This window comes from Syntrophaceae bacterium, assembly GCA_013177825.1.
Taxonomy (GTDB): Bacteria; Desulfobacterota; Syntrophia; order Syntrophales; family PHBD01; genus PHBD01.
On the sequence record JABLXX010000003.1, the window covers coordinates 1 to 57,671 of the forward strand.

At 58.6% G+C, this 57,671-nt stretch carries 48 protein-coding genes; 8 read left to right on the top strand and 40 right to left on the bottom strand.

Annotated features, from left to right (window positions below):
- Window positions 1–424: 424 nt before the first annotated feature.
- The 4 genes from HPY65_07630 to HPY65_07645 all read right to left on the bottom strand — a co-directional run bounded on the left by HPY65_07630 (window position 425) and on the right by HPY65_07645 (window position 5,381).
- Complete coding sequence (locus tag HPY65_07630) at window positions 425–1,405, bottom strand: bifunctional enoyl-CoA hydratase/phosphate acetyltransferase (protein NPU84344.1); 981 nt, start codon at window positions 1,403–1,405, stop codon at window positions 425–427.
- Complete coding sequence (locus HPY65_07635; protein ID NPU84345.1) at window positions 1,386–1,529, bottom strand: hypothetical protein; 144 nt, start codon at window positions 1,527–1,529, stop codon at window positions 1,386–1,388. The genes HPY65_07630 and HPY65_07635 overlap by 20 nt, the downstream gene beginning before the upstream one ends.
- Before the next feature lie 871 nt (window positions 1,530–2,400).
- Window positions 2,401–3,951, bottom strand: a complete 1,551-nt coding sequence (locus HPY65_07640; GenBank protein ID NPU84346.1) for a long-chain fatty acid--CoA ligase — start codon at window positions 3,949–3,951, stop codon at window positions 2,401–2,403.
- 476 nt (window positions 3,952–4,427) lie between these two features.
- Window positions 4,428–5,381, bottom strand: a complete 954-nt coding sequence (locus HPY65_07645; protein NPU84347.1) for a hypothetical protein — start codon at window positions 5,379–5,381, stop codon at window positions 4,428–4,430.
- Between the two features lie 323 nt (window positions 5,382–5,704).
- Here HPY65_07645 and HPY65_07650 point away from each other — a divergent pair, with 323 nt between their 5' ends.
- Window positions 5,705–6,094, top strand: a complete 390-nt coding sequence (locus HPY65_07650) for a hypothetical protein (GenBank protein NPU84348.1) — start codon at window positions 5,705–5,707, stop codon at window positions 6,092–6,094.
- A gap of 67 nt (window positions 6,095–6,161) precedes the next feature.
- On the opposite strand, the gene HPY65_07655 is transcribed toward HPY65_07650, so the two are convergent.
- Together HPY65_07655 and HPY65_07660 are read right to left on the bottom strand one after the other, a co-directional pair.
- Window positions 6,162–9,074, bottom strand: a complete 2,913-nt coding sequence (locus tag HPY65_07655) for a PAS domain S-box protein (GenBank protein ID NPU84349.1) — start codon at window positions 9,072–9,074, stop codon at window positions 6,162–6,164.
- A 115-nt stretch (window positions 9,075–9,189) separates the two neighbouring features.
- Complete coding sequence (locus HPY65_07660; protein NPU84350.1) at window positions 9,190–9,552, bottom strand: hypothetical protein; 363 nt, start codon at window positions 9,550–9,552, stop codon at window positions 9,190–9,192.
- A gap of 445 nt (window positions 9,553–9,997) precedes the next feature.
- On the opposite strand from HPY65_07660, the gene HPY65_07665 reads away from it, so the two are divergent.
- From HPY65_07665 to HPY65_07675, 3 genes are all read left to right on the top strand, one after another.
- Entirely contained in the window at window positions 9,998–10,996 is a 999-nt protein-coding gene (locus tag HPY65_07665; protein NPU84351.1) for a BtrH N-terminal domain-containing protein, read from the top strand.
- A 21-nt stretch (window positions 10,997–11,017) separates the two neighbouring features.
- Window positions 11,018–13,675 (top strand): bifunctional acetate--CoA ligase family protein/GNAT family N-acetyltransferase, encoded by a 2,658-nt coding sequence (locus HPY65_07670; protein NPU84352.1) that lies wholly within the window; start codon window positions 11,018–11,020, stop codon window positions 13,673–13,675.
- Window positions 13,676–13,997: 322 nt separating this feature from the next.
- Window positions 13,998–14,447: a response regulator gene (locus HPY65_07675; GenBank protein NPU84353.1), complete on the top strand. Its 450-nt coding sequence runs from the start codon at window positions 13,998–14,000 to the stop codon at window positions 14,445–14,447.
- Window positions 14,448–14,650: 203 nt separating this feature from the next.
- On the opposite strand, the gene HPY65_07680 is transcribed toward HPY65_07675, so the two are convergent.
- From HPY65_07680 to HPY65_07705, 6 genes are all read right to left on the bottom strand, one after another.
- Window positions 14,651–16,942 (bottom strand): serine protein kinase PrkA, encoded by a 2,292-nt coding sequence (locus HPY65_07680; protein ID NPU84354.1) that lies wholly within the window; start codon window positions 16,940–16,942, stop codon window positions 14,651–14,653.
- A gap of 11 nt (window positions 16,943–16,953) precedes the next feature.
- Window positions 16,954–18,612 carry a SpoVR family protein gene (locus HPY65_07685; GenBank protein ID NPU84355.1) on the bottom strand — a complete coding sequence of 553 codons (1,659 nt, stop codon included), beginning with the start codon at window positions 18,610–18,612 and terminating at the stop codon, window positions 16,954–16,956.
- A gap of 34 nt (window positions 18,613–18,646) precedes the next feature.
- Window positions 18,647–19,876 (bottom strand): DUF444 family protein, encoded by a 1,230-nt coding sequence (locus HPY65_07690; GenBank protein NPU84356.1) that lies wholly within the window; start codon window positions 19,874–19,876, stop codon window positions 18,647–18,649.
- Window positions 19,866–21,932 (bottom strand): serine protein kinase PrkA, encoded by a 2,067-nt coding sequence (locus HPY65_07695; GenBank protein NPU84357.1) that lies wholly within the window; start codon window positions 21,930–21,932, stop codon window positions 19,866–19,868. The genes HPY65_07690 and HPY65_07695 overlap by 11 nt, the downstream gene beginning before the upstream one ends.
- A gap of 241 nt (window positions 21,933–22,173) precedes the next feature.
- Window positions 22,174–22,629, bottom strand: a complete 456-nt coding sequence (locus HPY65_07700; GenBank protein NPU84358.1) for a response regulator — start codon at window positions 22,627–22,629, stop codon at window positions 22,174–22,176.
- A gap of 179 nt (window positions 22,630–22,808) precedes the next feature.
- Window positions 22,809–24,626: an alpha/beta hydrolase gene (locus HPY65_07705; protein NPU84359.1), complete on the bottom strand. Its 1,818-nt coding sequence runs from the start codon at window positions 24,624–24,626 to the stop codon at window positions 22,809–22,811.
- 512 nt (window positions 24,627–25,138) lie between these two features.
- Here HPY65_07705 and HPY65_07710 point away from each other — a divergent pair.
- The 3 genes from HPY65_07710 to HPY65_07720 all read left to right on the top strand — a co-directional run bounded on the left by HPY65_07710 (window position 25,139) and on the right by HPY65_07720 (window position 29,628).
- Window positions 25,139–26,854: an FAD-dependent oxidoreductase gene (locus HPY65_07710; GenBank protein NPU84360.1), complete on the top strand. Its 1,716-nt coding sequence runs from the start codon at window positions 25,139–25,141 to the stop codon at window positions 26,852–26,854.
- A gap of 73 nt (window positions 26,855–26,927) precedes the next feature.
- The gene (locus tag HPY65_07715; protein ID NPU84361.1) at window positions 26,928–27,290 is read left to right on the top strand and encodes a cytochrome c3 family protein; all 363 of its coding nucleotides are present in this window, start codon (window positions 26,928–26,930) and stop codon (window positions 27,288–27,290) included.
- A 331-nt stretch (window positions 27,291–27,621) separates the two neighbouring features.
- Window positions 27,622–29,628 carry an FAD-dependent oxidoreductase gene (locus HPY65_07720; GenBank protein ID NPU84362.1) on the top strand — a complete coding sequence of 669 codons (2,007 nt, stop codon included), beginning with the start codon at window positions 27,622–27,624 and terminating at the stop codon, window positions 29,626–29,628.
- Between the two features lie 549 nt (window positions 29,629–30,177).
- Here the strand turns inward: HPY65_07720 and HPY65_07725 are convergent.
- The 3 genes from HPY65_07725 to HPY65_07735 all read right to left on the bottom strand — a co-directional run bounded on the left by HPY65_07725 (window position 30,178) and on the right by HPY65_07735 (window position 32,264).
- Entirely contained in the window at window positions 30,178–30,705 is a 528-nt protein-coding gene (locus HPY65_07725) for a YeeE/YedE family protein (GenBank protein NPU84363.1), read from the bottom strand.
- Window positions 30,702–31,226, bottom strand: a complete 525-nt coding sequence (locus HPY65_07730) for a YeeE/YedE family protein (protein ID NPU84364.1) — start codon at window positions 31,224–31,226, stop codon at window positions 30,702–30,704. The genes HPY65_07725 and HPY65_07730 overlap by 4 nt, the downstream gene beginning before the upstream one ends.
- Window positions 31,227–31,490: 264 nt before the next feature.
- Window positions 31,491–32,264, bottom strand: coding sequence for a DNA adenine methylase (locus tag HPY65_07735; protein NPU84365.1), 774 nt, complete (start codon window positions 32,262–32,264; stop codon window positions 31,491–31,493).
- Between the two features lie 313 nt (window positions 32,265–32,577).
- On the opposite strand from HPY65_07735, the gene HPY65_07740 reads away from it, so the two are divergent.
- A complete protein-coding gene (locus HPY65_07740) occupies window positions 32,578–33,570 on the top strand; it encodes a hypothetical protein (GenBank protein ID NPU84366.1) in 993 nt (330 codons plus the stop codon).
- A gap of 4 nt (window positions 33,571–33,574) precedes the next feature.
- Here the strand turns inward: HPY65_07740 and HPY65_07745 are convergent, their stop codons facing one another.
- The 25 genes from HPY65_07745 to HPY65_07865 form a co-directional block, all read right to left on the bottom strand.
- Entirely contained in the window at window positions 33,575–34,762 is a 1,188-nt protein-coding gene (locus HPY65_07745; GenBank protein ID NPU84367.1) for a hypothetical protein, read from the bottom strand.
- A 2-nt stretch (window positions 34,763–34,764) separates the two neighbouring features.
- Entirely contained in the window at window positions 34,765–34,971 is a 207-nt protein-coding gene (locus HPY65_07750) for a hypothetical protein (GenBank protein NPU84368.1), read from the bottom strand.
- 6 nt (window positions 34,972–34,977) lie between these two features.
- Window positions 34,978–35,973, bottom strand: a complete 996-nt coding sequence (locus HPY65_07755; GenBank protein ID NPU84369.1) for a hypothetical protein — start codon at window positions 35,971–35,973, stop codon at window positions 34,978–34,980.
- Between the two features lie 65 nt (window positions 35,974–36,038).
- Window positions 36,039–39,785 carry a hypothetical protein gene (locus tag HPY65_07760; GenBank protein NPU84370.1) on the bottom strand — a complete coding sequence of 1,249 codons (3,747 nt, stop codon included), beginning with the start codon at window positions 39,783–39,785 and terminating at the stop codon, window positions 36,039–36,041.
- Window positions 39,785–40,159, bottom strand: a complete 375-nt coding sequence (locus HPY65_07765) for a hypothetical protein (GenBank protein NPU84371.1) — start codon at window positions 40,157–40,159, stop codon at window positions 39,785–39,787. The genes HPY65_07760 and HPY65_07765 overlap by 1 nt, the downstream gene beginning before the upstream one ends.
- On the bottom strand, window positions 40,152–43,115 hold the full coding sequence (locus HPY65_07770; GenBank protein ID NPU84372.1) for a phage tail tape measure protein: 2,964 nt from the start codon (window positions 43,113–43,115) through the stop codon (window positions 40,152–40,154). Before HPY65_07770 ends, HPY65_07765 begins: the two co-directional genes overlap by 8 nt.
- Before the next feature lie 243 nt (window positions 43,116–43,358).
- The gene (locus HPY65_07775; protein NPU84373.1) at window positions 43,359–43,808 is read right to left on the bottom strand and encodes a hypothetical protein; all 450 of its coding nucleotides are present in this window, start codon (window positions 43,806–43,808) and stop codon (window positions 43,359–43,361) included.
- Entirely contained in the window at window positions 43,808–44,977 is a 1,170-nt protein-coding gene (locus HPY65_07780) for a hypothetical protein (protein ID NPU84374.1), read from the bottom strand. The genes HPY65_07775 and HPY65_07780 overlap by 1 nt, the downstream gene beginning before the upstream one ends.
- Window positions 44,978–44,990: 13 nt before the next feature.
- The gene (locus tag HPY65_07785; protein ID NPU84375.1) at window positions 44,991–45,479 is read right to left on the bottom strand and encodes a hypothetical protein; all 489 of its coding nucleotides are present in this window, start codon (window positions 45,477–45,479) and stop codon (window positions 44,991–44,993) included.
- Window positions 45,480–45,597: 118 nt separating this feature from the next.
- Window positions 45,598–46,107, bottom strand: coding sequence for a hypothetical protein (locus tag HPY65_07790; GenBank protein NPU84376.1), 510 nt, complete (start codon window positions 46,105–46,107; stop codon window positions 45,598–45,600).
- Entirely contained in the window at window positions 46,107–46,793 is a 687-nt protein-coding gene (locus tag HPY65_07795) for a hypothetical protein (GenBank protein NPU84377.1), read from the bottom strand. The genes HPY65_07790 and HPY65_07795 overlap by 1 nt, the downstream gene beginning before the upstream one ends.
- Window positions 46,790–47,902 (bottom strand): O-antigen ligase family protein, encoded by a 1,113-nt coding sequence (locus tag HPY65_07800; GenBank protein NPU84378.1) that lies wholly within the window; start codon window positions 47,900–47,902, stop codon window positions 46,790–46,792. The genes HPY65_07795 and HPY65_07800 overlap by 4 nt, the downstream gene beginning before the upstream one ends.
- A 1-nt stretch (window position 47,903) precedes the next feature.
- The gene (locus HPY65_07805) at window positions 47,904–48,380 is read right to left on the bottom strand and encodes a DUF2190 family protein (protein NPU84379.1); all 477 of its coding nucleotides are present in this window, start codon (window positions 48,378–48,380) and stop codon (window positions 47,904–47,906) included.
- Window positions 48,381–48,443: 63 nt separating this feature from the next.
- Window positions 48,444–50,855: a hypothetical protein gene (locus HPY65_07810; GenBank protein NPU84380.1), complete on the bottom strand. Its 2,412-nt coding sequence runs from the start codon at window positions 50,853–50,855 to the stop codon at window positions 48,444–48,446.
- Entirely contained in the window at window positions 50,845–51,123 is a 279-nt protein-coding gene (locus tag HPY65_07815) for a hypothetical protein (protein ID NPU84381.1), read from the bottom strand. Before HPY65_07815 ends, HPY65_07810 begins: the two co-directional genes overlap by 11 nt.
- Before the next feature lie 33 nt (window positions 51,124–51,156).
- On the bottom strand, window positions 51,157–51,960 hold the full coding sequence (locus HPY65_07820) for a hypothetical protein (protein NPU84382.1): 804 nt from the start codon (window positions 51,958–51,960) through the stop codon (window positions 51,157–51,159).
- 114 nt (window positions 51,961–52,074) lie between these two features.
- Window positions 52,075–53,580: a hypothetical protein gene (locus tag HPY65_07825; protein ID NPU84383.1), complete on the bottom strand. Its 1,506-nt coding sequence runs from the start codon at window positions 53,578–53,580 to the stop codon at window positions 52,075–52,077.
- Entirely contained in the window at window positions 53,577–55,142 is a 1,566-nt protein-coding gene (locus HPY65_07830; protein ID NPU84384.1) for a hypothetical protein, read from the bottom strand. Before HPY65_07830 ends, HPY65_07825 begins: the two co-directional genes overlap by 4 nt.
- Entirely contained in the window at window positions 55,129–55,626 is a 498-nt protein-coding gene (locus tag HPY65_07835) for a DUF1804 family protein (protein ID NPU84385.1), read from the bottom strand. Before HPY65_07835 ends, HPY65_07830 begins: the two co-directional genes overlap by 14 nt.
- Entirely contained in the window at window positions 55,626–55,871 is a 246-nt protein-coding gene (locus tag HPY65_07840; protein NPU84386.1) for a hypothetical protein, read from the bottom strand. Before HPY65_07840 ends, HPY65_07835 begins: the two co-directional genes overlap by 1 nt.
- Entirely contained in the window at window positions 55,868–56,194 is a 327-nt protein-coding gene (locus HPY65_07845; GenBank protein NPU84387.1) for a hypothetical protein, read from the bottom strand. Before HPY65_07845 ends, HPY65_07840 begins: the two co-directional genes overlap by 4 nt.
- Before the next feature lie 30 nt (window positions 56,195–56,224).
- Entirely contained in the window at window positions 56,225–56,524 is a 300-nt protein-coding gene (locus tag HPY65_07850) for a hypothetical protein (GenBank protein NPU84388.1), read from the bottom strand.
- 5 nt (window positions 56,525–56,529) lie between these two features.
- Complete coding sequence (locus tag HPY65_07855; protein NPU84389.1) at window positions 56,530–57,063, bottom strand: hypothetical protein; 534 nt, start codon at window positions 57,061–57,063, stop codon at window positions 56,530–56,532.
- The gene (locus HPY65_07860; protein NPU84390.1) at window positions 57,060–57,266 is read right to left on the bottom strand and encodes a hypothetical protein; all 207 of its coding nucleotides are present in this window, start codon (window positions 57,264–57,266) and stop codon (window positions 57,060–57,062) included. Before HPY65_07860 ends, HPY65_07855 begins: the two co-directional genes overlap by 4 nt.
- Window positions 57,263–57,658: a hypothetical protein gene (locus tag HPY65_07865; protein ID NPU84391.1), complete on the bottom strand. Its 396-nt coding sequence runs from the start codon at window positions 57,656–57,658 to the stop codon at window positions 57,263–57,265. The genes HPY65_07860 and HPY65_07865 overlap by 4 nt, the downstream gene beginning before the upstream one ends.
- Window positions 57,659–57,671: the final 13 nt, after the last annotated feature.

Here is a 57,671-nt window from a genome sequence, read left to right on the forward strand (position 1 = left end):
CCGAACTTCTCCTGGCGGTGCCGGACCTCGAACACCGAGAGCCCGCGTTCGGGGTCGGTGTCCAGGAAATCGGCCACGTCCCCGGACCGGCAATGGTGCCAGTGTTTGCAGAGCAGGGTTTCCATTGTCGGCATCCTCCTGTCGAGAAAAGAGCGGAATTGAATTTTACATACGGAGAACCATCAAGTCAATCAAAGGCGCTTGGATGGCGGATGTGTGATGGGGTTAAAGACAGTATTTCATGAGAATGAAGTTGCCTATGGGACCGCGGAAAGCCATGCTGTGCCCAATGGACTTAGCGGCTGGTTCTAGGCACTGGTTGAGAGGCATATGGCAGGTTCTTTCAAGCTTAAAAAGGTTCTCATTTCGGAGGAAAGAAATTTCACGGCCGCCGCCTTCCAAGGTCCGGTTGCAAGTTGTCCTCCTAAGATATGGCGGGGTGTCGGCCGGACCGCCCTGCCTGGGCGATGACGGCCATGACGGCTGCAGAGGCCAGCCGCGTTCGTACCGAGTCTGCCCGGCTGGTAAGGATGACTGGAACCCGGGTTCCCAGAACAATTCCCGCACCCTCCGCGCCCGCCAGGTATGTAAGCTGCTTGAGAAGCATGTTGGCTGACTCGAGATCGGGGGCCAACAGGATGTCCGCTTCGCCGCTCACGGGAGATTCGATGCCCTTGGTTCTTGCAGCTCGGGCGCTGATGGCGTTGTCAAAACCTAAAGGGCCATCCAGGATGCCGCCCCGAATCTGTCCGCGGTCGGCCATCTTGCAAAGGGCCGCCGCGTCCAGGGTGGAAGGAATCCGGGAGGTGACCGTCTCCACGGCTGAGAGAATGCCCACCCGGGGTGTCGGTACTCCCAAGACCTGTGCCAAGTCGATGGCGTTCTGGACAATGTCCCGCTTGTCCTCAAGGGAGGGAGCGATATTAACGGCCGCATCGGTCATCATGAGCATCTTGGGGTAGGTGGGGACATCCAATACAAAGGCATGACTTATCCGCCGCGAAGTCCTGAGCCCCGAGGTGGAGGATACGACAGCTCCCATGAGTTCTTCCGTGTGCAGGCTTCCCTTCATGATCGACTCCACCTCCCCGCCGCGGGCCATCTCGACAGCCCTGCTCGCCGCTGCGTGGCTGTGGGGGACGGAAACAATCCGGACATTGTCAAGGTCGATGCGGGCCTCATCAGAGATATGCCGGATCTTGTCCTCCGGACCGACCAGGGTGGGCACAATGATACCGCGGCGGGCCGCCAGCATTGCTCCGCCCAGGGAATCCGCATCGCATGGATGCACGACCGCGCAGGTGACAGGACCACAGGTGTTGCAGGCCCGGAAAAGGCTCACAAAGACGTCCCGCCGCCTCAGCTCCAGATGATCCGGTGCGACTTCATCGTAGGCGAGACTCATTATCCCCGGAGACGAGAGTCATCAGGTCGACCTGCGTCCGGTTCAGGACGACGGTCCACTCCTCGGCCGCACCGACCTGGATCTGGTCAAAGGGGACATTCGTGACGCTCCGGTCCGAGTGCATCTCGTTGTTTCCTTCTTCCGATTTGCCGTCGGGTACGACTTCGGCATCGCCATCGCCATGTTATGCTACGTCTTAATCCTCGGGCTCTCTGCAGAACAAACGCGATTTGAATATACCGCTTCGTGGATGGGATCCCGACGTTCGGTTCTGGAAGCACCGGAAGATCTCATAGTTGACCTGCGCCCGAATGATATGAACATCCAGCATTGGCATTCTGCTAAGTCAACATCCTTCTCCGATGCTCATAATTACAAATATTTTTTTGAGAAATCCACACTGAAAGCGGACATGACCAATCAACTAGCTGGTAAAGAAGTCGCGAGATTCTGCCATTCAAACAGGTGATTTCCGGAACTCCGTTGCCATCCTGATCAATAGTTCATCCGGTGTTTAGCCACATCCAAGGCTTGTTTCATGACCTGCACACAACAGCCGTCACCGGGCAACCGGATGAAACAACAGCGGGATATGGATAGCCTTGATGGGACGCCCCTCGAACAGAGACCCTATGATGTCCCCGGTGGTGACTCTCAAGGTGAATCTGCTAAAGAGATTGCACTGTAAGAGGGGAAGTGGAGGGGAGGTCCAGAAAAGCGAAGGCCGGATGGCGACCTCCCCCTTTGGGTTTTGTGACAAAATGTGTCAAGGATTGTTTCTATTGCTTCTAGTGTTTCTACACGCTGACCCCAAAAAATCAGATACATGAGAATTTCCACGTGGGTGTTCCGCCCCCTGGATCCGTCTCCGGAACCAAAGGCCCCGCGGTCGAGTCGCGGATCGCCCACCATTAAAATCAGGGGGTCAGGCAGATAGCCTGACCCCCTGATTTTTCTGAAGTGTAAAAAATGTCTAAATTGTTCTCGTTTTCGCCTTACTGCTTTCCCTGCTCCTCCAGAAGGATCTTCCGCAGGGTCATCTTCTCCAGTTTTCCCGTTACCGTTTTCGGCAAAGTCTCGAAGAAGCGGATGTACTTCGGCACTTTGTATGAGGCCAGGTTCTTCCGGCAGAACAGGATGACATCCTCCTCGGTAGTCTTATTTCCCGGCTTCAGAGCCAGGCAGGCCACAACCTCCTCTCCCTTGACCAGATCGGGAATGCCGACGACCTGAACCTCTGCAACGGCCGGATGGGTATAGAGGACGTCTTCGAGTTCCTTCGGATATATATTGAAGGCCGAGCGGTTGATCATGTCATTCTTGCGGTCCCGGATATAATAATAACCGTCCTCGTCAAAACTGACCATGTCCCCCGTATAGAGCCACCCGTCCCGGAGGCTTTTGGCTGTTGCCTCCGGTTTGTTCCAGTACCCCTTCATTACGTTCGGCCCCTGGATGATCAACTCGCCCACCTCTCCGACAGCCACGGGCTTGCCGTCTTCGTTGACAACGCCGACTTTGATTTCCGGAACAATGGGAACACCGCAGGACATAACCTTCTGCACGCCCTTTCCGGGAAGCGGGTTCATGAACACCACGGGCGACGCCTCGGTGAGGCCGTACCCCTCACTCAAGGGCGTAAACTTGGCGTTCCAGGCCTGGAGGATCGGCTCGGGGGTCACCGCCGCGCCGGTCACGCAGTACCGCAGGCGGATCTTCCGGGCGTACTCATCAACGTTGGGATGGTTCACCAGCGCATAGTACATCGTGGCGACGCAATGGCAGGCAGTTGCACGATGACTGGCCATGGCTTCCAGGAAGGACGTCGGGTCGAAGCGCTTCAGCCAGACCACCGCCCCGCCCTCGATGAAGAGTTCGCCCACAACGTGGGAGAGGGCATAGGAATGGAAAAGCGGGAGGGCACAGACGGTGATGTCGTTATACGTTGTCTCCGCCCAGTCCGCGCAATGCCGGGCGTTCGTCCAGAGGTTCAAATGGGTCAGCATGACGCCCTTCGGCTGCCCCGTCGTTCCGGATGTGTAGAGGATGGCGGCGAGATCGTCCTGCTCGACGGAAGTCATATTAAAAATCGGGGGATATCGCTTCACCCACGTTTCGTTGGCGAGGATCCCGTCTTCGTCTTTCCCTTTGACCACGATCATCTTCTTGATACCAATCCCAGGCAGTCCATAAACGTGACGCGGAACTGCCGCCAGTTCTTCCGCGGTAACCAGGACCTTCGGAGCGCAGTCCCGGATCACATATTCCAGTTCCCTCTCCTTGAGCATCGTATTGATCGGATTGACGACGGCCCCCATCTTCAGGGCGCCGAAATACCAGAATAGGAACTCCGGGCAGTTCGGAAGAAAGAGCGACACCCGGTCCCCCTTTTCAACGCCTAGATCCACAAGACCGTTGGCGATCCGGTTGGCTTCGGCGTCAAACTCTCTGAACGTCCAGCGCTCCTCTTCGAAGATCAAAGCCGCTTTCCCTGGGTGGGCATGTACGGAATGCTCCAGATAACTCGCCAAATTGACTCCCTTCATGATCGTCTCCTCCTTTTTCCGCTCTATGAATGCCGACTCGCCCGCCGATGGGGGGTGCCCCAACGTAGCAGAATATCAACTCTAAGTGATAAATAAATGTGGGGCAGATCAGAGCCGCGGGTTTCAATGTGAGTGGAGGGCGCTTTGGTAAAGGAGAGCCCCGGCGGGATACGGCAGCTCGGATCAGAAAGGCAGGGAGTGGATTCAACACGGCAAGAAAAGCGAAAGCCCGAACCATGTTCCCGCATGGCCGGGCTTTCTGAATCGCGTTCCAGGGTTTTGAACACATAACGTGGATAAGAAGAACGTCCGGAACGAATCTGTGGGCATTCATACCAAACCTGAAATATCCGTCAAGATGCTTCCTTCAAATATTCTGTTAAGTTTTGTAACGGCAAGATAGCAAAAGGATCCGGAACCAAAGGTCCCGCGCTCGAGTCGAAGATCGCCTCGCATGCCAAAAAGGGGTCCGGCGGCTAGGCAAGAGACGAGAAAACGGCCGGTACCAGTACCGGGCTGATGACGATATGCGTAAAGGTGAGCATGGTGGCGGTTTTCGCCGCGCAGTTGTAGCGTGAGGCGAAAACGGGCCCCAGGATCGCGGCGGGCATGGTGCTGATCAGGATCAGGATCTGCCTGTTTTCCGCCCCCACCTCCAGGAGGTTCGACACCGTATTGCACATCCAGGGCTGAAACAGCATCTGCACGACAATGGACACCACGATCAGCGCCCAGAAGCCGCGCGGCGGCTGCACGGAAAGCTGAAGGCCCAAAATGATCGCGGAAACCACCACTGTCGCGCCCTGGGCCATCTTCAGGGCTTCCCTGAGCGTATCGACCACCGGCATTCCGTCCGGAATGCGCATCTGGGCTCCGGCCAGCCCCAGGACGACCGCGATCAATATGGGCGACGTGAAATACTCTTTCGCCAGTTTTTTCAGGTCCTCCGTCCCCCGGAAGGTCCCCCCGAAGTACATGGCCACGGCCGGGCAAAAGATAAAGATCGGCAGGCCCACGCCCAGCTCGCTGATGACGATGCCTTCGGCGAGCGCCCAGGTGTTGTTCTCGAAGGCGAACTGGATGATGGGATAACCGATCAGTGCCGAGGAGCCGAAAGACGAGACGATCATCAGCGCCCCCGTGCTCTCGCGGTCGAATTTCAGAAGGACTCCCGCAAGCCAGCTGATGACGAGAGCGGCCGTTCCCGATAGGAACATGACCAGCACGGGCGTGAAGCTTTCGCTCGACATGGGATGTGTCCACAGCTGGTACAGGATGGTGGCGGGCAGCACGGCCTGGGTGAGCAGCCTCGCGAACACAGGACTGTCTTCCTGCTTCAGCACGCCCTTTCTCTTCATCCAGTAGGTCGCCAGGACCAGCAGGGTAAACGCGATCACCGTTTCAGCCACACATAGACCGACCTTGGACATGAGCATTGTCTCCTTTCGCACGGGAACGATGGTCTATTCGCATCTCCGAAAACGTGACCTTCGGAAGGGGCACTATAGAAAAACAGCCTGCATTTTCCAAGACAAGAATGTTGACTTTCTCTCCGGATAAAATGCGTGCCGGACAGTCTGTGTGGAGGCTGGGGTGCGCTTCGCTCTGGGAGGGGAGTTCTTCTCACACGGATGCCATTCTTCCTTGACACTCAAAGCGGTCAATCGTACCATCCTGCAACAAGACAGAGCGTTTCTGGTCGACGTCACTTTCACTAAACCCAACCATTACATCATACTGAAAGGAGCGTCCGATGAAAAAGACCGTTGCCGCGCTAGCCGTCGTATTCTTTGCCGTCACTTTTATTGCCTTTGCTGCCGACGATACCAAACCGGAACTTCGTCCTGCTCAGAAGATCATGCAGGCCCGACAAGCCTGGCTGACCGCAATGAGCGAAAATCTTCGTGCCGACAGGTTTGAAGCTGTTGCCAGGGATGCAGACGCATTGGCGGTCCAGACCAGGAAAGCTGGTGAAAATCTTCCAAACCCCCTTGCCAAAGAACTGACTCTGGCCATTTCATTCCTGGCCAAAGACGTCTCTGCGGCAGCCGGCAAAGGGGATGGCAAAACCGTGAATGTCAAGCTGGGAGAGATCAAAGGCAAGTGTGGCGAGTGCCATGCCAAGATCCGTGACAAGAAATAACCTGCCCAACAGGTATAAGAAAACAAACGGCCGGAGTCAATGCCGGCCGTTTTTAAAGGAATGACGGCTACATCTTATCAAGCTCTTTCCTGACAGCCATGCCCAATCTCTCGATAACATAAGGTTTCATCACGTATTCCCCCGCTCCCATGGCCTGGGCCATTTTTACCCGTTCGGTCCTGGCGAAGCCGCTGACGATGATCGCCTTCTGCCGCGGCCTGATTTCAAGAATCCGGCAGTATGTCTCCAGGCCGTCGATTCCCGGATCCATGATCATGTCCAGGACGATCAGGTCCGCCTTGTTTGTCCGGAGATATTCCACGGCCTCCTCGCCGCTCGCCGCCGATGCCACACGGTAACTCAGGCCTTCCAGAATCACGGCAGCCAGGGACCGCTGCTCTTCCACATCGTCGACAATCAGAATGCTCTCGCCCCGGCCCCGATATTCGCTTTCGGACAGAGCCTGATCCGTTTTCGACAGGGCCTCTCGTGTCACAGGGAAATACAGGACAAACGAACTGCCTTTGTCTTCTTCCGTCCGGACATCGATATATCCGCCATGGTCCTTGACGGTTCCCCAGACGACCGCCAACCCCAGGCCCGTCCCGCTCCGGCCCATGACCTTCTTCGTGTAGAACGGCTCAAAGATCCGTTCCATGTCTGCCGGAGAAATTCCCGAGCCCGTATCCGTAACCGTCAAAACGACATACTCCCCCTCCCGGGTGTTTTCATAGCCGGGGATGGCTACATCCACATAGCGGTTCTCCGTTGTTATCGTGACCACACCCTTGCCGTGTATCGACTCCGCGGCATTGGACAGGAGATTCATGATCGACTTGCTGAGGTGAACGGGCGACCCTTTGATGTTGAACAGGTCCTTTTCCATATGACTCTGGAACAGGACGTCGGGATGATGGGTTTTGACAAGCTCGAATTCGGGAGTCTTGAAAGCATCGGCCGCGATCCGGTTCAGGTTCACCGTTTCTGAAACGGACACGCCCCGTCGGGCCATGGTCAGCAAATCCTGGATGATGGCTGCCGCTCTTCCCCCTCCCTGCAGAATGCTTTTCGCGTATTTTTCTGCTCGGCTCCCCTCCTGAACATCCCGCAACAGCAATTCGGAGTAACCGACGAGAACACCCAGCACATTGTTCAGATCATGAGCCACGCCGCCGGCCAGGATTCCCAGGGATTCCATCTTTTCCGCACGTTGCAGGCGCTCCTCCATGTTCTTTCGATCGGTGTAATCACGAATGCACTCGATGGCGCCGACAATATTGCCTTCGGAATCCCTGAGCACAGAGGCCGTTCCGGATAAATGAACATTTCCGGGAGCGAGTGCGGGGGTGTGCGCATCTCCCAACAAGAGATCGTCCATTCTACGTACGGTTAAATACTCCTTTTCCTTCTTCGGATCCGGATGCAGCGCAAGGTCTATAAGAATAGGTCTCCTTTCTCCATAAAACGGGATGGAATACTCATAATTACCCTTGCCCAGCATCTCCTCCTTCTTGACCCCGGTCATGGCTTCGATGGCCCGGTTCCAGGCAATTACCTTGCCTTCGCTGTCGATGACCAGGGTGGCATCGGGGAGAAACTCGATAATGTCCGACAATCTCCTCTGGGATTCATGCAGCCCCTCTTCCGCTTTCTTTCGTTCGGAAATGTCCCGCGAACTCATGATTACGGCTGACGCTTCGCCCCGATCGTCCCTGAGAAGATCCGCCACCGTTTCCAGCCAGACATAGTGGCCGTCCGCATGCTTGATCCGATATTCGGTGGTAACGCGTCGATTGCCGAAAAAACCCTCTATGAATTCGTTCGACATCCTTTCCACATCGTCGGGATGCACAAGGTCAAAGGAAGACTTTCCGATCCGATCTTCCGCCCGGTAACCGAGACCTTTGAAATGAGACGGACTCGAATACAGATTGCGGCCCTGCAAATCGGTTATCCTGATCATGTCGGACATGTTTTCCGTGATCAGACTCAACAAGTCTTCTTTTTCCCGCAGCGCATCCTCCGCTCGCTTGCGCTCAGTGACATCGCGGATGATCATGCTGGTCTTCTGCTGTCCGCTCGTATCGGCGAAGACCGTCGATGTGATTTCCGCAGGAAACTTGTCGCCATTGGCACGAAGCATCGTGATTTCGGCCATTCCTCCGCCCGTGTGCGCTCGTTCGCTCAAGGCCTCGTTCAGTCTTGGATCCGTGACATCCACCAGCCCGTTTCGCCCGACGCTCCGAATGCCTTCCAGGGACCTGCCGAACATCTCGCAGGCAGACGGATTGGCGTCGAGGATGAAGCCATCCGGCCTGGTCAGAAGAATCGCATCCCTTGAATGATCGAACAGAGAACGATATTTTTCCTCCCGTTCCTGCAGTTTCTCATCCGCCTGTTCGCGCTGCAGACGGTTGACCATCAGCATTCCCAGCAAGGCGGTTCCCGGAGGATAGATCAACAGGACCGGCAGGGTAATTCTTGAAAGCGTCCACAGGGCGATCTCCAGGGGCAGCGTGAACGTCAGGCCCAGCATGACAAGGTGTGTCGCGATGCCGAAAAGGTAGAGCTCGCGCCATGACATTTCGGCCAGGGAACGCCGGCGCAGATGACGCCAGAGGATCCCGACCGTTCCCGTGGCAGCGATGACACTGACGCCCATGACGGCGCCCGGTCCTCCCTGATAAATGCGAAACGCGGCGGTCATCGCCATCGCAATGACGGTGGGGATGGAACCGAAAAAGAGACCTGATACGCTCAGCAGGACGGAGCGCGTGTCAAAAATGAGTCCCGGTGTGAGCGCCCACGACGTCATCATGACCGTGATGCCGACTGCACCGATGACAATGCCGAAGGGTACCTGCGGGAACAGCGTTCGGTCTGTCTTCCAACGGGCCGCGCTCACGTCGAAAAAGTATGCGACCGCCAGAAGCAGTGCTGCATTGTGAACAAGACCGAGAAAGGGGGAGATTTCATTCATCGGGGATCTTCCTAAAAAACAAGGGGTCGGGTTGAATGCCCGACTCCCTGTTTCGTTTCATGACAGGAACGATCCGGGTGAGCGACGTCCATTCAGGTTATGACGGCATTCAGGGTCAATTCCACCCGTCCCTGCAGACGCCGCACAACTTGTTACAGACAGACTTCATGTCCTGAAAAAGGTTGTTCGGAATGATGATTGTATCCGCGCAGAGCCAGTTGTAGTCCTTCACCCCCGTCCACGTGTAGCCGGGAAGCGGCGAGAAGATGATCTTGCAGACAATGTCGGAAGGCGGAGCACCCCCGGCGGGGCGGCATGAAATATTGCTCGGTCTGTCGCTCGTGGAGTTGTAGTCTACAGTGCAATAGGCCGTCTGTTTCGGTATATCCTCGCATTTGTATGTCTGCGCCCGGGAAAGCTGCCAGGATCCCGAGATGAAACCGGCGATCAGAATCGCCATGCAGAGTTTCCGTCCCATCGTCTTCCGCCTCTCCGTGATTCCCCGGCAAGGTCCGGACATGCCATCGATGTCTTCGCTTGCGGGAGCATTCATCCAATGCAAGGTACTGGAACAGAGAACGTTTCGAATGTACTCATCTTCCCGTGATTCTGCAATCGGAAATGCAGGGCAGGGTACGAGGGGACAAACCGGTGGACACGGTGCCGCCCGCATTCACTGCCGCGTCACGCCGGCTTGTTTCTCTCCCCGGACCCCTTTCCGGAACCTCAGGCCCCGATTGCGAGCCACGGACCGTCCGCCATCAACAACAGGGCGGCGGGCGGATTGCCTGGCCGCCTGTTTGATTTTTTGTATTGAGTTTTCCTCCGAATTCCATCAGGTTGATCGGCAAGTCGCATTCCCCGGAAGGGCGGGATCGTCTTTGCACGGTTCGACATCTCAACAAAACCATAAGGAGGGTGCCTTGTTCGACGGAACGATCATTGCGGGATACAGACATCAGCCGGGATTTCACTGCGCCTCCAGCGCCATCCGCAACGTCCTGGCCTTTCACGGCCTCAGGGTCAGCGAGCCCGCCGTCATCGGCCTGGGGCGGGGGCCGGGTTTCTCCTACCACGTCACTGATCAGCGCCCCTCCCGCCTGGTTCACATGCGCAACCTCAACCTGGAAGACAATTTCTTCCGGACCGTGAGCCTGACGTTCCGGTGGCGGGAGACGGACGACGCCGCGGAGGCAACGGCCCATGCGAAGGCGTCGGTGGACCGGGGCCTGCCGGTCCTCGTTCAGACCGACATCATCGATCTTCCCTACTTCAACACGGACCAGCACTTTCCCGGCCACGCCGTGGTCATCTGCGGCTACAGTGACGAAAAGCAGGAATTCTATGTCTCGGACACCCTCCATCCGGAGGCCCTGGCCGTGGCGATCCCGGACATGGAGCGGGCGCGGACGTCCGTATTCCCGCCGTTCGCCCTGAGGAACCGGTCCTTCGTCCTCGAGGACCTCTCGGGATTCCACATCGACGAGGCCGTCGTGCGGGGAGCCATCCGCCGGTGGGCCGGGGAGAACCTGGACGGCCTTCCGGAGCTGCCCGTGGCTTACGGCGTCCGGGCACTGGAGGAGCTGATCGGGGATCTGTCCAACTGGAAGGAGGCGGCGGACTGGCAGTGGTCGGCGCGCTTCACCTACCAGATCATCGAGCGGCGGGGGACGGGGGGCGCCGGCTTCCGCACCCTCTACCGGCAGTTCCTGGAGGAAATGGAGGACGCGCATCCGTCGCTCCGGAACCTGCGATTCTCGCAGGACCTGGAGGTCATCGAAGGCCTCTACCACGACATGGCCTCGGTATTCCGGCGGATCAGCGAGGGGGAGGCGCCGGACTTTTCCCCCGCCCGGCCGGTACTCGAAAACATCTTGGAGCGGGAGACGGCTTTCTACCGGAATATTCTGCGTGCCCTCTGAAACGGGACATCGGAGCGAGCCATGATTCGAAATCCTTTCGAACCGAAAACCATTGCGGTCATCGACGCCACGGACCGGGTAGACAGCCCGGTGTTCGCCCTCCAGGAGAACATCCTTGCCTCCGGGATCCGGCTGTATCCCGTCCATCCCGAACGGGCGGCCGTCTCCGGTATCGCGTGTTATCCAACGATCGGCGACGTCCCGGAGGCCGTCGACATGGCCGTGATCGCGACCCCGGCTGCCGATCTGCCCGGGATCGCTGCGGAGTGCGGGCGTGCGGGCGTGGGAGAGGCGCTGGTCGTGACACCGCTTTCCCCCGACCGAAACGAATCTGTCGCTGTGGAGGAGGCGCTCCTGGAGGTCCGCAAGGTGCACGGCATGCGCATTCTCGGCCCCGGGAGCCTCGGCTTCATCCGGCCCTCAACGGGGCTGAACCTGACGCCCTTCCGGAGCATTCCGGAGGAGGGCGCCATCGCCCTGGTGGCACAGGGAGTCGCTTTCGGCAGGACGCTCTTCGAATGGGGGATGAGCTCCCGGATCGGCTTCAGCATGTTCATCTCCTTGGGATCCATGCTGGACGTCGACTTCGGGGACGTGATCGACCTGTTGGGGAACGATCCCCGGACGCGCAGCATCATGATCTACATGGAGGACCGCATCGGCGACGTGAAAAAGTTCATGAGCGCCGCCCGCGGCTTTTCCAGAAACAAGCCCGTCGTTCTGCTCAAGCCCCCGCATCCGGCGGACGGCGAGGAGGACTCGAAGTCCCACACCGGCGCCCTGGCGGGTCCCGAGGAGGTATATGACGCGGTCTTCCGGAGAGCCGGCGTGGTCCGGGTCGGGGAGATCAAGGACCTGTTCAACACGGCCGGCGTCCTGTATGCGCGGCGGCTGCCGAAAGGCCCGCGGCTGGCGGTAGTCTCCAATTCCGGAGGGGCCGCCGCGATGGCGGTGTCGAGGCTGCTGCGCTCGGGGGGACAGCTCGCCCGGCCGGCGCCGGCGACGGAGGAGGCTCTGCGGCCCCTTTTGCCGAGGGGAAGCGACGTCGCGAATCCCCTGGACATCTTCCCCGATGCGGACGTCGAGCGGTATGTGGAGTCTGCGCGGCTATGCATCGGCGACGATAATACGGATGGCGCGCTGGTCATCTTCACCCCCCAGGAAGGGATCCGTTCGGAGGATCTCGCGGCCGCTCTCGCGGACCTGGCCGGGAAGGTTGCCAAGCCGGTGATCGCGACCTGGCTGGGGGACCGTGAACAGGGGCGCGAAAGGGCTTTCCTGGCGGGCAGGGGCGTGCCGTCATACGACACGCCCGAGGAGGCCGTCCGCACGTATCTCTACATGTACCGGTACGAGCGGAACCTGGAGCTGCTGTACGAGACGCCGGCGGAGCTGACCACGGAGGAGGCGCCGCCCAAGAATCATCTCCGGAACCTGATCCGCAGGCGCTGCGGCTCCGGGATTACCGTCCTGACGGAGGACGAGTCGCGGAAGTTCCTCGCCAGCTACGGGATCCGGACGGTCGGGACCGCCATGGCCCGGTCCCTGGACGAGGCGGTCCTGCAGGCCGAGCGGATCGGTTATCCCGTGGTGCTCAAGGTCGTCTCGCCGGACGTCATCTTCCGGCCGGACGTGGGGGGTATCGCGGTCAACATCACCTCCGTCAATGTTCTCCGGGAGGAGTACGAGAGCATCATGGAGCGGGTCCGCCGGTTCGCCCCCCGGGCGGAGATCCGAGGCGTCACGGTCCAGAAGATGATCCAGCCCGTGGACTTCGAGCTGATCCTGGGATCCAGGAAAGACAAAACCTTCGGGGCCGTCATTCTCTTCGGGATGGGAGGGGTGGGAGTCCGGGTCTACCGGGACTTTTCCCTGGCCCTGCCGCCGCTGAACCAGGCCCTGGCGCGCCGGCTCATGGAAGACACCCGGATCTTCCGGATGCTCCAGGGGTACCGCGGCAAGCCTCCTGCGGACCTCCGGCAGCTGGAAGAGATTATTGTGAACTTCTCCAACCTCGTCGTGGACTTCCCCGAGATCATGGAGATGGACGTCAACCCCATCGTTGTCAGCCGTGGAACGCCCTACGCGCTGGGGGCACGCATCATCCCCGACCCGGACTGCCTGTCCATCGCGTCTCCCTATGCGCACCTGTCCATCACCCCCTATCCGTCCCGCTACGTCATGCGCTGGAATCTCCCGGACGGCCTGGAAGTCGTCCTGCGTCCCATCCGTCCTGAGGACGAACCCCTGGAGCGGGAGATGTTCGCCTCCGCTTCCGAGGCCACGCTCCGGGAGCGTTACTACCACACCGTCCGGGACGTCGGGCACATGGAGCACGCCCGCTCCTGCAACATCGACTACGACCGCGAAATGACCCTGGTGGCGGAGATCCGGCAGAACGGGCAGCGCCGTCTCATCGGCACGGGCGGCATCGTCATCGAGCCGCATACGAAGCGTTGCGAGTTCGCCATTCTCGTCCACGACGAGTTCCAGGGGCGCGGCCTGGCCTACAAGATGCTGGACGTCCTGATCGGCATCGCCGGCGAGAAGGGCCTGCGGGAATTTTTCGGATACGTCGAGAAGCGCAATCTCCGGATGCTCCGGCTGTGCGAAAAACTGGGCATGGTCCGCGATCCGCGGTCCGACGATCCGGTCCGGGTTGTGCTGGCACTGGCGTGAGCATGCAGGAGGCGACTGGCAGGCAGGCGCGGGCATCGTCCGGAGCGGTGCGGGAAAGAGGGCCGGCAGTAGCCTCCGCAGGCGAGGAATTCATTGACACCCGGGGGTGTTCTTCGTATAGTTTCCGGCAATCAACAGGTCCATATCCGCTGTAATCACGGTCATCTTTTCTCTACGGTTCCTGGCGCCGGCCGATTGGTCGGCAACGTCGTTATCAGAATGGTTCAAACATGTCCGGAAGCCGGATTTCCGGGATCGAAGCCATGAAGCGCGCCGGCCGGTCTTTTCCAAGGGCTTTTTCAACGAACAAGGGAGGCGAGACATGTCAGACAGCCTGGATGTGATCATTGTCGATGACGACCCGATGGTTTGTTCCGTGATCAGGGACATGATCCAGTCGTTCTATGTCTGGGGGGATGTCCGGGCGTTCACGAACGTCGACGAGGCCTATACCTACTGTTACCAGAAAAAAGCGGGGGTGGCCGTCTTCGTCCTCGACGTGTTCATGGGATCGGATACGGGGTTCAGCTTCCTGGACGCCATCGTCGAGAAGTTTCCCATGGCGTATGAAGACGCCATCATCATGACCGGCCATGCCAGCGACGACGTCGTGAACATGTGCATCGCCTCCAACATCACCTACCTCATTGAAAAGCCCATCCGGTCCTATTCGCTGCAGTTGGCCGTCCGTGCAATCGTGGGCAAATACCTCCGCTTTGCCAAGAGGATTCTGGAGGATCCGGTACTGGCCGAAACGATTTCCGGCTTCTAGAGGCGACCTCGAAAAAGCCCGGATGCTGCGTTGTGCTGCATCCTTCGTCGCTGCGGCGTACCAGTAGTACGCCTCGCGGCTCGGGATTTCGGGGGCCTTGCATCCGGGCATTTTTGAACGGCCCGCCGACGACCTCGAAAACGAAAAAGGGGACAGAGTTCAAATCTGTCCCCCGTTCCCAGGACTCCCTTTCCGGCCCTGCATCAGGGCGTCGAGAACGTGTTCGCCAGGTCGCTGTCGAGGACGTAGATGCTGATCTCCCTGGCTCCCTGTTCGCAATAGCCGTATCGGTTCATCAGGTTCCGGATGAGGAAGCGGACCTCGTGCCGGATCCGCTGGTCGTACGTCTTGAAGGCTTCCGTGCCGTAGTCCTTGATGCCCCTCCGGAAATTCTCGTTCTTCAGGAAGGGATCCATCACGTTCTCCTTCAGGTTGTGAATATAGCGTTCCCTCAGGGAGGCATAGATCATCGTCTCGGTGATGCTCTTTCGCTCCAGCAGCATCTCCTGCGTGAGGGTTTTTGAGGTGTACTGGTTCTGGGTTTCCTTACGGAAGGCATGCCGCTGATTGAATGCGGCCTGGGAACCCAGGATGCGGCGCTCGATGCCGGCAAAGAATTCTTCTGTCAGATCGATGGTTTCCCCGGTGTAAATACACTTTTCCGTCCGCCCCGGCTCGAAGTTGACGGCAAACAGGTAATTCTGGACGTCCCTGGAAATCCGTTCCTCGTTGTAATCGTAGAGCGATTCCTTGACTTCCTGCAGTACGGCGTAATTATAAGAATCGACGAGTGAATCCAGAAAGCCTTCGGGGATGTCCTCGGCATGGTCCTTCTGGTGCTGACGGAAGAAATTGCAGACCATGGCCATGGAGATCAGGGCGCCCTCCTTCGCATAGGCGGAGTAGAAATCATCGAAGATCTTGATGGAATCCCTTCCTGAAAATCCCTTTTCGCCTTCCGTCTCCGAGTCGGCAATGACGGCCTTCCGCTTTTTCGCCGAGAAATTCTTCCGGTCCTCCTGGGTCAGCCAGGACGGGATGAAACCGGCGTAGATGTCCATTTTCAGCAGCTGCAGATTCCGGTCGCAGTAGAGCGTGTATTTCTCCGGATCGCCGATCCATTCGAGGAGATTGTCCGATTTCTCTTTCAATCGGGTCGCGATGATGACCTTGGCGAAGTTCTGCAGGACCCTCGGGAGAAACATGTTCTCGATCCGGTCGCCGAAGATGTTCTTGTAGATTTTTACTTCCGTATTGTAATCCAGTACATAGGGGATCTTGATGAAGCTGATCCGGTCGAGGAACGACTGGGTGCCCACGATGTTCACACGGTCTTCCGGGTTCATGAGGGCCAGGAAGAGGGAGTTCACGTTTTCCTCGATGTCCTCCACCTTGTGCACGCCTTCGCTGATGATCCCGTGAAGGTTCGCGAACCGCTCCTTGTTGTTGTCCTTCACGTCCATGATGGCGTAGATGCCGTTGTTCGTGTTCGCGTAGCGGGAATAGATGTACCGGACGCGGTTGCTGTCCTTGATCAGATTGTTGATCTGGCTCTGGAGCAGCTCGTTGGTCAGGACGCTGGTCTTGGTGATCCGGTCTCCCGGGTTGAAAACGCTGATGCCCTGGCCCAGCCGCCGGTTGAATTCGTACGGCCGCGCGAAGATCATTTCGAGGACCTTCTCGGGCGAATTGACGATGTCCAGGAGCGCCATATAGAGCGAAACGCAGATGGTGCAGGGGCTGTCGCGGAATATCCACTCGTACTGCTTCTCCGTGAACAGCTTCTCCTTGAACGCCTCATCCTCGATCAGCTGACCGTAGACCTCCTTCCGGTAGGCTTTCGGAACCAGGATCAGGGGGCTGTCATGGCTGGGGCAGGGCACCTCCAGGTATTCTTTCATCGGCGTATACAGGGGGCCGTCCCGGGTGGGCTTTTTCGGCATCAGGTCGGACTCGTCGGCCAGGTGCCTCAACTGCTGCAGGATGACGGGGGTCTCATGTCCCGTCATGACGCCCAGGGCCTTTTTGTTCAGGCGCCAGACCGTCTCGTAGGTCGTCCCCTCGGGGGTCTTTGTGTACTGCTCGAACTTCATGAGGAGGTTGTTCAGGAACGTGCTCTTGCCGCACCCGTGGGGGCCCTCGAAGATGTAGATCCGGTTCTGCTGGCTTCCGGACCGGAAGGACGCGAACTGCTTGATCAGGCGGTTGGCGAAGAGCTGGTCGGCGAAGAACGGATGGTCCGTCCCCTCGACGAAGAGTTTCGTGCAGTCGTACAGGACGTAGTGAATCGATTCGGGATCGTCGGGATATTCGTCAGTGCCTTCGCCCACGTAGCTCCGGATCATGTCGTAGAGCATCTGGAAGGTGTTGCGGAAAACCATGGTCGGATTCCGGGCGGCAAAAGAGACGAAGTCCGTCAACGGCACGGCCGCGCGGTGTCCCCGTTCGGCGATCCGTTTCGACAGGCTGCTGATGATGCTTTGTTCGGTATTCATGACGAGCGCTTTCAGGTCACGGACCTTGTGAGCTTCCTGTTCTCCATCGTGTAGACGACCTGCCGCAGCTTGGCTTTCTGTGCTTCCGCCTCCGCCTCCGATGACGCCTGCGGCATGTAGAACGGCTGCAGGTCGTCGTATGCCGACGAGAGATCCGCCTCCGCTTCCGTCGTCTCCAGCCGGACCGCTCCCCCCCAGAGGTATTCGATCCCCAGCATGGTGTTGGCGATATACTCCCGGACCAGCGGCTTCCCTTCATGGACATGGCGAAGGGAAAGCGTGCCCTCCTTGGTCTTCTCCTCGTCCACATGGATGGACGGCGGGTGATAAAGGGATTCCAGGATCATCTTTTTGTATTCTTCGGCATTCCTGCTCTTGACGAAGAATTCCCACACGCCCTTCTGGCTGTTGAGACGTCGTCCCGCGACGAACAGCCGGTTGGCATTCACGAAATCCTGATCGACAAAGGTGTGGATAAAGGTGAAGTCGTTGAAGTTCTCCCTCACGTCGAAGACAAATGCCAGCCCCTTTCCGGTATTTTGATCGTACTGCCGGCGCTCTTCGCCGTCCGCCAGGCGCTGGTAGTCGTAGGAGATCCTCCCCTTGTCGGCCATTTCCTCCAGGTGCTGGAACAGGCGCATCCCCAGGGCATACGGGTTGATGCCCACCCGGGGCAGGGAGGTCACCTTGGCGTTGACCCGGGCGTAGTTTACCTCGTTTCCCCGGATCCGGTCGTCGGAGAGGAAGAGCTTCTCGTGCCAGTAGCTGGCCCAGCCCTCGTTGAGGATCTTCGTCCGGATCTGCGGCTGGAAATAGAGAGACGTCCTCCGGACGATCTCCATGACGGTCTTCATCCACTGATTTTCGGGCTGCTGCAGCCAGGGCGAGTGCTCCTGCAGATGCTGGATCAGGTCCTGGGCCGGCGCCTTCTCCTCCCGTTTCCACTTCTCGTACAGGGCGTCGAATTCCGGGTGCTTCTTCCGGGTTTCGGCGAAGAAAACGGATTCCGCCATCGGGTCGTATTCCCGGACGGTCTGGTTGTAGCGCTCGATCTCCTTCAGATAGTCCGGGACGCCGCCGCCATGGCCGGACTGGAGAAAGACGTCGAAATAGTAATCCAGGCGCGTGGACGGCCGCGTCCCTGCCGGACGGCTCATCCGCGACAGTTCCGCGAAATGGTCGACCAGGTTGTCGATTCCCCTCGTGAATTCGATCACGTAATCGACCCATCGCCCCTTTTCGGACCGGAGCGCGGCGATCGCCCGCTTGTCGGAGAGGGCCTGGCCGGCAAAGTCCTCGTCCCAGGTGTTCCGGTAGTAAAGGTTGTTCTGGAAAAAGTCGATGTGGGCCAGGACATGATAGAAAATCATGACGTTGAGCCAGTCGGGGTTGTTGTCGTTGTAAAAGGAGATGGCCGGCCGGGTGTTGATGACGGTCTCGTAGGGGTTGGTGGGATATAGCTCGTACTTTCCCTTTTCCCGGAGCACTTCGACGTCGTGAACCCAGTAGTCGTAGAGGGTGGGAATCATGTTCTTCGGGCCCAGCTCCAGGAGGTCCCGGTTGGTCACGATGTACTCGAGGCTCTCGTCCTGGAAGCGCAGTCCCGCTTCGCGGGCCCTGGTCTTGCAGCCTTCCATGATCTCTTTCGTATGCTGGCTGATGAGCTCCATGCCCCTGTCCCTGTTCGCCGCCCCGGAACCGGACTCAGGAAATGAGTTTCCGGATTCCTTCGATCAGGCGGAGGTCCGCCGCGTCTTCGTCGATCGTGTCGAGCCGGATTTCCTGGGGATGCTCCTCCAGGATCGACGAGTCCCGGATGTATCGTTCCGCCGTCGTCATGTTTTCCATGGAAGCCGGGGTCAGGGTGATCCCGATCCGGCTGCAGTACCCGATCAGTTTCCGGAGCTGTTCGATGGCCGTCTTGCCGTCCCGCTCCCAGTCGTCCCCGTCGCTGCCGTGGAAGACGTAGATGTTGTAGTCCCGGTCCAGGCTGTCGGCCTCGACGATCTCGTTGATCAGCCGATAGGCCGACTCCATCTTCGTTCCCCCGGCGACCTTGAGGCTGTAATACGTGTAGAAGTCGGACACTTCCCTTGCCGTTGTGTCGTGGAGGATGAAACGCGTGACGACCTGCCGCTCGTACTGGTACATCAACCAGCTGTAGATCAGGACATGCTGCGCCACGACCAGCTCCGTCGGCTTTCCCCACATCGAGCCGGAGTAGTCCCGGACGAAGAAAACCAGGGCCTGGGACTCCAGGTCCTTTTCCCTGGAGAGGATGCGGTACACGCTGTCCTCGGGGGAGACCAGGAGCTGTGTCAGGTCGATGTCGTAGACGTCGGGAATCTTGTCGAGCCCGATGTTCGTCTCGATGATCTTCCGCAGGGTGGCCTTCTTGTCCAGGAGCTGGCCGAATCCCTCGTGCCGGTCCGTCAGCTCGTAGCTGTACTTTTTCAGAAAGCGCCGCCGGCCCTTGGTCTTCAGGTTCGGCAGCTCGAACTGCTCCGAGATGATGCGACCCAGGTCGTATGCGCCGGCCTCGATTTCGTGCTCGCCGCCTTCTCCCTGGCCGGGTCCGCCCTGCCCGGATTCGCTCTCGCCGTGGACGGGGGCCTCGCCGATGACCTCCCCCTCGTCTCCCTCGCCGGACCCTCCGGACTGTCCCGGCTCTTCCTGCTCCTGTTCCCTCGTGTCGTGGATGAACTTTTCCTCCACCGTCGTGGGAACGATGACGATCTTCTCCTTCAGGCCGCGTCCCGGCTTGACGATCCGGCCGATCCGGATCTTCCTGGGGAAGCCGTCCTTCTCCCGCTGGCTGTCCCGTTCGAGGAGGTCGCCGATGGAGGCGAGCCTCTGCGAGGCGGGCACCTCCGGGAGGGAGTCTTCCTGCAGCTCGGAAAAATCCGCGTAGTCGGAGAAGGGTTTAATTTTCATCGACCTTGGTGCAGAAGTATTCGATCGTCTTCTGGGCGCAGGTTCTGCAATACCCGAGCTTGTCCAGCATGGTGTTGGTCATCCGGTCGTAGAGCTTCTGGTTTTCCTCGTTGGTCCGGTTGGCCAGGGCGCCGATGAGGCTTCCCGCCCCGACGATGTCCGACTTCAGCCGGACGTCGGTGACCGCCTTCACCAGCTCCACGTTGTCCATGAAGTCGTACGTCGCGTCGACGGAGATCTTCTGGCCGTAAATCTTGCGGATCGAGGTCCGGAAGGATTCCCGCTGCTCTTTCGTCTTGAGCCCCAGGCGTTCTTCCACGCTCTGGACGTAGCGCTCGTCGATCTTCAGGGCCTTGAGCTGCCCCGTCTGCGGGTCCCGGTACTTCCACATCCGGTCGGGGCCCAGGTTCTCCGCGTCGACGCCGATGATCATGTTGACGTAGTTCATGACGTCCTTCTTCACCGCGTGGGGCTCGTCCATGTAGGCATTGAACATCTCCGTCATGATCCGCTCCCGGTAGAGCCCGCGGGCCGTCTTGAGATCGTCGAAATACTTCGTCCGCTCCCCCGCGTCCGACACGTAGTCGAGAATGACCTTTTCGATGGCCTTGAAGATGTCTTCGGCGAACATGCAGCGGCCCTCGTTCGTCTCGGAAGTCTCGATCAGGAGCTGGAGCGCGCGTCCGAGCGCCCGCTGGCCCAGGCCCTTCTGCCCGAACCGCTTGGTGATATCCGGTTCGTGGTTGAGGATGTCGATCACCTCGGCCAGGGCCTTGATGCTTTTCTCTCCGGCCACTTCCCCGGCAGCCAGCTTCATCATCTCGATGGAGGTCAGTTTTTCAGACCGGGGCAGCCGCGACATCACGACGGCCAGGGAGGCGGCGTAATTGAGGTTCGGATCCTGGTGGAGATGCTCCCTCGTCAGGGTCGTCTTCATCTCGCTGCCGATGGCGTAGTCGGTCAGGTGCTTCTGCATCCGGTAATTCGTGTTGTGGGCGACGTAGCAGACCCGGCACCGGTCGACGATGGGCGCCTCTTCCTTCTCCGCCAGGAAGCGGTTGAACTCCGAGTTGTTGCTGGTGGCGAGGATCAGGGTGTCGATGGGCCAGCGGAATCCGTCCATCTCGATGTTCCGGTTCTGGATCACACCGAGATAGACCTGCACGAGATCCTTCTTGTTCTTGAAGATCTCGTCGCTGAAGTGGATGCCCCCGCCGGCGACCCTGGCCAGGGCACCGCGCCTCAAGTCGAACCGGTACGGGTTGTTGGGATCGCTCAGGTGGAGCAGGCGCTGGATGGATTCGTCTCCGAGGAGGTCCACGGCCGACGAGGTGATCTTGTCCTTGGCCGAGTATTTCCCGGTGATGGTGCCGAGGCTTTCGCTCAGGGGGACGGGGACGATCTCGAAGAAATCCAGCATCTTTTCGAGGTTGCCTTCGGTTTCGTTCCGGATGTCGTTGAGGATGTAGTCGCTGCAGGCGCCCAGCGGCCGATACGAGGCAAAGAATCGCTCCACGTCGCTGTCGGAGAAGCCCATGGCGCCGGACAGCCAGGCCATGCTCTCCTTGCGGGAAGGATGAAGGTTCATTGCGAGGATCATCGGGTCTTCGAAGGTCTGCGACTGGATCATCCGGATTTTTCCGTAGTTTTCCAGGCGGTCGATGTGCCGGAAATTGAAGGTATAGCGGCGGTTGCCTTCCTGGGCGACAAACTGCCGGTAGAGGGAGCACAGGGTGTCGACGAAGAAAGTCTTGCCGTTCCCGGGTTCGCCGACGAGGACGAAGGCCATTTCGCTGGAGGAGCCCCCCTCGGCGGCGTCCTTGACGAAGGAGACGAAGCTGTTGATCTCGTCGAACATGCCGATGACATGCTTCTGTCCCACTCGGAAGACCTTGAAGTCGTATGTGCTCTTCCCGTTTACAACCACCTTTTCGATGCTGTTCGCGTCATCCAGGATCATCCGGGCCACGGACTGAAAGCAGTTTTCAAATCGCCGTTTCCCCGCCTTCACCTGAGCGAGATGAAACGCCAGTGTGTTCGAGTTTTTCTCTGTCATGATCAACCTCCGTGGCCATCGTAATGGGTCCGTCTATCCATTCCTGAAAACGGGCAACTATCCCCGATTATGCTTCAAGCAAACGACATGCCAGGCAGTTTTTTCTGCAATGCAGCCCCGTTTGCCGACCCCTCCGGAGGAGCATGCGAAAGCCCGGGCCGGCGATGGATGCACGGAGCAGTGATCCGGGGTTCAAGGCAAAGGGCCGGCTCGATCCTGCAGCGGGAGACCTGCCGGGAGATCAGTCGGTGAACTTGGCTACGCTCTCCATCAGGCCGGGGTTCAGATACAGTTTTCTGGCGAAGTGCACGTATTTTGACACGATGGCGCGCACGGCCAGTTGCAGGGCGAAGGGACGGATGGGCTTTTCCAGGAGATAATTGATTCCGGCGACCAGGCACATGTTCACGACGTCGGCGCTGGCGTTGCCGGTGATGATGATCGTGTCCTCGCAGGCCATCGGGAACTTGTCCGCGATGGATTCCAGGAACGAAAAGGCATTCCTGCCGGACAGGTAGACGTCGACGATAAAAATGGCGACGTTGCCTTCCCTCTTCAGGCAGTGCTCGATCGCCAGGTTCTCGTCCGTGAAGGCGTGGACGTTCCCCCAAGTGTGGAAATCCCGGACGATTTCCGTCAGAACGTCGCAGACGGCCGCGTCGTCGTCGAGGATGATGACATCGAGGTTGTCAGCCATTTCGTACCTCCCGATGGAAGGTCTGGCGGTCTCATGAACGGCCACGGAAAAAAAGTCTGTTTCGGAAATCAGCAGGAAATCGAGTGTTTACCGGATTCAGGCGTGCCGCCACGGTGATTGGCAGGCGGAAGATGAATTCACCGACGTTGATTTATCATTAAAAGATGAACGCATGGGTGTCAAGGTGCATGTCCCGGATCGGGGGCTCCGGACGGTTCCGCCTGGGGCGGAGCGTCGGATGCCTGCAGGAAATCCTTCACCGCGGAGAGAAATTCCGAGAGCAGTTTTCTGCTGACGACGAAAATATGGCCGATGTCTTTCTCGATCGTCCGGTTGCCGTTGCCCGTCCGGCCCCAAGTCTCGCTGGCGATGCAGGAGCCGGCCGGCGCGATGGGGTCGCGGGAGCCCCGGTAGTCGAAGACGGCCACGTCGGCTTTTCGCAGCGCGTCCATGTTCACGGGTTTCCCGTCCAGGTCCGGGTCCGTCGAGGGAAGGCGGAACCGGCCGTCCATCAGTTCGTTCCCGATGAAAAACTTGTCCAGCCATTCCTGGTGGGCCCTGGCGGGAAACCGGGTCCCGTGGGTCAGCCAGTACAGAAACGGCGCGGCGTCCGCGATGGCGTCGGCGTCGATGGCCCGGTCGTAGAAGCCCATCATCACGCTGTACTGGACACCCGGCTGGATCTCGCTGACCCCTTCGTCGATCACCTGCGGCGGGACGCTGGCGCTGCCGAACAGCTGTGTCATGACGTAGGAGTTGTAATGCTTCCGGATGTAGGACCGCATGGGCCCGTGGCCGCTTTCCCCGTCGTCGAACCGGACCGGCGCGGCCATGAGGCAGATCTTCCGGATGTCCATGGGGATGTCGGCGGCCAGCCTTTCCTCGGCGCGGCGGGCCAGAAAGGGCAGAATCAGGGAGCCCCCCATGCAGTATCCGACGACGTCGACGGTGCTGCCGGGGTGCCGGATGGCGATCAGGTTCAGGTAATAGTCGTGAACCGTCTTGGCGTAGAAGTCGAGACCGAGCCGGCCTTCTCCGGAGAGAGGCTGCCCGTAATCGACCATGTAGACATGGTAGCCCTCCGCCAGGAGTCCCTCGATGACGGATTTCCCGGGCGCCAGGTCGAAGATCTCCGGCTTGTTGATCAGGGGCGTGGAGAGGTAGAGGACGTTGCCGTTCGGCCGGACGCCCTCGGGGACCGCGTAATGGCGGAGCAACACCGAGTGCATCTGCGACTCCTCCAGGATTTCATAGCCGGAACATCCGATCTTGCCGCGGGTCGCCCGTTCGGAATAACCCTTGGGATCGAAGGCGTCCGCCCGGTAGAGGTTCTCGATCCGTTTCCGGCTCTGCACCAGGTATTCCTGAAAGGTCATGGCGGCCGACCCGTCGGGACGGCATTTCATGAACGGCAGGTCGGAATCGTTGAGGGATGTCTCCGTAATCACGGCGAGGAGGCTCCGCACCAGGTTCTTCTGGGCCTTCAGCTTCGTAAGGCCTTGTGACGAAAACATTTTTTCCAGTTTGGAAAACTCGCTGACAAAGAACCGGAGGACCTCCCTCCCCTTGACGGTGTCGGTTAATTGACGGGCTTTCTCCGGATCGAAGCGGTCGTCCGACATGACCTGCGACGTGAGGCGACAGGTCAGGTGGGCGTACTTCTCCGATATCCAGTTGTCCGTCTCCCGGAACATGTCCGGGTCCTTCCGCAGGCGCAGGGAAACCTGGACGTTTTTCCGGATCGGATCCGTGACCAGGGTCCTGAACAGAGCCTGCTGCAACAGCACCGGCCCGGAAAACGGCCACCAGAACAGGGCATAACGGGAGCCGTAATCGAGCATTTCCTGATATTGAAAAATCTTCTCCAGGTACCAGGCGGAGGTCTCCCTGTTCAGCCAGGGTGAAGACACCGAAAAATGCTCGGCAAAGCTCCCCGGTCTTTCCTCCACCAGTTCCAGCAGATCGCCCAGTGGCGCCACGGATTCCTGAACGGTCATTTTAAAAGCCTCTCTTTTTTCCCATGGAAAAAGCAATCGGTGTGCCAGGAGCGGAGTGCTCCATTTTTCCTGACGGGATTCGACGATGACGGGCGGGGGGTCGTGAGGGGAAGGGGACAACCGCCAGGGATTTGACGTGGTCCGGATTTCAGTCCGCCGGCCGGCGCCCGTCGGGCTCCGGTCGGCGATAACCAGAATGAAATTGACACCCAAGACCATTACCCATATACTGCCTGGGCGTAAAAGGCAGTTATATCAATCAAGATTACGGCTCCCGGCGATTCCCCGATTCCGGTGAATCAGCGTTATGTCGTTCAATCCATTGTCCACGGTTCCATCCTGATTGTTGTTCAGCCCGGAAAAAACTCCGGATTGTCCCCCCGAAAACCCCAAGACAGGCATTTTCAATCTGAGTCGATTCGGCATTACGGCAGGCGGTTTCGCTCTGGCCGGGATGCCGGGAAGGTTGTCCGTTTCGTAGGGTCTTTCAGTGTTCGAAAGGAGGTCTATCCATGGCAAAGGGGCGAATCAGCAGGCGCGACTTCATCAAGGGAACCGTCGTGGGGACGGGTGCCTTGGCGCTGGCGGGACTGACCGCAACCGAGGCAAAGGCGAAAGGGGGCGTACCCAGGAGATGGAACGCCGACGCCGACGTTGTCGTTCTCGGGTTTGGAGGTGCCGGTGCCTGTGCGGCCATCGAAGCCGCCGGAAGCGGAGCGAAGGTCCTTGTACTGGAGAAGCAGCCCGAGGCAAAACTCATCAACAACACCAGGATGTCGGGAGGGATTTATCACTGTCCGGACCCGGCGGGAGACCGGGCGGCCCTGAAGGAATACGCCAAGGCCATGTTCAGCGGGGAGAACATTCCCTGGAAACTGGAGGGGGAGCAGCCGGAATGGTCCGACGGCCTGGCCGAGGCCTGGGCCGAGTATTCCCCCCAAAATGTCGATTTCCTCATGAAACTGGATCCGCAGTACAAGACCGTTTCGTTTTCGGCGTTTGCCGGCGCGGCGTTTCCCAAATTCCCGGGGGCGAAAGACAGCAAGTACCGCGTGTTCGGGAGTACATTCACCGGGAAGGCCAGTTTCGACGAAGCGACCATGAACAAGCCCAAAATGGAGAAGATGAACGGGGAGGCCTTCTTCTATGTATTGGCCGAGGGGGCCAGGAAGAAAGGGGCCAAGGTCATGTACGAGACGCCCGCCAAGAGGCTCGTGCAAAACGACAAGGGAGAGATCCTGGGCGTGATCGCGACCGGAAAGGGCGGCAGGGAGATCGCGGTGAGAGCCCGGAGGGGCGTGATCATCACGACGGGCGGCTACGAGTACAACAAGGCCATGAGAAAGGCCTTCCTGGAGGGACCGGGGGCCGAGGGCTGGGCTTTTTACGGATCTCCGGATAATACGGGAGACGGCATTTCCATGGCCATGGCCGCGGGCGCCGGGCTGGCCAAGGTGGGGAAGGCGGCCTCCAGAATCATCATGGCCGTTCCTGTCCGCTACCACGGCCTGAAGGCGGGTCTGATCACACCCGCCGTGGGACGGCCGAATTCGATCGTCGTCGACAATTACGGCAATCGCTACGCGGCGGAGCATCTCGTGACGAAGGACCCGAGCCGCTACTTCTTCTACAAGGAGGCGGTGAAGTTCGACATCCTCGAGCTCATCTACCCCAGGGTGCCGAGCTGGCTGATCTTCGACGAGACCCTTCGCTCGACGGTCACCATCACGAACCTCGGGATCTCGACCGCCGGCTTCGGTATCGTTCCCTGGTCGAAAGACAACATGGACGCCGTACAGAGGGGATGGATCCTCCGCGGGAACAGCATCGAGGAGATCGCCGACAAGATCAGGAGCCACCCGGAAAACAGAAAACTCATGGAATCACAGAAGCTTGCCGCCGCTGTGGCGGGCTTCAACGAGGCCTGTGCAAAGGGAAAGGACGAGACTTTCGGCAGGCTGGCCGCCACGCTGAAACCCGTGGAGAAGGCGCCGTTCTATGCGCTGCCCCTGTACCCGGGAGGGCCGAACACGAAGGGCGGGATCGCCGCCAACGCCGCGCGCGAAGTCCTGGACTGGGAGGGCAAGCCGATTCCGAGACTCTTCACGGCCGGGGAGATCTCCTCCGCCCTGAAGTTCGTCTACCAGGGAGGAGGCAACCTGACGGAGTGCATCGTCTTCGGCCGGATTGCCGGGAAAAACGCCGCGGCCATGAAGCCCTGGAAATGAGTCTGCTTAGAGGGGATTGCGAGGATCGTGCAGGCAGAGGCGATGCCTGGAAAGGAGCTGCCCGGGGGAGAACATGAAAAAAGGACTTGGTGTCATTCTGTTGCTGATCGCGGTCATGGCGGCCTTTTGTCCCGGCGGATGGAATCGCGAACGCTCCTGGGCCGCCGAGCAAGAGTTTCTGGCGGACAGGCACAAGGCAAAAGAGATTCCGTGTGAAGGCTGCCACAAGGAAACCCCGCCCAAGGCCGTCGAGATGAAAACCTGCCTGGGGTGCCACGGAGAATACAAGGCGCTCGCGGCCAAGACGCAGCACGTGGAGCCGAATCCCCACGCATCCCATGAGGGAGAGCTGGCGTGCGGCGCCTGTCACCACGGCCACAAGCCGGGCGAAGACTACTGCGCAAAATGTCACAGTTTCGGATTTAAAGTCCGGTAACCGGACAAGGGCGCCGCGTCTGCGGCGCCCTTTTTTTCGGCACGAAGTTCATGATGCACAATGCAGGAAAAACATCATCCCCCCGGCATGTTTCTCACTGGACCCCGTTTTGTCGGATCGCCGATCGGCAGACGGGAAAAAGACGAGTGTTGCGCCTCGCGGTTTGTTTTTTTGCGTGCCAGCCTGTATGCTCTCCGGGCGCATGAAAGCGCCGTCACGGCCGGGCGCAGCGCCCTGCCCGGCAGGCGAGACCGAATTCAGCGCTTATTGCGAGAGACTGAAAAAGATCATGGAAAAGGTTGTTAACAAAATCGAGGAGTGAGTACGTCCAATGAAATTTGTCAAGTTATCGGAATCCGTCAAAATCCGCCGCCTGACCGTCCCGAACCGGATGGTCATGCCGTCCATGGGGATGCACTTTACGGATCACTATGAATTCAACCGGCGCTACCAGGACTTCTACCGGGCTCGCGCCGAAGGAGGCGTCGGGCTGATGATCGTCGGTCCCGTCGCCATTGACCGCGTCGGCGGGGGTCCCTGGATGCCGGGGCTGTTCGAGGACCGCCAGATCGAGGAGTTCCGGCCCTTCCTGGCGGAACTGCACCGGGACACGAAGAGCGCATTGGGAACCCAGCTTTTCCATGCGGGGCGCAACGCCACGGCCCCGTTTTTCGAGGGCGTACCCGCCCTGGCCCCCTCCGCCGTTCCCAGCCGCCTGATGAAGCAGGTGCCCCGGGCGATGACCGCGGAGGACATCGAGACCGTGAAGGAGTCCTTCGCCCGGAGCGCCGTCCGCGCCCGGGAGGCGGGATTCGATTTCATCGAGATCATCGCCTGCACGGGATACCTGATCAGCCAGTTCCTCTCCCCCGTCACGAACCTCCGGGCCGACGCCTACGGCGGGTCCTTCGAGAACCGGATGCGCTTCGGCCTGGAAGTGTTCCGGCGGGTCCGGGAGGCCGTCGGGCCCGACACGGCCCTGGGGATCCGCGTAGCCGGGAACGACTTCATGGACGGGGGCTGCGCGAACCGGGAGATCGCCCTGTTCTGTGCGGAGGCCGAGAAGGCGGGGATCGACGCGATCAACGTGACCGGCGGCTGGCACGAGACGAACGTGCCCCAGCTCACCTGCCACGTCCCGCCGGGGGCTTACGTCTACCTGGCCCGGGGGGTGAAAGATCGCGTGGGGATTCCCGTCTTCGCCTCGAACCGCCTGGGCGACCCGGAGCTGGCCGAGCGGGTCCTGCGGTCCGGCGCGGCGGACCTGGTCTGCCTGGGGCGGCCCCTGCTGGCGGACCCGGACCTGCCGCGGAAGGTCCTGGAGGGGCGGACGGAGGAGATCGTCCACTGCATCGCCTGCCAGAACTGCTTCGACAGCATCGCCACCGGCGGGGCGGTCTGCTGTGCCCTCAATCCGCTTATGGGGCGGGAAGGGGAGTTTCGTCTGGAAAAAGCGGCGGTCCCGAAAAGGATCTTTGTCGCCGGCGGCGGGCCGGCGGGGATGGAATTCGCGGCCGTCGCCGCCGGGCGTGGACACGACGTCACCCTCTTCGAGAAGGAGGACCGCCTGGGCGGGCAGATCGAGCTGGCATCGGCACCCCCGGGGAAGCAGGCCTTCGGGAGCGTGTCACTGGACCGCGAGAAGAGGCTGAAATTGGTGGGGGTCAAGATCCGGCGGAAGTCGCCGCTTACCATGGCGAAGATCCGCAGGGGAAAGCCCGATGTCCTGGTCGTGGCGACCGGGGCGGTTCCCATGGAGATCCGTGTTCCGGGGATCGACCGGCCCCACGTGGTCGGTGCCTGGGACGTGCTCCGGGGAAGGATTCCCGACATCGGACGGCGGGTGGTCGTGGTCGGCGGAAACGCCGTGGGGTGTGAAACCGCCGAGTGGATCGCCTCCCAGGATATCCCCGATCCGGAGACCTTCACCTTCCTGGCCTACCACGGGGCGGAGAATCAGGAGGAGCTGCAGGCGCTCCTGTACCGCCACCGCCGGCAAATCACCGTCATCGACATGGTGGAGAAGATGGCCGCGGGCACGGGACGCGCGTCCCGGTGGGTCCTGATGAAGAACCTGAAGCTCTGCGGGATCGAGCTCCGCCCGGGGGTGAAGCTCCTCGAGATTACAGACGACGCGGTGATCGTGGAGACGGGCGGCGGGAAGGAGAGCATCCCCGCGGACACCGTGGTCATGGCCGTCGGTTCGCGGCCGGTGGATGACCTGATGCGTCAGGATGGGATCAACGGGCTCCGAGTGGTCACCATCGGCGATGCGAAGGCCCCCCGTAAGATCGTCGATGCGATCCGCGAGGGCTTCGAGGAGGCCATGAAGATCTGACGAAATGGGGGAAACGGGAGGAACGGATTTCAAATCCGTTCCCCTTCCTTAATCCCTTTTTAATAACCAGAACCAGCCGCTGATCGGGGGTCGGATGACAGGAGGGGGACTTCCCTCGCGCTCAGGAGCGTTTTTTCGACCCTGCAGCGTCTCGCTCCGCTGCAAAGGCAAAACTCGCGCCTGCGGCGCTCAGACATTGCCTTTGCGGCCGCTGCGCTGCGACGGCAGGGTGCCCCGAAAAAGCCGCTATTCGCGCCCCGGGAAGCCCCCCTCCCCGACCGACGTTCGCGGGGGCGCGACCGGGGGTTTCCAGAGGAGCAATTAGGACTTTTTTTCCATCCCTCCAGCCTTCCTGGCCGCCGACGAGGGATCGTGGAAAAAAAGGCCGCGACGGCGGAAGCCCCCGTGGCAGCCACCGCGCCACGACGCTCGTGGAAAGAAGAGACTTCCTTTTTTTTCAGGAGAAGAGGTGCGAAAGGGGGAACGGATTTGAAATCCGTTCCATCGCATCGTTCCCCGTGACGGTTCGAGCCCGCTCCCTTTCATCCGTCAGAGTCCCTTCCTCTCGAACAGGCGGAAGACGCCGAGGAAGGCGGCGATCAGGACGATGATGACGATCCAGTGGTTGACGCCGAGAGCAGAGGGGATCGTGATCTTGCCGAAGTTGCCCCAGGTCAGGACCGTCTCCTTGAGAAACGGGAACACCTCGGCGTAGAGGCCCGCCCCGAGAACCATTCCCAACAGGCCGAAAAGGCTGTCGTAGCGCCCCTCGCCGAGGGCTGCCGAGCCGGTGGTGGGACAATAGCCGACGATGGCCCAGCCGATGCCGAAGATGAGCCCTCCGAGGATGTTTGCCCCCAGGATCGTCGTTTTGATGGAGAGTTTCGCCATCCCGAGATCCAGGAGCAGGTAAATGCCCACCATGGCTACCAGGATGGCGCTCAGCATGAACTTTACGATGGTCATGTCCTTCAGACGCATGGCCCCCAGCTGTTTGTCGTAGCGGATGACCTGGGCCTTCTGCATGATGAATCCGAAGAGGAGACCCGTAACGGCTCCGGTCAGCAGTTCGTTCATCGCCGATCACCTCCTCCGTACAGGATTCCGGCCACGATGATGCCGGCCAGGAAGAAGCATATGAGGGAAACGTAACCGCTGACGGCTACCTGAGCCAGACCGCTCAGGCCGTGGCCGCTGGGTCACCCGTCCGCGAGGCGCGCCCCGAACATCGCCACCGTCCCGCCGAAGAAGGCCACTGTCCAGCGCCGGGCGCGGGAAGGACCGAACCGGGCCTCCCACATGGGCGGCACCGGGACGGCACGCCGTTCCCCCGACAGGGAAGCCGACGCCAGGGATCCGAAGAGAACACCGAGAACGAACATTCCCTGCCAGTCCAGTTTGATTTTCTCCTTGATGAAGTACTCCATGCCGGCCACCCTTTCGGGTGCCGCCGCCTGCTCGACGAAACCGGCGATGCGCACGAAAGTCGTCGAGGCTCCGAAGTACTTTCCCGTCAGGAAGACGGACAGGATCAGGAGCAGGCCGGCAACGGCACCGGCGGCATAGGGGGACCATGTCTTCTGCGTCAGTACGTTCATGTTCCGTTCACCTCCATTTCTTTTTTTGCCGGCTGATGGACATGCAACCGGACGGTTCCGGACTTGGTTCAGTGGACGGGGGGGAGAAAGGAAACAACGCGGTTCGCTCGCTTGGTACTTCATGGTAAGCGAAGCATTCATCGCGTGTCAACCGCGGAGTGAAGCTGTGGCCGCGCGTCGTGAGATTCGCCAAAAACTGTCATAACTCACTTCCGAAATCCTTTTGACTGTGTCAATCTTCTTTTGATTGTTCGTTCCCTACCTTCAATAATTCATAATGAGGAGCTCATTCACCCGCTTCTTATGATTGGCGCCTCCAGCCGAATATGACGTCTGAACAGATTCGATATTGTAGCCTCTAAATAATTCTCGGATCTCATCGACGTCATTGATCGACATGATGAATTTACCTCTGATGTCGGATAAAACGTCTCTGAGCTTCAAAAAATCCTCCCGGAAGAAGATGTCCTTTCCGTAATAGTCCTCACACCCATAATACGGTGGATCGATATAATAAAAGGTGTCAGGTTTATCAAAGCGTGTGATTACGTCTGCATAAGGCTTGTTCTCGATGTATACCCTTGTTAAGCGAAGGTGAACCGCTGACAATTCCTCCTCGATGCGCAAGAGGTTAAGCCTCGGTTTTGATGTTGTTGCAATGGAGAACGAGGGAGATTTGATCCGGGCCGCATAGCCCAACTTCAGGAGGTAGTAAAAGCGAACAGCTCTCTGGATATCTGTCAGCGTTTCTGGCGCTTCTTTGAAAAAGCGCTGGAACTCGTCACGCGCAACCAATATCCATTTAAAGTACCGTATAAACTCTTCCAAGTGGTGTTTGACCACCCTGTATAGGGTAACCAAATCCAGATTTATGTCATTGATGATCTCGACATCAGAAGCATCTTCGTTTTTTTCAAACAGAAGCCATGCTGCACCAGCAAATACCTCAACATAGCATTTGTGTTCCGGAATTCTCGGAATGATCTTTTTTGCCAATAACGACTTACCACCCATGTACGCCAAAAAACTTTTCACCAGATCCTCCCCTTAAATTGATTTGCGGGACGGACCCTGCTATAAACCGCGCGCGTGCCAACGCACAGCGGATGGCAGCGGGTCATCCCGTCATGTGCTCGATACACATGGTCTGGGGAGGTGGCTCTCCCTGGAATGCTGTCCGCTTCTTTCTATCCTACGTTCTTCTCCGTTCCCTCATTAATAGGCTTCAAGGCATCCAGTTTTTCCCGAGATAGCCGCTGGCCCCGACGAGCCAGTCCCATGATGATCCAGACCTTCCAGTAGGTTAGCGGTTTCACTTGACATGCTCCCCGGTCGCCGCTACCCTATCCCCATGAAAATCAAGGTGGTTATCGTCAACATCGTCTTGATCGTGGCCGTCGTGCTGGTGGCTGAGTGGTTCGCATGGTTGTGGCCGTATTGGGGAGAAGTCGAGCAGACGGCGGCGAGGTACGAAGGCACCTGTGATCAGAATTACTTCAGATCGAACGTTCCTTTTCTCGGATACGCCCCCGGTCCCGGATCGTCTTGCACGGTGAGGATGCTCTACGGAGAGAGGGTCATTTACGACGCCCAACGCACAATCGGGAGCGATGGGCTCCGAATCACTCCCGCATCCAAAAGCCCCAACGCCCCAGGAATCGCGTTCTTCGGTTGCTCCATTACCTTTGGAGACGGAGTCAACGATAACGAATCCATGCCCTATCGATTCGCCGAATTGACCGGATACAAAGTTTGGAACTTCGGCTTTTCTGGCTACGGTCCCCACCAGATGCTGTCCGCCCTGGAACACGGAATCGCTGACCGGGTTGTCGGGAACGTCGCGCCGAAGGTCGTCGTGTATCAGGCGATCCCGCATCACGTTACAAGAGTGGAAGGGGACCTTGTGTGGTATCCGGACGGTCCCCGCTATGTCTCTGACGGTAACGGAGGGGTTAACTTCGCCGGGAACCTTCACGGCTCGATCTCGTCGTGGATCATGGATCAATCCATGAAGACGAACATCGGCAGACGCTACTGGATATGGAAAGCCCAGGGCGGAGGGGGTGACATTGACTTGACCGTAAAAATTGTTGCCCGCTCCCGAGATCTCGTTAAGCAGAAATGGCCGGATGCTCGGTTTGTTGTTCTCTACTGGCCTGTTGATTCCGAGACCAGCACAAGACTTGAGGAAGGTTTTCGACGGGCGGGGATGACCGTTCACCGCGTAACCGAAGCCATCCCTGATTGGCGTCTCCTGCATGTCAAATACTCCATTCCCCATGACGGACACCCAAACGCCCTCGCGCACAACATGATTGCTGAGTATCTCGCAAAAAACCTGTAAGCCTCTACGGCAGCCGGAAGATCGCTGTTATCCCGAGGCCCTTTGCCACCGTTCCGGAATGCACGGTCAAGATCACCGCATTGAGTGTGTCCCCCTCCGCGATATCGTCATAGTCGGTATTGATTACTGCGGGCGTTTCGGCGGTCTTGCTGGTAAATTCAAGGCTGTCAATTGAGACCATCGTTGACAGCATGCCCCGGTTCTTCGTTACAACGATGGAGCCTGTACCAATAGTCTTGTTCGCCTCGGCACTGGAACCTGCATCGGTCGTCTCAAAATAGTTGGCCCCCACAGCCGTGATCGACTTGAATCCATTGTTTCCTGCCGCAAAATTCTGCGCCTGGATTGAAATACCATCGTTGACTTGCAGGGAGGCGGCAGAGGAGGAGATTCCCGGGTCGGTGCCGGTTCCATCATATGTATAGCGCGTGGTGTTCGCGTCCGGCGCCCCAGGTCTGGTAATGTCAAACTGAGTCGTACTGTCCCCGAGCGTTACAGGCCTGTTTCTCCCGAGCGTAACTGCCATGGTCCCGGTGGTCCCGGGCTGAGTCCCTACCCCGGCCAGGACACCTACAAGATTCATCCCCGCCAGAGACGAAGGGATCGGTGAAGACATTGCAAAGGCATACTGAGCACAATCGGTAGTCGGAGCGACGACCTGGAAATAAATCTCCTTCGTCCCCAGGTTCGACCCCGCCAGCGCATCGGGCGTGACGGCCTCATCGGTCGCCGTGCCGGTGTTGACGGTGGCGGAAGTGGAATATTTGATGGGGGCATTCAAGTAAACCGGGTAAAAATCATCGCTGGCGGCATTCCGATACCCCAGGACAAGCCGGTTGTAAGCCAGGATGTTCGATGCTGCCCCTGTCGTGATGCTCCCTGCGGATACAGTTAGGGCCGTTCCGTCCGACTCGTTCAAATCGACGTAGGCGAATTGGCCGTCCGTAAGGGCGATGCTCCCGGCAGCGATCGTGTTTTGAACCAAGTTTCCGGCCGCCGTGTTGAAGTGGATCCGGATCGCGCCCGACCATGAAAGCGTTCCGGTGGATGCATTCCAGGAAATCGCCCCATCGCAACTGACAATGACATTTTTAAGATAGGTGATCGCCTTATCCAGTTCATTGAACGGAATGTTCATGTGGGTATATTTCCACAGCGTTTCCGCCGTAAGGGCCGTGAAGAAATTCCCCATGATCAGACCCCTCCCTTCGTCATTTTATCGACCATGTCCCGCATATTCGGGGGAACGAGCCCCCCCAGGGCCGAAAGTGCATGACTCACCTGATCCCTGTTAGCCCTCATGGCCGCCTCCGCATTGGCCTGCGATTGTGCGGCATGAGCGTTCAGTGTCTTCAACTCGGCCACGATCTGCCGGAGCAGCCCCTTTACCTCTTCCATCATGTCCTCCTAAGACGGGTAGCAGATGATGCTTGCCATCGCCTCGATGGCGATATTGACGTGCAGCGCAAACTTGAAGATCGCAAAATCAGTTGTGCCCTTTGTGTAAGTGAACGTCGTTGATGAAAATATGCCGGTCCTGGTGGCGGTCGACCCGGGGCCGTCATCGCCGGTGAGAGTGCCGTTGTCCTCATTGTAGATCTCGGCGGTGAGCACATACGGTGCCGAGGACGAAACGGCATTCCCGTACTGATCCAGGACCGTAATGGTGATGACGGATGTGGTGTCCGCCGGATGCAGATGATCCGGGGCCAGGGACACGGACAGGCTCTTCGCCACCGGTGCAGCGAATTTCCCGGCGATATTGATCGAGGTGATTTCCGTCGTTCCCGAATGCAGGAAAATATATGTGGGTTCGCCGCCGACCTGTAGATGATCGGCGCTCACCACAGGATAAACCGGAGTCGTTTGGAACGGCGTCCCTGCTACATAATCAAGAACCCCGTCCGCCCCCACCTGGATCAGATCGAACCGGAAATAACCGGCAGCCGGGGAAGCCGGGACAGTCAAGGCTCCGGCGATGGTATTGATGACGCCGCCCATCGATGCCTTGTAGACGTCGGAATTACAGGCGATGGCATCAAGGGTATAAGTGACGCCGCCGATCCGGTACGTGCCGACCTTCACCAGGACGACCATGTCTGGGTCATTATAGGCCGGGACCAGATTGCAGCCGGTTAGGATGGCATCAACCGCCGTTGGGGCCGTCGGGGCTGCCGATCCGCCCGCCACCGGAGTGGGAACGATCAACCCGCAGCCCACAACCTCGATCCGCCCCCGGATGCCCCGATTGAATGCAATGCGGACAGCATTCCCCGGTTTCAGCCATGCCGGTGTCTGCTGCCAGTTCTCCGGGTAATAGGCCGTAATCTGATTGTTGCTGCCCTGGATTTTTACGCGGCACGTCCTGGTCGACGCCTCAACACTCCACAAAATCCCGTCCATCGACTCGCCGCGGGCCGCAATCTGCCGGTCAACCTTAGATCTTATGAACTGCCTGCTGTATAGTCTCACGACACATACCAGCCTTCGATTTTATCCACACAGGATGCCTCTTCCTTGACTCCGGACGGCACCCTGTAGGTCCGCTTGAGGTCCGTAATGAAAACCGTCATGGCCTGTCCTGAATAAGGATGGATAACGCTGATCGTGTCGCCTTCCTCATCCTGCAGGTGTGATACTTTATCGAACGTCAACCGCTTTCGCTGGCCCTTCAAGACGTCCCGCTCGTGGTTCGCCACCAGTTGGCAATCTTCCGTGGTGTAACAGAACTCGCTCTCGATCTTCGTTGAGATGACTTTCCCAATCTGCCCCTGGAGCTCAAAATCATTGGCAGTTGCCTGGACGGAACGGCGGACGTAGCCGACGGGCAGGCCATGTATTTCATATTGGAAGTTTCCGATTGAACTTGTGATGTTGAGGATGATGACCATCGCCAGCGCCTGAACGAACCGCCCGACGGGAATGGTGAACCCTCCATTCGCTATGAAGCCGAACGCCACAACGATGTCGGGAATCCAGGCCGCCGCCAGATAAATGGATACCTGGATCACCAGGGGCGGCCTCAGATCCGGGGCGCTAACTGTTACGACACAGTATTTTTCATTCGTGTCAACGGACGTAATGCTCTCATCAACGCCCCCTGCCAAATCGAATGCGATGGTGCTTGCCGACTCAACAATGAACAGTCGGGGGGACCGGAACCGGGCGGATTGGTCGTCGGAATAATAGACGATGAAGTCATTTTCAAACCCATACCATCCACAGGTTCCGCTCAACGTCTTTATCAATTCCTCGGCATAGACAACCTCCGTGTAGGCCCGCTCCTGACCCACAACGGCGACTTGATTCGTGAAGTCGGAAAAGGTGTCATCAGGGGTGAAATTAAGGATCTGCGTTGAGTCGCCATAGGTATGGGTGATCGCGTTGTCCAGGGCGATCTTCCCGGCAGCAATCTTGTCATCCCGGGTGATCTTGAGAAAATAGCCGTACCTATCAAGGATCTGCTGGATGGCATCCAGGAGCGCCGTTTCAACCCATTGATGGTAAAGAGTGGTCTCGTTGTCGATGGTCGGCCAGGAGAAATCCCCCGCGTCAACGGTACTGTCCGCAGCTATGATGAGCCCTTCGATAATGTCCGTCGGGTCGTCAGAATATTCAGCGGATGCAATGATCTCCTTGAACTTCCACAGGGTCCGCATGTCCTCGGCGGTGATCTTGAGCGTCGGCAGCTTGCCCCTTTGGTAGCCTTCCATCTTCCGCTCGATGATCCAGTACGTGCCCTGGTTTTCCCAATACTCCACACCGCCGATCAACTCCCCCAGGCGCACAGAGATCTTGCGCCCCTTGTCGACATACTTCCGATAAAGGGATGCCAGGTTGTAGGGATCGAACAGGTGGCCGTGGGTGATTGTGAATTCCAGCTTTCCGGGATCTCCGTCAATCGTCCAGGTCAGTTCAAGGCCGGAATCACGCATCCAGAAAGGCGCCAAATCGAATGCCGGGGCTTCCGTATCCCACCAGATCGAGGTTTCCTCGATGTCTTTGAAAACACCGAAGGCGTAAAGGGTCCCCGATTCGGAATCCATCGCGGCTTCAAGGTCATAGGTATTGTTTTCCAGGACCATGTTGTCAGCCTTCCCCCAGGTCCAGGCTCCGGCTGAATAGGTGCCGATCTTATAAAAGGATTCTTTGAAGGCGCCATAGGTGGAAATGGCCAGGACTCCTTCCTGATCAGTAAGAGCCCCGAACGTGGTAAAGATCAATTCGCCTGTTTCGTCGTATTCCAGGAGATTGAATTCGTCATCTGCCGGCGTGGTAAATCCCGGATTGTTCGCGTTGCTATAATTTACCCATGTGTTCAAAGCCGGATCATAAATGATTAAACCATAGACGGATGACGTGATCAGCATCCTTCCATCAGCCATTACTTTAATGTCTGTGAATCCATAATCATCAACCGTCGCAAAAGTCGGCCTATGGCAAATCATTGCATCGGTGGTTAGATCAATGACCACCAATCCATAATTGCTTCCCTGGCTGTAATACGTTGAATGGTCAAATCCAGCATAGATCTTCCCGTTATAGATTTCCGCGCATTCCAAACCTCTTTCAGGAAAACCGGGATAAGCCGCAACGTAATAATTCTTAATAAGAACACCGGTTGCTAGATTATAAACAGAACAGAATCCGGCTCCCTGCTGGACATTGGTGTCATTCCCATAAACAAGGATATAACCATATTCCGGATAAACCTTGAACTTAACATTCAAATAAAGCTTCGCGGTCCCGGCAACGCCAGGATTGCAATCTGCACAAACAATATGCTCGGTATAAGTCAGGGATCCGGTACTGAAAGGAATATATCCGATGATGAATTGCCAATTCAAATGACTGAAAAACCATACCTTATCGCTTGTCAGATCAATCTGAACAGCGCACAGAGTCAATCCGTAAGTATGGGTCGCCGTGACGTTTTGAGTGATTGAATAAACGGGCCATGATCCAAAGGCATAATTCCGGATGATTAAATCATTTTCCCCATCCAGGATCTGAACGAAAATCCTATTCATCTGGCCCAGGGTATGGACGGCGATATAATGGCCTGAATTGATCGATCCAAGAGAATATCCAAATGCAGGACCGCCGAAGATCTGATGAAAATCCCCGTTCGGGTATGACCATGCTGCATCAATTTCCCAAGCATCAACGTCAACCCGATTCACGGCAATTCCCGAATAACCGCAGGCCGTGATATAGAGTTTCCGGTTTGTCGCATCAAAATGAAGTTGTGAGATAACACCGATGCCTCCGCCTGTACTCGGGGAAAGCCATCCATCGGCATTCTCGTTGACCATCAAGGATTTCTGTTCCTGGGTCCAGATCGCATACATTTCAGTGGCTGATTTCATGACAGACCGACCGTGATTCCCGATTGTCGCAAAATCATCATAGGCGGTCATGGCCCCGCCCAGGGTCCATGTCGCTCCATCAGGGGAAGTGGCATAATAAACATTTGTCCGTTCTTCCCCCGATCCCCCGACACCATCCACAACCGTGATCCAAAGCCAAAATGTTGCGTGAGACGCATCATACATCAGGGCGGGGGAAGACCATTTTAAAGGGGTTGCATCGGCCACAATGCCCCGATCTCCCCAAGTCTGGAAATCCGTGCTGGTGATCGTATAAACAACATATTCGGTTGGCGTCTCATATTCCCCGGCTGTTACAACCAGATATTCATTTGCCAGCGGATTATAAATGACGGCAATTCCATCAGAATAATAATCATGCAACCATGAATCAATGGTTCCATTAGAAACCTTTGTCCCGGTAACCGTGAGGATCTGATATTTGATGTAGTAGTTATGATCAGATTGATTATCTTCAAGCCATACAATAGCGATATTTCCATTTGCCATTTCACATATGGAAACATTTTTGATTACGATTGCATCAGAGCCGTTATAAAGGCTCATGGGAACTATGGTGAAAGTCGTTTTCCCGGCATCGGTATAAAAATATCGAATGTCATAAATATTATTTAAAGACCCGGATGGACCATAGATATAACAACCCACCAGGCGGCCCAGGGAATGAACCAGGACACAAGGATCAGATTCGTTGATGGTCTCGGTGGTCAGGACTGTTCCGTCAAAAGGAATGGCATTGGTCGGATCCCCGGAAAGGATCTCGACCAGGGGTGACCGCCGGTTTCCGTCCTGGTTGGCCTGCAAGGTCGCGTTCAAGGTCCGCATTATGTGGCCTCGCTCATGATCAGGAGCGTCAACTTGACGTTCTTCCGGTAGTGGCCTGTGTCGTCATCGAGATACAGGTGATATTCTCCATCCAGGGCCAGGATCTCCACGTTGAAAGTCTTTCCGGAGTCGTCCTGGGGATCAAAAACAACCTGCGCGTCGGCATCCTGGATGTCCTCCAGGTCGTCAAATTCGCTCGTCTCCATGTAGCTCCATGCCAGATCGAGCTTCTTTCCCTCGTAGCTGCTGCCCCAGGTGAAAATGGCGACGGAGGTATAAGTCTTTACCCAGGCCACATCCCGATCCTTTTTGATCAGGGTCATCGTGTCCGGGTTCTGGGCAAAGGTGAGGGTTCCCAATGTGGCGTTAGGCATTGGCGTATTTCCTCACAAGGGCCGCCACCAGGGTTTCCACTTCGTTGCGGAAGGCGGGTGACTTCCAGATCCGTTCAGACGTGTCGCTGCCAGTGACCGACACCGGGACGCTGATCCCAATGGAGGTATGCTGTGAGCCGGTCGCCTGAACGCCCAGGTTGCCGTTGGAGAGCCTTTTCAGGGGCAGGACTGCCTCCGGCCCGGCCTCGCCCATGAGGCCCGTTCCATTGGCCATTGGGAAGAAAGTGGGGTTGAAAACGATAGTGCCGCCCTTGGCAAAAGGGGTGATTCTACCGCCGGAAACAACTCCACCCTTGGCCATACCGCCGAGGAGTTCCGGGTCTGTTTCCCCGCCCGTATTGTATGAAGACCCGCCGAACATCGACCCGATCAAGCCGATGGCAGATGTGATCCAGCTTCCACCACCTCCACCACCCAAGGAGGAAGTAGCCTGCCCGGTGATGAGGGCTTGGATTTCAATTTTCAGCAGCTGCTTGAGGATTGACTTTGCGAACGATTGAAAATCTGCCTCTCCGTCAACCAGGAGGTCCGTTAGCTGCTCGGAAAGCCCATCCATTGCATTCTTGAATACATCCTTCACCTTGCCGGCTGTCTTCCCGGCTTCATCCTGCATTTCCATCCAGCCGGCCTTGATCCCGACGAACCAGTCATCGGACGTCTCGGCCATCTTGAGATAGGCCTTCCTGTTCTGGTCGGCCACCCAGGCACCGACGGCGGCGGCGTCATCACCGGCCTCCCGATGCTTTTCCGCCTGCTTTTCGATCACATCGAGACGGTATTGATAGGCAACCTCCGAGTAACCGGGGATCTGGTCATAAAATGAAGCCTGGTCCGTTGCCTTGCCTTCTTCCTGCTGGCGGATCTTCTCCCTCAGCCAGGCGGCGGCCCCGGACTGGTCTTTCGTCTTCTTGATGTATTCATCTGCCTCCAGCTGCCACAATGCGATTTGTGCAGCCGTCGCCTCCGATGCATTCTTGTTAATCTCGGCATAGAATGATTGCTGGGCGCTGAGTATTGTCTTGTCCCGATTGGTAAAGATGATCTGCTCGTCAACGGCCCTCGCCCTGGCCAGCAATTCAGAGTCTTTTGTGTAGCGCGCCAGCTCCCTGTATTTTTCATCGAGGTTGGCGATTTCTGCAGCGACCGACTCATCCGAATAATCGGCGATGATCTTGTAAAGTGCCGCCGTGGTTGAAATTGCCTTTTTCGCATAATTTTCAACCGCGATTGCCTTTGTGTTCTCGTTTTCGCTCCACCTCTTGGAATATTCCAGGTACAGCGCATGCAGCTTTTCCTGCTTGACCCGGTCGGCCTTGAATGTTCGGTTGATGATATCGGCCTGCTTTTCATACCAGTCATTCAGGGCGGTCTGCTCTTTCGCATAGAGTTCAATCACGACGTCGAGCTCGTTCTCCCCGATTTTCCTCTTCAGCTCGGCCGCGCTCTTGGCCTCCTTGACCACCGTCTCGTAATAGGTCTTATTCTGCTCCGTGAGGGACGCAAGGATGGCCTCTTCTTCCCTCTGGGCCTGTTTTGCAGCCTTCTTCTCTTCGGCGGTCAGCCCGGAGATTGGCTTCGCTTTGAATTTCTTCGATGCGGCATCACTTCCCGGTCCTGCATCGGCCTCCAGCGCCTTTTTCGCCAGAGCCTCATACTTGGCGATCGATTCGTCAATACCTTTCGTGACGATGTCCGTCTGCCTCAGGCTCAGCTGCTCGACCTTGGTATAGCTCTTCTTCGCCTCTTCCCATGCGACCTTGGCCACTTCCGGCTGCATGGCCGCGAGGGCACCGGCCGCAACAATGGCATTTCCGAACATCTTGACGAGTTCATAGGTCAGTGAGATCTGGTTCCCGATCAATTCACCGATCGGCCTGAGGACACCGAAGACGACGTACCATTTTGAAACGACAGCACCCACGCCGGAAGTGATATCCTTGATCATCGGCCCGAAGCCGCCCAGGAACTCTTTTACGCCACCGACGATCTCCTTGACGGTGATCCATCCGACCTTCATTCCTCCCTGGATCGAGCCCTTGTGCTCCTCCAGGAAGGAATTGATATCCTTCGTCTGCTTGATGATGTCTTCATAGACGGGGAACATCCCGCCGCGGAGGGTTTGCGTAACAGTTGTGTCGATGGTGGACTTGACGGCCTGCCACTGATTTTCGAGGAGAGCCGTTGCCGGGCCGAATCCTTCCAGCAAGTTTCCGATGTTTTCGAGGACGGTTCCCTCAGCGCGCCATGCCTTGAGATGCTTTTCAATCTCCGGATCAATCGCCTTGAGGGTCTGCAGCATCATGGACGTGGCTTCATTTTGCCCTGTCATGAGCGCGCGGATCTCGGTATTGATTTGCCGCATGATCTCCTGGCCCTGGGTCATCAGGGGCAGTGCGTTCGAGATCCGCGTGAAGCTTTCGACCTGTTTTGCATTTCCGGCATCGAGGAAAACGCCCGTGCGGGCGAAGGCGTTGGCCAGGGCCGTTGTTTCCTGGCCAGAGAGAAGGGTCTTGGCCGCGATGTTCTCCAGGATGGGAACGATGGCCTGGGAATAGGACAGGGCTTCTTTCCATTGATCGGAAAGGCTCGCTCCCTTCTGCCTTTCCGTGAACGTGGCAACCATCGCGGCCATCGAGGCTACGGTCTGGCTGTATTCCTCAACGCCCCGGAAGCCTTTTTCAAAGATGTCCTTCCCGATCTGGACGGTCTTATAGGCGACGGCCAGGGCGATCACATTCGTAGCCAGGCCCTTGACGTATCCAGAGGCTCTCCCGGCCATCTCGGGGATCTGCCCGAAATGCTCCTTCGCCGCCGCCCCCATCTGCTGGGTTTCCGACGTGACCTTCTCGATACGGCCCTTGAGGTCCGTCAACTTCGCGTTGATGTCCGCGACGTCGCCCCGGATATGGATAAGTACGGCGTTTGTATCACCCATTGCCGATCACCGTGATGTTTCTCAGGCAGGTGGAGCAGTCCTTATTCCGTTTTGTTTTTCTGCATGCCTCGCAATACTCGCGTTCTTGCCGGCTTTGCTTCTCTGCTTCCGACTCGCCGACGAGGATCCCGAGGATTGCTTCACGGAACAGGACCTGGCGCAGTTGGTATTCCAAATACGGTTTGCATGCCGCGGGGGTGAATCCCCACAGAATGGCGTCACACCTGGTCAGGTCTCCGGCTGTCAGGATGCAGACGAGGTTTTCGATCCAGTCTCCTCGCCCTCGTTTTTCAAGGCCACCGCCAGGTTTGTCATCATTGACCCGAGTGCCCCTCTCATCCCCGCCAAAAGCGAAGAGATCGGGTTGCAGGCGAAAAAATCGTTGACGACCTGCAGCGCCATTTCCGCCGTGATGGAGAATTCGAGATCCGCTGCCAGGGCGGCGATGTCTTTGTCCCTGGGAGACTTGCCCTCTTCCGTGAGGACGACGGCCAGGGCGGCCGGAAGACGGTCCGGGCCGAGCAACTCCATTAGCTGGGGTGCCGTAAATTCCTCCGGCAAACGAAAATCCTTCAGGACTTCCAGCAGCTGCCGAACCTGCCCCAATACCAGGGGAGTCTGGACATAGGTCTTATCGTTGATGAGGTAACGCGGCGCGGACTTGTAATCGAAAAGCCTTGTCGTCTTATCCATCAGACCGTCGCCTCCGCATTCTTCAGGATGGCCTGAATGGTGGATACCTGGGCCGAATCGTTGTAATAGGCTTCGAACGGTCCCTTGTAGAGGATGCCCCCGGGACCGTCGATCACCGGCGTCTCTTTCGACAGTTTCAATTCTGGAACCAGGATCTCCAGGGATTCGTTGCCCGCAGTCCCAGCCCCGGTGCCGAGCGTCCAGATGATTTTCAGGCTGGATTCCGCGAAGGAGATGGCCTTCCGGTAAAGCGCCATGCTCTCAAAAAGGGCCGTGATCGTACCCGACACTTTGGCTAGGCCTTCCGGGATCTCCCTGCGGATCCCGCCGCCCCCGATCACGTAGGAATTGCCGTCCAGGTTGTTTTCGAGGATGAGATCAACCGCCGACAGATAGGCGATATCAGATCCGCCTTCCTGGATCGTGGAGATGGAGAATCCGTCGAATGGCGTATGGCCGGGATCCGTATGCGAGGAGTCGATGGACGAGTCGCCAAGGGTGCCGTCCACGACCGCCGCACCCGTTCCGGTATCGGTGAGCGCCTCGTTGTTCTGGAAGACGCCGGTGGAATCGATCAGGACGAGCGTACCGGATACCCCGCCGTCATTGTCTCCCTTGATCCGGCCCGTATGCAGGCTCGTTCCTCCTGACGCCATGAGACCCGCAGCAAAATTCCCGGTCTGCCCGTCATATTTCAGGGCCTGGGCCTCATATGCCCCAAGGAGATCGAAGGAGACCTCCTGATACCCTGTCGGCCTCACGGAAATACTCATCTTATTGACCTTGCAGCCCAGGTAGAGGAGATACGCCGCCAATCCCGTGAAGCCCTTTTCGAAGATCAGCGACGGGAGTGTGCCGACCTTCATGGTGTGGGTATAGGGAGACGTTTCGCCGGTTGTCGTGTTGCTTCCAATGGCCGCCCTGAGGAGCGTCCCGATCTGGGGGGAAAGCTCCGTCTTGATGGAGGCAGAAACGTCACGCGCCCCTCGGGTGGGCATGACCGGATTCCGGCTGTTGCGGATCACGTTTGATGCATTCACGGCGATCTTTTCCGCGAAGTTCTCCGACGCGAAATAAAGCGTTTTCAGGGCCGGGGAAGCGGGAATCGTCGCAAACGTGGTTTCCTCCTGATAACCGACCTGGGTATTCGAACCTCTTGCCTGTGTCATGGCTCTGTCCTCCTTATCTTGCGTTTCGTTCCTGGACGCTGAGTCTAAGTTCCGCGTAATGGCACAACACGTTCCCGAACATCCGTTCCTCAACCAGACTGATCTGAACGCCTTCTTCACCTTCAGTCGGTCCGAAGCCGGGATTGATGGTCTCGCAGGTACCATTCAGTGTTTTATAACCTTCGAACGCCTCCTCGACTGCAGCCAGATCATCGTCGAAAGAGACAGCCGTGGCCTGGGCATCATTCAGCCCCCTGATGCAGATGATCTTGAAGATGTGGATCCTGTGCGGCTGGCTGCTTGGATTGCCGAGGATGATCCTGCGCTTGATCATTTTCTCCCGGCGGAACATGCAGGTATTGATTCGATCGTCATCCTTGAACAGGTCCAACATCTTCTGCCAATCCACCGCAAATCGCTGATAATCATGCACAATCCCTATTCCCGTCACCGAGGAAAGGATCACCTTGATCTGAGCTCGTATGGCCGCCAAGGGTGTCATTTCCGCAGTCTCCGGATAATGTCGGCGTCATTCACCCTGATACAGGCGATATCCCATCCCCTGATCTGCTGCGATCCGTCATGGGGAGTCCAGACACAAAGGATCGCCAGATAATTGTTCATAACCAGACCCCGCCAAGCTTCTTGGAGATCTCGAATCCCGCCTTCATGAAGATCCTCCGAACCGCATCTTCTTTTTCCATCGCCGCCGATTCGAACATGTACCGTCCCTCGGTTCCCCGTTTGGCAATGGCCTTGGCCAGGGCGAACGCGACGCGATCTGCTTTCTTTCCTTCATAACCCAGAAACTTCTTTACCCAGGGGACCAGGGCGGAGGACGGCGGCATATGGGGTTTCGTCCCCAGCTCCACAGGGCGGCCGTATTTGGATGTGGTGGCGACAATGCCAATACTAACGGGCGTACCCTTGCCGATGATATCGCTCTGGATCGTGGACAGGAGCCCTCCTTCCGCCCCTCGCACGCCCACGGGAGTGTCCTTTTTCACCTCGCGGAGGAGTAGGTTGACGGCCAGTTCCATTGCCCGGTCCAGCTCCGCCTGCACGATCTCCGGCCCCTTCCCGGTAAGGATGGGGCCGCTCTGCAGGATCTCGAACCGGAGATCGCTCATCAGCGTCGCTCCCTCGCCCAACGTGGGTGTGTCAGCCGTTCCAATCCGCCCGGGTACTTCTGATCAAAATCCGCGACGGCGGACGCCGGGGGCGTCGTGTCATCTTCCTTCAGGCCCAGGTGATCCTTGTAGAGCTGCATCAGCCGTTTCGCCCGGGAGGCGAATTCCCCGGATTTGGTGCGGTAATTGACCACGTCCGCATTGATGGTCGAATCGGCCGTCTGAACCGCTGCATTCGCCAGGTCTTCCAGGCACAGGGCGGCCGCCAGGCTGCAGACGGCCTCGACATCGACGGCCGGCACGTTGGTCGCGCTCCGCGGAACCGTATAGGCGACCCGGACGACTTCCGTCGCCGCCGGGGCATTGTTTCTCAGTCGGATCTTCTCCCCGTCCGGAGACTGGTAAAGGGCGTACTCGTCCGCATCGAGGATGCTCTCCGGATTGTCGCCCACGGGATACTCGATGCTCTTGACGGTGGAAAATTCATCGACCCAGCCCTCGGGCAGGTCCAGGTCACAGGTGCCGCTGCCGGCGACGTCCTCCACCAGCTTGTCCGGCCGCAATTTCGAGTAGCGATTGAGCGCCGCCGCAATCTTCGCATCGTAATCGGTCGGATTGACGAGCTTCTCCGACGTGTCCTTCACGATCGCAATGACCTTTGTTCTCAGGTCTGCCTGGGTGCTCATCGATCTTCCCTTCTCCGGCTTTCAGAAAGCCCCAGCCAGGCGCTGCCCAGCAGCGCCGTGGGGGCAACATGAAAGACATGCCAGCCGAAACAGATTGCAAAAAGGATCGTCATGCCCATCGCCACGTGCGGGGCAATCGTCCCGCGAAGGATCGCCCAGGCCGTCGCGGTCATGAACGCGGCGATCAGCAACAAGGCCGGGATCCCCAACTCAAATGCCGTTTGAACGTATTCGTTGTGGGCTTCGGCAAAGATGTCGTTCATCACCAAAGTCCGACCTTCGTTTCGTACATCCCCCAGACGCCGGTCTCCGGAGGCAAGCAGGGGGAAAACGGTTTGCCAGGTGCCGATGCCCCGGCCAAGCGCCTCCGACCGGAGCGACCAGGCTGCATGCTTCCAGGCGGTCCAGCGTTCCCCCTGGATCATGTTTCCGAAGGATCTCACCTGGCTGAACCAGATCCCGGTGAGCACGATCAGGACGAGGAGGACGGCAAACCCGCTCCGGGCGGTGAAGCGTTTTAAAAATCCCTGATCCCGATACCTCCTGAAGACGAAGCAGAGGGTTCCCGCAACCGCCGCCAGAAACGCCGTGGATGACCCGGTCATCATGATCCCCCAGGCAATGCAGGGGATCAGGAGCAGCCGATCCTCCCGCATGCAGGCGGGCAGGCAAAGCGCCAGGAAGACGCCGCCGGAGACCGGATTGAACGGCCCGGCGATCCGCTCGGGACCGAACCAGGTCTTTGCCCATCCGCACTGCTGCAGGGACATCCACAGCAAAAGAACAATTGCAGCCAGGCACATGCCGTCCATTATCCGGTCCGGATCGATCCGCCGAAATCCTTCCGCTGCAGCAAGAAACAGGGCGATCATTAAAAGTCCAAGATAGGCTTCGTACGCCGGCGGAAGGATTGTCGCCGTCCTGGCCAGGGCCAGAAGAAAGAAGCCTTTCCACCACCAGCTGGAGAGGACGGCCGTGAAGGCCAGTCCTCCCAGCCAGATAGCGGCCAGTTGCCAGGACAGCCGGAGCTCCATCCCGGTTACCGGAACGATGCAGAACATCAGCCCCGGAACGGCTGCCAGCAACAGGATTTCATGGATCTTCTTCACGTCAGTAGCCCGCACTCGGAGACTTCTTCGCTTCAACCCGGATAAAATAGGTGGTGGACGACGAGCTCCCCGCTGTCCCGGGCAGGACCCATCCGATGGTCTGCTCGTTCGTGGGAGCCGTGGTCGTGAACGCGCCGGCCGTCGTTGCCAAGTACAGTGTCGCCCCGGGGCTCTTGGCCGTCATCCCGGAGATGACGCCGTCCACGACGATCTCGACCGTGGAACCGGATGCCCCCCCTTTGTCGATTACCCCCACGGCCGGACGGAGGCTGGAATCGTCCGCATCGGCTTTGTAGGCCTCGCCGTCGGATCCTTTGATGCAGACGACGTCCCCGGTGGTGAGGGTTTCTCCCGCCGTTGCCGAATACCGGACATACTTCTGTGTCCACCAACTCGCGGCATCCGCCGTCTGCACCAGCAGAAGCAGGAACAGCCCGGCAAAGAGCAGCGCGAAAAATCCCTGATGACGCTTTTTCATGGTTTCCTCCTCAATCGTAGAGGGGAGGATCGGATCCTCCCCGTTGGTTGCAAGGTTCCGGACCTATCCGGCGCAGACCGACTTGTCGAATCCGCGATAGTCCGCGATCTCCCACTCATACTCGTGGCGCTGCTTGTACTGGATCTTGTCGCCCACGAACATCTGCCCCACCAGGGGATTGTCCGCCACGAACAGCTCCGGCTCTTCCTGTCCGTTCAGGAAGGCCACTTCCAAGAGCTCCGCGTCGGCCGGGTCGGCGATCAGGCCCCAGTCATTGGTGTCCGTCGCCAGCTTGTTCACGAGGATCCGCTCATGATTCACGCCGAACTTGCCTGCATGGGGGTTGACCGTTCCGGCGATGGGCCAGGGGCTGTTGAGGGCCTTTGCGATTTCCAGGTAGGAGCGGGCCACCCACAGATACTTGGGATCCAAAGCCAGGACCTCCCCGGAATCCTTCTCCGTCTGGTTGAACATGGCCACCAGGCGGTTGGTCAGCGTGGTGATGCCCGTGGCATCGTTGGTGAGGGCCACACTGCCGAGGTTCCCGTGATCCGAGTGGAACATGGCCTTGCTGTCCCCCTTATAGGTGGCGTTGTCTTTGATCTTGTTCCAGCCGCGCCGGGCATAGGTCCGGCGTGCTGCCCGCCCGAGCCTGGCGATCAGGGTCTGGACCGTCCGGAGATCGTCGTTGATGATGACGATGCGGTTCACCGTGAGGATCACCCCCTTCTGGTTGAGGGCATAGGAGATCTCCTCATCGGTCACCATCGAGATCTCTTCGTAGTCCTTCGCCTGCGGATCGACGTCGGGAAGGTCGCCGAAGTACCCGATGCGGACGGACTCCATCGTCTTGAAGTCCTTCGCGTTCCGCTTGTAGCTGATCAGGGCCTGCTCCCCGTAATCCACGGCCCGGTAATCCTGGATGAGCCTCCGGTAAAGGGTATTCCCCAGGGCATAGCTGAAGGAACTGGTGCTGTACGCGGCGGGCATGCGCTGATAGCCCATGAAGGCTTCGCCGAAGCGGATTCCTTCCGGCGTCAGAGTGCCGCGCACCTCGGCATCACCCGTGATCCGGGTATAGGCGGCCCGGATCGAGGAGAAGGGGGCGACGTCTTTGAACCGGTCGTCCACGGTTACGCCAAAGAGCTTATCCATCGCCGCCTGGATCCGTTCCGGCTCCTCGTTTCCCACCCGGGCCTGTCCGGATCCGGTCACCGATCCCGATCCCGTGAGCTTGTCCACGTACTCTTTCTCGTCCTTGATCGCCGCCCGCAGGACCTCCAGCTCGAAAACCTTTTCTCCGAACTGCTTCCGCAACCGTTCCTGGGACAGATCGGGGAGCCCGGACTCCTTGAGCTCGTCCTTGAGGGTGAGGGAGCAGGCGACAATCCGGGCGTCCTGAAGCGCCTTCTGAACATCCGCACCGTTTCCGCCGGCATCGGCCAGGGCGGTCTTCACCGCCGCCGCGATCCGCTCGTTCATGTCTTTGTCTCCGGAGGGAGCCAGCCCTTTCGTGAGCAGGGTCAGGACCTCCTCTTCCGTTACCGTTCCGCCTGTCACCTTTGCCTCGATGGTCGCATACAGATCGGGCCTCTGCGCCCTCAGGGCGGCCAACAGTCTTTCCAGCATCTCTGCCTCCTTTCGGCCCGCCGTCTTGGCTGCGGCCATTCTCAAGAACTTGCCCCCGGCAATGGGGTCGTACACCACGTCCACCGAGTCGACCCGGACGATCTTCTCCACCTTCTTCGGCCCCAGCCTGTTGCCGGTTGCCGTCTTCGCGAGGACGTCGTGAGAGAGGCCGATCAGATCCCGCTTGCCCCGCTTCCAGGCGTCCAGCGCCATGTCCCGCAGCCAGGATGCGCTCTTCAGGATGTTGAGCGTTCCCTCCAGGCCTGTCGCATTCGGAACCACATCCGAGAGCCAGCCCACCAGGTCCCGCACCGATTTTCCGTAGGGATTGGCGTCCGAGGCATGCTGTCCCTGGGAGAGGGCAAAGACCCTTACGCCTTCATATAGGGGAGCCGCCGCCTTCAGCACATCGAGGGAATAATCCGCGATCTTCTGCAGATCGACGCCCGCTTCGTTGATCTGCACGCGCCACCGGTAGCCATAATCGCCGTCCGCATCCGTCCCCATCGCCGCCGACAGGCGGGAGGCCGCCTGGACCTTCACATACTGGCGTTCCACCTCCACCCGCTGCCCCAGGGTCACCTGGTCATCCGTAATCGTGTACGGGTATTGCCAGTACTTGTCCCCAGGATCGTCCTGGGCAATGACATGATCCGGGAACACCTCGCAGATCCAGACATAGTTCGGTAGGGCCTGCCGGAGCATGTCCCGGATATCCTCAAAGCTCTTTTGACCATCGGCGGATCCCGCCGCCACGAGCCGGCAAATCTCCGACTGGAGACCGACGATATCGCCAGGCGAGGATCCCACAACCATCACTCTCATGACGCCGCTCTCACGATGCATCGGACCCTCCCTCCTTCTTCCCCGTGCCCTTCTTTTCATCGGCCGCAGCATCTGCCTTTCCCCCCTTCGAAACCTTGTGCTTCTGCCCGTCGCCCGCCACGATCACGACGGAGTCGCCGAGATCCTTCCAGTCCAGGACGTCCGCCTCGGCCAGGGGCCGTTCCGTCGGGATGTTCTGTGTGACCGGCCTGCCGTCTTTCACGGTCTTCTTTTTTTCGGAACTGAGGTACGTCAGGCCCTCCAGCCACTTCTGATCGAATCTCGCCATCTCTGATCCTCCTCGTGTGTTTGATGTGATCGGTTATTCCCAGTCGGGATGATACGGCACATGATCGCAGCCGCAGTTCATCGTCTCCTTGAGCGGTGCCTTCGGGTCCCGGGGAAACATCATCGGCACGCCGCCGATGACAAACGACTCGTTTACGGGCACATGCTTCCCGTGGGCCGTGATGTGCGACGGCCGCGGCCGGAAGGGATGTCCCGCATGGATCCACTGCTTCTCCATCTCAGGGACGCTCTCGGCCGCCTGCTCCATCCGGAGCTGGGACGCCTTGGAAAACACGGTCCCCATCTCGTGCCGGGTGATGGTCTCCGCCCGGGCTGCGATGTTCTTGAACTGTCCGGCATCCATGGTTTTCCCGATGCTCTCCGCCACTTCCTGGGGTGTTTTCCCCCCGACGACGCCCAGGGTGATCTCGCCCTTCACCTTGTACCAGGCGTCGCCGAACAGGTTCTGTAGGTAGTCGTTGCTGTAGTCCTTGAGCGTATCCAGAACGGCCGTGGAGAGATGATAGCTCCCCATGCGGATGCCCGAGACCGCCAGGGGTAAATCGACCAGGTTCGTCCCCAGGTTCCAGGCCTCGCTCAAGCGGTCTGACAATTCCGCCTTTGCTCGCAGGGTGTAATTCGCGACCTGGTATTCGATGGAATCCAACATCTGGCGGAGGTGGTATGCATCGAAGGATCCCAGGGCCGCCTTCCCGAGCTCCGTCATCACCTGGCCATGCAGATCCGAGAGGATCGCGAGCATTGATTCCGTCCCCGAAAGGATGCCCTGTTCCTTGGCCTGGAGAGCCTTCTTGATCGCGGTGGACGCCGTGAGCATCCGAGAGCCCCTTCAAATGTCGTTTCTGAGGCCCGTTGACATGTTTATAAAACGTGTCAACGGCATATTCGGGTATTGGGTCATTCGGACGTCCAAACGCCTTACAGGGCATTTTCAGGCGTCGTTCCCAACCTCCGCTTTCTTGGTCCTGGAATAGTCTCTGTAACCCTTCGTCTCTTTCTGCTCTTTGATGGCCTCTTTGACCTGGTCGAGATCGATGTCGACGCCGATGAAAGCCGTGATGGCCGCAAAGATCTGCCGGGCCGTGTCCTTGTCGATCCATTCCTGGTTCTCCGCCCCGATCAGGGCCGCGCCCACCTGCTGCACCACCGTCCCCAGCTTTGCGACATCCTTGGTCTCCATCTGGGGCAGCATGACGGAATACTGTCCGGCCTCCTCGTCGCCCACCCTCAGGTAGCGGGCGGCTCTCGCCTGGCGGATCTGATAGGCGCACATGTCCTCCAGGATGTATTTCACGGTGAACTGCTTCCGCTTGAGCATCTTGATGGCCGGGGAGGACATCTCCGCAGCCGTGGCGCGGTTGACGTCTCCGCCGCCGCCGTACCAATGCTCCGGATAGCCGAAGCGCCCGAGGATGTGATTGCGGAAGAGCCGCGCTCCCTCGCCGGCCTCGATGGATTCCAGCTTGGGCGCGGAAGGCGTGAGCGTGACCTTTTCGTTGTGGCCGTAGACGGTTCCCGATTTCTTGGTGAAGGCTTTGATATGCTCCTTGATCTGGGCGTCATCCGCACCATCCACCATCAGGTCCCACACGAAGCTGTTGAGCAGCGGCCACTTGTCCGCATAGTCGAACAGGTACTGCTCGTATGCGTCCAGCCAGTCCGCCACGGGGAGCAGTGACGAGCGGCCCCGGGGCGAGTTGGAGACGTTGTTGATGGACCAGTAAAAACAATCCCCGTCGGTGAAATGCTCGCGCAGCATCTGCGCCGCGGGGGAGAGAACATAGTCCGCTTCGGGCGGAAGGATCGTCCGGTACTTCTTCGCCTCCGTGGCGATGGAATAGCCCGCCACTTCCCCGATCCATCCCTTGGTCAGGACGCCGATCTGGACCTTCACGTTCTCCGGATCCGTGATGACATCCATGATCTGGGCCGGGTCGATGTAGCCGAAACGCACCCGTCCGGTCTGGGCGGCCGTGAACGCGGGCAGGCAGAGCTCTCCAAAGATATGGAGCTCGTCCACGTGCTTGGGAAAGAAGAGAGGCATGCGGTTGATGGGATCGTTCCAGAAACCATCCAGGACCGCCTTCACGTCCGGATGCTTCGCCTCGTACGGGAGTCCTTCCGCCAGGATGAAAGCCGTTGTGATGTCGATCAGCCACCCGGCCAGGGGGTTTGTCTCCCACAGCCAGTAGGCGATCTCGATCATGCGATCCTGCATGACCGGGATCAGGTCCCGGTTGGGATTCGTCGTGAGCCGTCGCCAGACCGTGCCGTCGGCGTCCGGGGCACCGAGACTATCCGATACGCTCGCCGCACGGATCCGCTCCGGCTGAGAGGCGACCCGTTCTTCCTGCAGGGTGGCCTTCTCCTCGGCGATCCGCCGGGCTACCCTGAATTCCAGCTCGTTATTCAGATGCCTGGAAATGGCTCCGCTCACGCCGCCCTCCTGGAAAACCGGCCCAGCACGCCCGTTCTGTGCGCCCGGTAATCGTTTTGCTCTGGTTCGCTGCTCACGCCGGCCGGCTTCACCAGCCCGCTCTGCAGTTTCCTGATCGCCATCTCTGCGGAATCCGGCCCGTCGTCATGAACCGTCTGGTTGTAGATGTAGACGAACTGCTCGATCAGAACCCTCTGGTCGCTGTGGTTCTTCTCAAAGAGGATCCTCCCGTGTTCCCACAGGTAGGAGCAGGTGCCGACGATCCGGGCGATCTTCTTGGTGTTGTGCTGGATCGGGGACCAGGGGAGAAACCGGTTCACCTCCTTGGCGTAATTCTGGATCGCTTCATGAAGGAAGTCCTTGAACATGTTTTCCTCGATGACCACGATCCCCGGATATGTATCGTTCTGCTGGTAGGCGGCGGCGAACATGTCGCCGATGGAGCGACGCTTGATCCAGGCATGCATGCACGGGAAGATCATCTCTTTGGGATCCAGGCCGAATGTGACAACAGCCCGGAAGTCGCTGCCCCTGGTGGAGGTTCCGGAAGGGTCGACGGCCGTCGCAAAAAGAAGCTCGCGGTTGACCACCTCGATCCGCTCGAAGTACCGGACCTGCTCTTCCGGGAACGGGGAATCTTCGGTACCGACCTTGTTGCGGTATTCCTTGTTGAAGGTATAGGTTCCGACGTCATGCTTCTTCTTCAGGATCCGTTCCATCGGCCAGGCTGCCGGCCACAGGGACCGCTCGTCGGGCGTTCCTTCATCGAGGATGAGATCGTAGACCCTGGATTCATAACGAGGCAGGCCGTCCTCGTCCTCCTCGGCGATCAACTGGGAGATCGCGGACAGCGGAGAAAAGAGGTTCCCCACCATGATCGCGGAATATCCCCGGCCCAGAGAACCCAGCACCGCGCCGCGAATGAAGTTCTTTATCTTCTTCGTGGTATGCGGGTTTTCCACCGTCTCGTCGTTCTCCATGTCGTCGAAGATCACCATGTCCGGTCGGTGTTGCCGATACCGGATCCCGCGCACCTTGTCGCCGCGTCCCCTGGCCATCACCATGACGCCGTTGGACGTCTCAAACTCGTCATCGCTCCATGACTTCGTCTTCAGGTTGCCGAAGTCATGCTTGATGCGGGGGTTCTCCTCCAACTCCAGCTTGATCTGCAGGGAGAACGCGGCCGCCTGGTCATGGGTATCGGAACACGGCCAGATAAAGCGTTTGAGCCCGTAGACGATCTTGTGAACCGGATTCCCCAGGGTGAAGAAGGTGGACTTGGCCAGCTCGCGGGGAGCCCCGACCAGAGCGAGCTGATCTTTCAGCTCTGTGATGAACTGCCACTCCTGATGGCACTCGGCGAAATCGACGCTGAAGTAATGCGGCAGGTAGGTGCGGAAGAAATAGAGCAGGTCGGTCCTTCCCCGCTCTTTGCGGGCGGCCTGCCTGGCCGGCGTGTCCCGTTCGAAGGGCGAAACGGATTCGCGGATCCATTTCTTCAGCTCATCGACCTGCTTGTCGAACTGCCCCTCGGTCAGGTTCGGCCGCTTACGCATTGCCATGGCTCATGCACTCCGTCTTGAACTGCATCGTCATTGCGTCGAAGTCCGCCGCCAGGATCTTCAGTCCCTCCGGATCGTTCTCCCGCAGCCAGGCGACGATCCACTGCATATTCTCCAAGAACACCTGGGCTCGGTCGTATCCGGCCCCCTGGTTTTCAACCGCCCGGAACTTAACGACCAGGGCACCCAGCTTCGAAAGGTTGTCGAGGGTCGCTCCTTCGATTGCGCCGGGCTCCCGCTCCTCGGCAAAGCTCAGTTCCCGCTCCAGAAGGGCCTCCATCCGGAGTCCAAACGTGGCCTTCCTCGCCCGGGCCTTGTCCCATTCATCGAACTCCTCACCGGGCTTCTTCGTCCGCGCCTTCCAGGCGGACAGCGTCTGCCGGGAAACGCCCAGCACGGTTTCGATGGCCGTCAGGGACTGACCGTCGATGAACATCTGCCGGGCCACAGCCTCCAACTCAATGCGGGCACCCTTTTCGGCCATTACCCCAACTCCGTCTTCAGCCGCTGGATATTCGACGAGACGACGGCAAGCTCTGCCCATTTGGATTTCAGGTCGTCCCACTGGCTGTCCACTTCCTCAACGGGTAATTCGTCGGGACGCTTCAGGCTGCAATCCAGGTTGATGCAGATGATCCTGGCCAGGTCTTCGATCTCCATCCGGAGCCGCTTCGCGGTATGCTCCAGATTGGTGAGCTGTACCCTCCGCATCTCGTTTTGCAGGCTCATTTGCCAAACCTCTCGGCGATCCGCTCGTGGCAGGGGATTCGATTTTTCAGGTACGTCGTCAACTCCGTGGTAGCCGCGGTACTGAGCCGGATGGTGTCCACATGCTCGCTGGCTATCTTCTCGTAATGCTGCACCAGCTTGACATTGCTCTCGTACATCTGCACCGCTGCATTGTGGCGTTTCTCAATGGATCGCGAGACCAGGTACATCATGACCCAGGGACCGAGTACGACGACGGCGATGATGACTTCTATCGGCCAGGTGCCGATCTTCGAGATGATGTCCGCCAGGGACGAAAGCGCCGAGACATGTTCAGGACTCATCGGTCAACCTCCCTCAACCGCGTTGCAACCTTACCCCGCATGCCGAATCCTCCATTCCAGCTTCGTTTGGCAGTCGATGCATCGGACGGCCTCGGGAACAGCCTTCAGGCGTTCCGGCTCGATCTCGCCCTCGCAGTCGATGCAGATCCGTCCATCCGTCCCAGCGCCGGGCTCCGGCCCTCCCCGGGATTCTGGGTGAGGGCCGGAGTTTCCAGCCTCGCTATGCGTCCCATGAAATGGGGTGGTGTTCGGTCGCCGGCGGAAATAGGCGTCCAATGCCTGCCGCCGGAAAAACTCATCGTTCTGCTGGGCCTGGTCGATATCGTCCATGCTTCTCAGTCTGGGATAAACCTCCCGTACACATCGTAGATGCCCCGGGAATCCAGCCAGCGGTTCACGTCGGCCGGATCCGGATGTGCCAGGCGGTATTCGGGATCCACCAGCGAGAGGTAACTCGCCCGGTCGGAACAGATCGAGGCCCAGGGGACCTGGATCCAGTCCATGTGCAGGGCCTGACCGACGATAGCCAGGACATCGTACGCGCGGCGATACCAAGGCAGACGGAGATCCGATTCGATGGCCTGAAGAAGCCGTTGGCGCTCCTCGAATGTCCACCGGGGGTTTGTCCAGAATTTCAGACGATGGCCGCCCTGCAGATACTCGGACAGCGGTGCCCGATGAAACAGGGCGTCCTGGGATGCCACGACGCCCGGCGCGATCAGCCACATCGCATGGTTGTAGGACCACTGCTGGTGCTCTTTGATGGCCGCCGAGATCCAGGAACGGAGGTTGTCCGAGAAGACGACCATCGGAAACGACGATATCCGCTGGCAATCCTCGATGGATAAGACACGGTTGGGGTCGCTCATCTCGCAGGCCCCCATCGGTATTTTCCGTCGTCGTATTTCAGGCATACCTGGCTCTGGTGATGAACGCCGACCGTATCGACGTCACAGACAGGGGTGGGAGCGGCCGGCTGCGGCTTGTCGGACAGAATATCCAGGACCGCCATCGTCTCGGCACAGCCCGACAGCAGAACGGCGACAACCAGGATCGCGAGGGCGCGTTTCATTTCGTCACTCCCAGCTGGATCCCGGCGATAAATCCCTCCAGGGCGGATACGACCTGGCTGTTTACCGTTCCGGTCTGGATCTCTACGGTGATGGCGCTGGTTGCAGCCACGATCAACGTAGTCAGCTCGGCATCATCGCCGATCTGACCGTACAGGGCCGTGAGTGCGGCGGTAACCTGATCCGAGGTGAGGTTCCCCTCCTGGGCCACCTGCAGCAGGCCTTTGGCATAGGGGAGGATCGTGCTTGTTGCCGCCGGATACTTGCTGGCGACATAAACACCGGCGATCTTTCCGGCCACCTTTGCGGAATCATTTGTCGCTACGCTCACCCCGGCACATCCCATCAGCATCATCACGGCCAGGACCATCGTCAGTCTCGCCAGTTTCCTCATGTCGGTTCCTCCC

Excerpts from the sequence above, each read along its gene's own strand:
- HPY65_07630 (NPU84344.1), bottom strand. The coding sequence starts at position 1,405 with ATGAGTCTCGCCTACGATGAAGTCGCACCGGATCATCTGGAGCTGAGG.
- HPY65_07635 (NPU84345.1), bottom strand. The coding sequence starts at position 1,529 with ATGCACTCGGACCGGAGCGTCACGAATGTCCCCTTTGACCAGATCCAG.
- HPY65_07640 (NPU84346.1), bottom strand. The coding sequence starts at position 3,951 with ATGAAGGGAGTCAATTTGGCGAGTTATCTGGAGCATTCCGTACATGCC.
- HPY65_07645 (NPU84347.1), bottom strand. The coding sequence starts at position 5,381 with ATGTCCAAGGTCGGTCTATGTGTGGCTGAAACGGTGATCGCGTTTACC.
- HPY65_07650 (NPU84348.1), top strand. The coding sequence starts at position 5,705 with ATGAAAAAGACCGTTGCCGCGCTAGCCGTCGTATTCTTTGCCGTCACT.
- HPY65_07655 (NPU84349.1), bottom strand. The coding sequence starts at position 9,074 with ATGAATGAAATCTCCCCCTTTCTCGGTCTTGTTCACAATGCAGCACTG.
- HPY65_07660 (NPU84350.1), bottom strand. The coding sequence starts at position 9,552 with ATGGGACGGAAACTCTGCATGGCGATTCTGATCGCCGGTTTCATCTCG.
- HPY65_07670 (NPU84352.1), top strand. The coding sequence starts at position 11,018 with ATGATTCGAAATCCTTTCGAACCGAAAACCATTGCGGTCATCGACGCC.
- HPY65_07675 (NPU84353.1), top strand. The coding sequence starts at position 13,998 with ATGTCAGACAGCCTGGATGTGATCATTGTCGATGACGACCCGATGGTT.
- HPY65_07680 (NPU84354.1), bottom strand. The coding sequence starts at position 16,942 with ATGAATACCGAACAAAGCATCATCAGCAGCCTGTCGAAACGGATCGCC.
- HPY65_07685 (NPU84355.1), bottom strand. The coding sequence starts at position 18,612 with ATGGAGCTCATCAGCCAGCATACGAAAGAGATCATGGAAGGCTGCAAG.
- HPY65_07690 (NPU84356.1), bottom strand. The coding sequence starts at position 19,876 with ATGAAAATTAAACCCTTCTCCGACTACGCGGATTTTTCCGAGCTGCAG.
- HPY65_07695 (NPU84357.1), bottom strand. The coding sequence starts at position 21,932 with ATGACAGAGAAAAACTCGAACACACTGGCGTTTCATCTCGCTCAGGTG.
- HPY65_07700 (NPU84358.1), bottom strand. The coding sequence starts at position 22,629 with ATGGCTGACAACCTCGATGTCATCATCCTCGACGACGACGCGGCCGTC.
- HPY65_07705 (NPU84359.1), bottom strand. The coding sequence starts at position 24,626 with ATGACCGTTCAGGAATCCGTGGCGCCACTGGGCGATCTGCTGGAACTG.
- HPY65_07710 (NPU84360.1), top strand. The coding sequence starts at position 25,139 with ATGGCAAAGGGGCGAATCAGCAGGCGCGACTTCATCAAGGGAACCGTC.
- HPY65_07715 (NPU84361.1), top strand. The coding sequence starts at position 26,928 with ATGAAAAAAGGACTTGGTGTCATTCTGTTGCTGATCGCGGTCATGGCG.
- HPY65_07720 (NPU84362.1), top strand. The coding sequence starts at position 27,622 with ATGAAATTTGTCAAGTTATCGGAATCCGTCAAAATCCGCCGCCTGACC.
- HPY65_07725 (NPU84363.1), bottom strand. The coding sequence starts at position 30,705 with ATGAACGAACTGCTGACCGGAGCCGTTACGGGTCTCCTCTTCGGATTC.
- HPY65_07740 (NPU84366.1), top strand. The coding sequence starts at position 32,578 with ATGAAAATCAAGGTGGTTATCGTCAACATCGTCTTGATCGTGGCCGTC.
- HPY65_07745 (NPU84367.1), bottom strand. The coding sequence starts at position 34,762 with ATGGGGAATTTCTTCACGGCCCTTACGGCGGAAACGCTGTGGAAATAT.
- HPY65_07750 (NPU84368.1), bottom strand. The coding sequence starts at position 34,971 with ATGATGGAAGAGGTAAAGGGGCTGCTCCGGCAGATCGTGGCCGAGTTG.
- HPY65_07755 (NPU84369.1), bottom strand. The coding sequence starts at position 35,973 with ATGGACGGGATTTTGTGGAGTGTTGAGGCGTCGACCAGGACGTGCCGC.
- HPY65_07760 (NPU84370.1), bottom strand. The coding sequence starts at position 39,785 with ATGCGGACCTTGAACGCGACCTTGCAGGCCAACCAGGACGGAAACCGG.
- HPY65_07765 (NPU84371.1), bottom strand. The coding sequence starts at position 40,159 with ATGCCTAACGCCACATTGGGAACCCTCACCTTTGCCCAGAACCCGGAC.
- HPY65_07770 (NPU84372.1), bottom strand. The coding sequence starts at position 43,115 with ATGGGTGATACAAACGCCGTACTTATCCATATCCGGGGCGACGTCGCG.
- HPY65_07775 (NPU84373.1), bottom strand. The coding sequence starts at position 43,808 with ATGGATAAGACGACAAGGCTTTTCGATTACAAGTCCGCGCCGCGTTAC.
- HPY65_07780 (NPU84374.1), bottom strand. The coding sequence starts at position 44,977 with ATGACACAGGCAAGAGGTTCGAATACCCAGGTCGGTTATCAGGAGGAA.
- HPY65_07785 (NPU84375.1), bottom strand. The coding sequence starts at position 45,479 with ATGACACCCTTGGCGGCCATACGAGCTCAGATCAAGGTGATCCTTTCC.
- HPY65_07790 (NPU84376.1), bottom strand. The coding sequence starts at position 46,107 with ATGAGCGATCTCCGGTTCGAGATCCTGCAGAGCGGCCCCATCCTTACC.
- HPY65_07795 (NPU84377.1), bottom strand. The coding sequence starts at position 46,793 with ATGAGCACCCAGGCAGACCTGAGAACAAAGGTCATTGCGATCGTGAAG.
- HPY65_07805 (NPU84379.1), bottom strand. The coding sequence starts at position 48,380 with ATGAAAAAGCGTCATCAGGGATTTTTCGCGCTGCTCTTTGCCGGGCTG.
- HPY65_07810 (NPU84380.1), bottom strand. The coding sequence starts at position 50,855 with ATGCATCGTGAGAGCGGCGTCATGAGAGTGATGGTTGTGGGATCCTCG.
- HPY65_07815 (NPU84381.1), bottom strand. The coding sequence starts at position 51,123 with ATGGCGAGATTCGATCAGAAGTGGCTGGAGGGCCTGACGTACCTCAGT.
- HPY65_07820 (NPU84382.1), bottom strand. The coding sequence starts at position 51,960 with ATGCTCACGGCGTCCACCGCGATCAAGAAGGCTCTCCAGGCCAAGGAA.
- HPY65_07830 (NPU84384.1), bottom strand. The coding sequence starts at position 55,142 with ATGGCAATGCGTAAGCGGCCGAACCTGACCGAGGGGCAGTTCGACAAG.
- HPY65_07835 (NPU84385.1), bottom strand. The coding sequence starts at position 55,626 with ATGGCCGAAAAGGGTGCCCGCATTGAGTTGGAGGCTGTGGCCCGGCAG.
- HPY65_07840 (NPU84386.1), bottom strand. The coding sequence starts at position 55,871 with ATGAGCCTGCAAAACGAGATGCGGAGGGTACAGCTCACCAATCTGGAG.
- HPY65_07845 (NPU84387.1), bottom strand. The coding sequence starts at position 56,194 with ATGAGTCCTGAACATGTCTCGGCGCTTTCGTCCCTGGCGGACATCATC.
- HPY65_07850 (NPU84388.1), bottom strand. The coding sequence starts at position 56,524 with ATGGACGATATCGACCAGGCCCAGCAGAACGATGAGTTTTTCCGGCGG.
- HPY65_07855 (NPU84389.1), bottom strand. The coding sequence starts at position 57,063 with ATGAGCGACCCCAACCGTGTCTTATCCATCGAGGATTGCCAGCGGATA.
- HPY65_07860 (NPU84390.1), bottom strand. The coding sequence starts at position 57,266 with ATGAAACGCGCCCTCGCGATCCTGGTTGTCGCCGTTCTGCTGTCGGGC.
- HPY65_07865 (NPU84391.1), bottom strand. The coding sequence starts at position 57,658 with ATGAGGAAACTGGCGAGACTGACGATGGTCCTGGCCGTGATGATGCTG.